The sequence below is a fragment of the Chryseobacterium sp. D764 genome (assembly GCF_019317325.1).
GTDB lineage: Bacteria > Bacteroidota > Bacteroidia > Flavobacteriales > Weeksellaceae > Chryseobacterium.
In genome coordinates, this window is record NZ_CP079219.1 from 4,652,402 (window position 1) to 4,710,072 (window position 57,671).

At 36.7% G+C, this 57,671-nt stretch carries 53 protein-coding genes (2 of these 53 running past the window's edge); 21 read left to right on the forward strand and 32 right to left on the reverse strand.

The window, feature by feature from the left end; all coding sequences use genetic code 11:
• Together KYG33_RS21225 and KYG33_RS21230 are read right to left on the reverse strand one after the other, a co-directional pair.
• On the reverse strand, positions 1-519 hold the 5' portion of the coding sequence (locus tag KYG33_RS21225) for a PAAR-like protein (RefSeq protein WP_175627215.1). 333 nt of this gene lie to the left of the window's left edge; only the first 519 of its 852 coding nucleotides appear in the window; it begins with the start codon at positions 517-519; its stop codon lies off the left edge, out of view.
• A 1-nt stretch (position 520) separates the two neighbouring features.
• Entirely contained in the window at positions 521-1,543 is a 1,023-nt protein-coding gene (locus KYG33_RS21230; RefSeq protein WP_219072373.1) for a LysM peptidoglycan-binding domain-containing protein, read from the reverse strand.
• 457 nt (positions 1,544-2,000) lie between these two features.
• On the opposite strand from KYG33_RS21230, the gene KYG33_RS21235 reads away from it, so the two are divergent.
• Positions 2,001-2,630, forward strand: a complete 630-nt coding sequence (locus KYG33_RS21235; protein WP_180565442.1) for a hypothetical protein — start codon at positions 2,001-2,003, stop codon at positions 2,628-2,630.
• 7 nt (positions 2,631-2,637) lie between these two features.
• Here the strand turns inward: KYG33_RS21235 and KYG33_RS21240 are convergent, their stop codons facing one another.
• The 9 genes from KYG33_RS21240 to tsaE all read right to left on the reverse strand — a co-directional run bounded on the left by KYG33_RS21240 (position 2,638) and on the right by tsaE (position 10,197).
• The gene (locus KYG33_RS21240; RefSeq protein ID WP_317043601.1) at positions 2,638-3,162 is read right to left on the reverse strand and encodes a hypothetical protein; all 525 of its coding nucleotides are present in this window, start codon (positions 3,160-3,162) and stop codon (positions 2,638-2,640) included.
• A gap of 42 nt (positions 3,163-3,204) precedes the next feature.
• Positions 3,205-3,696 (reverse strand): hypothetical protein, encoded by a 492-nt coding sequence (locus tag KYG33_RS21245; RefSeq protein WP_077415444.1) that lies wholly within the window; start codon positions 3,694-3,696, stop codon positions 3,205-3,207.
• 104 nt (positions 3,697-3,800) lie between these two features.
• Positions 3,801-6,089: a cation:proton antiporter gene (locus KYG33_RS21250; RefSeq protein ID WP_257468859.1), complete on the reverse strand. Its 2,289-nt coding sequence runs from the start codon at positions 6,087-6,089 to the stop codon at positions 3,801-3,803.
• Between the two features lie 97 nt (positions 6,090-6,186).
• Entirely contained in the window at positions 6,187-6,576 is a 390-nt protein-coding gene (locus tag KYG33_RS21255; RefSeq protein ID WP_219072374.1) for a hypothetical protein, read from the reverse strand.
• A gap of 110 nt (positions 6,577-6,686) precedes the next feature.
• Positions 6,687-7,397 (reverse strand): LytR/AlgR family response regulator transcription factor, encoded by a 711-nt coding sequence (locus KYG33_RS21260; RefSeq protein ID WP_077415440.1) that lies wholly within the window; start codon positions 7,395-7,397, stop codon positions 6,687-6,689.
• Positions 7,372-8,145 carry a histidine kinase gene (locus KYG33_RS21265; protein WP_077415438.1) on the reverse strand — a complete coding sequence of 258 codons (774 nt, stop codon included), beginning with the start codon at positions 8,143-8,145 and terminating at the stop codon, positions 7,372-7,374. The genes KYG33_RS21260 and KYG33_RS21265 overlap by 26 nt, the downstream gene beginning before the upstream one ends.
• Positions 8,146-8,160: 15 nt before the next feature.
• Complete coding sequence (locus KYG33_RS21270; protein WP_077415436.1) at positions 8,161-8,532, reverse strand: DUF4258 domain-containing protein; 372 nt, start codon at positions 8,530-8,532, stop codon at positions 8,161-8,163.
• On the reverse strand, positions 8,532-9,722 hold the full coding sequence (locus tag KYG33_RS21275) for an alanine dehydrogenase (protein ID WP_180565445.1): 1,191 nt from the start codon (positions 9,720-9,722) through the stop codon (positions 8,532-8,534). Before KYG33_RS21275 ends, KYG33_RS21270 begins: the two co-directional genes overlap by 1 nt.
• A 67-nt stretch (positions 9,723-9,789) precedes the next feature.
• Positions 9,790-10,197: a tRNA (adenosine(37)-N6)-threonylcarbamoyltransferase complex ATPase subunit type 1 TsaE gene (tsaE, locus tag KYG33_RS21280; RefSeq protein ID WP_077415432.1), complete on the reverse strand. Its 408-nt coding sequence runs from the start codon at positions 10,195-10,197 to the stop codon at positions 9,790-9,792.
• 99 nt (positions 10,198-10,296) lie between these two features.
• On the opposite strand from tsaE, the gene dnaG reads away from it, so the two are divergent.
• From dnaG to KYG33_RS21295, 3 genes are all read left to right on the forward strand, one after another.
• Entirely contained in the window at positions 10,297-12,282 is a 1,986-nt protein-coding gene (dnaG, locus tag KYG33_RS21285; RefSeq protein ID WP_077415431.1) for a DNA primase, read from the forward strand.
• Between the two features lie 112 nt (positions 12,283-12,394).
• Complete coding sequence (gene clpP, locus KYG33_RS21290) at positions 12,395-13,081, forward strand: ATP-dependent Clp endopeptidase proteolytic subunit ClpP (protein ID WP_034726592.1); 687 nt, start codon at positions 12,395-12,397, stop codon at positions 13,079-13,081.
• Between the two features lie 437 nt (positions 13,082-13,518).
• A complete protein-coding gene (locus KYG33_RS21295; RefSeq protein WP_219072375.1) occupies positions 13,519-14,787 on the forward strand; it encodes an esterase-like activity of phytase family protein in 1,269 nt (422 codons plus the stop codon).
• Positions 14,788-14,883: 96 nt separating this feature from the next.
• Here the strand turns inward: KYG33_RS21295 and tpiA are convergent, their stop codons facing one another.
• From tpiA to KYG33_RS21315, 4 genes are all read right to left on the reverse strand, one after another.
• Positions 14,884-15,642, reverse strand: coding sequence for a triose-phosphate isomerase (tpiA, locus tag KYG33_RS21300; RefSeq protein WP_077415427.1), 759 nt, complete (start codon positions 15,640-15,642; stop codon positions 14,884-14,886).
• A 42-nt stretch (positions 15,643-15,684) separates the two neighbouring features.
• Positions 15,685-16,032 (reverse strand): TerB family tellurite resistance protein, encoded by a 348-nt coding sequence (locus KYG33_RS21305; RefSeq protein WP_077415425.1) that lies wholly within the window; start codon positions 16,030-16,032, stop codon positions 15,685-15,687.
• 95 nt (positions 16,033-16,127) lie between these two features.
• Positions 16,128-17,237 (reverse strand): BT_3928 family protein, encoded by a 1,110-nt coding sequence (locus KYG33_RS21310; protein ID WP_219072376.1) that lies wholly within the window; start codon positions 17,235-17,237, stop codon positions 16,128-16,130.
• Between the two features lies 1 nt (position 17,238).
• A complete protein-coding gene (locus tag KYG33_RS21315) occupies positions 17,239-17,805 on the reverse strand; it encodes a DUF1599 domain-containing protein (RefSeq protein ID WP_219072377.1) in 567 nt (188 codons plus the stop codon).
• Positions 17,806-18,107: 302 nt separating this feature from the next.
• On the opposite strand from KYG33_RS21315, the gene folP reads away from it, so the two are divergent.
• The 7 genes from folP to ilvA all read left to right on the forward strand — a co-directional run bounded on the left by folP (position 18,108) and on the right by ilvA (position 26,372).
• Positions 18,108-18,878: a dihydropteroate synthase gene (gene folP / locus KYG33_RS21320; RefSeq protein WP_175627229.1), complete on the forward strand. Its 771-nt coding sequence runs from the start codon at positions 18,108-18,110 to the stop codon at positions 18,876-18,878.
• A 368-nt stretch (positions 18,879-19,246) separates the two neighbouring features.
• Positions 19,247-20,119, forward strand: coding sequence for a branched-chain-amino-acid transaminase (ilvE, locus tag KYG33_RS21325; protein ID WP_219072378.1), 873 nt, complete (start codon positions 19,247-19,249; stop codon positions 20,117-20,119).
• A gap of 180 nt (positions 20,120-20,299) precedes the next feature.
• Positions 20,300-21,982, forward strand: coding sequence for a dihydroxy-acid dehydratase (ilvD, locus tag KYG33_RS21330; RefSeq protein ID WP_219072379.1), 1,683 nt, complete (start codon positions 20,300-20,302; stop codon positions 21,980-21,982).
• Between the two features lie 6 nt (positions 21,983-21,988).
• A complete protein-coding gene (gene ilvB / locus KYG33_RS21335; protein ID WP_077415413.1) occupies positions 21,989-23,713 on the forward strand; it encodes a biosynthetic-type acetolactate synthase large subunit in 1,725 nt (574 codons plus the stop codon).
• A gap of 11 nt (positions 23,714-23,724) precedes the next feature.
• Positions 23,725-24,006, forward strand: a complete 282-nt coding sequence (locus KYG33_RS21340; RefSeq protein WP_052184688.1) for a hypothetical protein — start codon at positions 23,725-23,727, stop codon at positions 24,004-24,006.
• A 45-nt stretch (positions 24,007-24,051) separates the two neighbouring features.
• Positions 24,052-25,098, forward strand: a complete 1,047-nt coding sequence (ilvC, locus tag KYG33_RS21345) for a ketol-acid reductoisomerase (RefSeq protein ID WP_180565450.1) — start codon at positions 24,052-24,054, stop codon at positions 25,096-25,098.
• A gap of 11 nt (positions 25,099-25,109) precedes the next feature.
• Positions 25,110-26,372, forward strand: coding sequence for a threonine ammonia-lyase (gene ilvA / locus KYG33_RS21350; RefSeq protein ID WP_180565812.1), 1,263 nt, complete (start codon positions 25,110-25,112; stop codon positions 26,370-26,372).
• A gap of 231 nt (positions 26,373-26,603) precedes the next feature.
• On the opposite strand, the gene KYG33_RS21355 is transcribed toward ilvA, so the two are convergent.
• From KYG33_RS21355 to alaS, 6 genes are all read right to left on the reverse strand, one after another.
• Positions 26,604-28,073: a M20/M25/M40 family metallo-hydrolase gene (locus KYG33_RS21355; RefSeq protein ID WP_219072380.1), complete on the reverse strand. Its 1,470-nt coding sequence runs from the start codon at positions 28,071-28,073 to the stop codon at positions 26,604-26,606.
• Between the two features lie 8 nt (positions 28,074-28,081).
• Positions 28,082-28,318, reverse strand: coding sequence for a hypothetical protein (locus tag KYG33_RS21360; protein ID WP_077415407.1), 237 nt, complete (start codon positions 28,316-28,318; stop codon positions 28,082-28,084).
• A 75-nt stretch (positions 28,319-28,393) separates the two neighbouring features.
• Positions 28,394-30,721, reverse strand: a complete 2,328-nt coding sequence (locus KYG33_RS21365; protein WP_228408724.1) for a DUF5686 family protein — start codon at positions 30,719-30,721, stop codon at positions 28,394-28,396.
• A gap of 297 nt (positions 30,722-31,018) precedes the next feature.
• Positions 31,019-32,833, reverse strand: a complete 1,815-nt coding sequence (locus tag KYG33_RS21370; protein WP_219072381.1) for a cytochrome-c peroxidase — start codon at positions 32,831-32,833, stop codon at positions 31,019-31,021.
• 65 nt (positions 32,834-32,898) lie between these two features.
• Positions 32,899-34,377, reverse strand: a complete 1,479-nt coding sequence (locus tag KYG33_RS21375) for an alkaline phosphatase PhoX (RefSeq protein ID WP_077415401.1) — start codon at positions 34,375-34,377, stop codon at positions 32,899-32,901.
• Positions 34,378-34,796: 419 nt separating this feature from the next.
• The gene (gene alaS / locus KYG33_RS21380) at positions 34,797-37,400 is read right to left on the reverse strand and encodes an alanine--tRNA ligase (protein ID WP_077415399.1); all 2,604 of its coding nucleotides are present in this window, start codon (positions 37,398-37,400) and stop codon (positions 34,797-34,799) included.
• 245 nt (positions 37,401-37,645) lie between these two features.
• Between alaS and KYG33_RS21385 the strand changes: the two genes are divergently transcribed.
• From KYG33_RS21385 to msrB, 5 genes are all read left to right on the forward strand, one after another.
• The gene (locus tag KYG33_RS21385) at positions 37,646-38,560 is read left to right on the forward strand and encodes a DUF2268 domain-containing putative Zn-dependent protease (RefSeq protein WP_139348493.1); all 915 of its coding nucleotides are present in this window, start codon (positions 37,646-37,648) and stop codon (positions 38,558-38,560) included.
• 104 nt (positions 38,561-38,664) lie between these two features.
• Positions 38,665-39,219, forward strand: coding sequence for a sigma-70 family RNA polymerase sigma factor (locus tag KYG33_RS21390; protein ID WP_219072382.1), 555 nt, complete (start codon positions 38,665-38,667; stop codon positions 39,217-39,219).
• 6 nt (positions 39,220-39,225) lie between these two features.
• Positions 39,226-39,495 (forward strand): hypothetical protein, encoded by a 270-nt coding sequence (locus KYG33_RS21395; protein ID WP_219072383.1) that lies wholly within the window; start codon positions 39,226-39,228, stop codon positions 39,493-39,495.
• Positions 39,496-39,574: 79 nt separating this feature from the next.
• Positions 39,575-40,018, forward strand: a complete 444-nt coding sequence (locus KYG33_RS21400; RefSeq protein WP_180565454.1) for a DUF417 family protein — start codon at positions 39,575-39,577, stop codon at positions 40,016-40,018.
• Positions 40,019-40,035: 17 nt separating this feature from the next.
• Positions 40,036-41,133 (forward strand): peptide-methionine (R)-S-oxide reductase MsrB, encoded by a 1,098-nt coding sequence (gene msrB, locus KYG33_RS21405; protein WP_077415888.1) that lies wholly within the window; start codon positions 40,036-40,038, stop codon positions 41,131-41,133.
• Between the two features lie 43 nt (positions 41,134-41,176).
• Here the strand turns inward: msrB and KYG33_RS21410 are convergent, their stop codons facing one another.
• The 3 genes from KYG33_RS21410 to KYG33_RS21420 form a co-directional block, all read right to left on the reverse strand.
• Complete coding sequence (locus KYG33_RS21410) at positions 41,177-41,803, reverse strand: hypothetical protein (protein WP_219072384.1); 627 nt, start codon at positions 41,801-41,803, stop codon at positions 41,177-41,179.
• A gap of 125 nt (positions 41,804-41,928) precedes the next feature.
• Complete coding sequence (locus KYG33_RS21415) at positions 41,929-42,774, reverse strand: ABC transporter permease (RefSeq protein WP_219072385.1); 846 nt, start codon at positions 42,772-42,774, stop codon at positions 41,929-41,931.
• Positions 42,775-42,776: 2 nt separating this feature from the next.
• Entirely contained in the window at positions 42,777-43,679 is a 903-nt protein-coding gene (locus KYG33_RS21420) for an ABC transporter ATP-binding protein (RefSeq protein ID WP_077415385.1), read from the reverse strand.
• Positions 43,680-43,795: 116 nt separating this feature from the next.
• On the opposite strand from KYG33_RS21420, the gene KYG33_RS21425 reads away from it, so the two are divergent.
• From KYG33_RS21425 to KYG33_RS21440, 4 genes are all read left to right on the forward strand, one after another.
• On the forward strand, positions 43,796-45,151 hold the full coding sequence (locus tag KYG33_RS21425; protein WP_077415383.1) for an ATP-binding protein: 1,356 nt from the start codon (positions 43,796-43,798) through the stop codon (positions 45,149-45,151).
• A gap of 91 nt (positions 45,152-45,242) precedes the next feature.
• Positions 45,243-46,349: an NAD(P)/FAD-dependent oxidoreductase gene (locus KYG33_RS21430; RefSeq protein WP_180565457.1), complete on the forward strand. Its 1,107-nt coding sequence runs from the start codon at positions 45,243-45,245 to the stop codon at positions 46,347-46,349.
• 112 nt (positions 46,350-46,461) lie between these two features.
• The gene (gene prfB / locus KYG33_RS21435; RefSeq protein ID WP_047381300.1) at positions 46,462-47,574 is read left to right on the forward strand and encodes a peptide chain release factor 2; all 1,113 of its coding nucleotides are present in this window, start codon (positions 46,462-46,464) and stop codon (positions 47,572-47,574) included.
• Between the two features lie 86 nt (positions 47,575-47,660).
• On the forward strand, positions 47,661-48,359 hold the full coding sequence (locus tag KYG33_RS21440; RefSeq protein WP_077415379.1) for a DedA family protein: 699 nt from the start codon (positions 47,661-47,663) through the stop codon (positions 48,357-48,359).
• A gap of 299 nt (positions 48,360-48,658) precedes the next feature.
• Here the strand turns inward: KYG33_RS21440 and KYG33_RS21445 are convergent, their stop codons facing one another.
• From KYG33_RS21445 to KYG33_RS21455, 3 genes are all read right to left on the reverse strand, one after another.
• On the reverse strand, positions 48,659-49,528 hold the full coding sequence (locus tag KYG33_RS21445; protein ID WP_077415377.1) for an alpha/beta hydrolase: 870 nt from the start codon (positions 49,526-49,528) through the stop codon (positions 48,659-48,661).
• Between the two features lie 50 nt (positions 49,529-49,578).
• On the reverse strand, positions 49,579-50,970 hold the full coding sequence (locus tag KYG33_RS21450) for a serine hydrolase (RefSeq protein ID WP_219072386.1): 1,392 nt from the start codon (positions 50,968-50,970) through the stop codon (positions 49,579-49,581).
• Between the two features lie 125 nt (positions 50,971-51,095).
• A complete protein-coding gene (locus tag KYG33_RS21455; RefSeq protein WP_257468861.1) occupies positions 51,096-51,572 on the reverse strand; it encodes a tetratricopeptide repeat protein in 477 nt (158 codons plus the stop codon).
• Positions 51,573-51,727: 155 nt separating this feature from the next.
• On the opposite strand from KYG33_RS21455, the gene KYG33_RS21460 reads away from it, so the two are divergent.
• A complete protein-coding gene (locus tag KYG33_RS21460) occupies positions 51,728-52,612 on the forward strand; it encodes a DUF808 family protein (protein WP_180565460.1) in 885 nt (294 codons plus the stop codon).
• A gap of 174 nt (positions 52,613-52,786) precedes the next feature.
• Here the strand turns inward: KYG33_RS21460 and KYG33_RS21465 are convergent, their stop codons facing one another.
• The 5 genes from KYG33_RS21465 to KYG33_RS21485 form a co-directional block, all read right to left on the reverse strand.
• A complete protein-coding gene (locus tag KYG33_RS21465; protein WP_219072388.1) occupies positions 52,787-53,467 on the reverse strand; it encodes a DUF4304 domain-containing protein in 681 nt (226 codons plus the stop codon).
• A 99-nt stretch (positions 53,468-53,566) separates the two neighbouring features.
• Positions 53,567-54,685: a molecular chaperone DnaJ gene (dnaJ, locus tag KYG33_RS21470; RefSeq protein WP_077415369.1), complete on the reverse strand. Its 1,119-nt coding sequence runs from the start codon at positions 54,683-54,685 to the stop codon at positions 53,567-53,569.
• A 101-nt stretch (positions 54,686-54,786) separates the two neighbouring features.
• The gene (locus KYG33_RS21475) at positions 54,787-55,326 is read right to left on the reverse strand and encodes a nucleotide exchange factor GrpE (protein ID WP_374200551.1); all 540 of its coding nucleotides are present in this window, start codon (positions 55,324-55,326) and stop codon (positions 54,787-54,789) included.
• Between the two features lie 211 nt (positions 55,327-55,537).
• On the reverse strand, positions 55,538-56,872 hold the full coding sequence (locus KYG33_RS21480; RefSeq protein ID WP_219072389.1) for an Nramp family divalent metal transporter: 1,335 nt from the start codon (positions 56,870-56,872) through the stop codon (positions 55,538-55,540).
• Between the two features lie 113 nt (positions 56,873-56,985).
• Positions 56,986-57,671, reverse strand: partial view of an OmpA family protein gene (locus KYG33_RS21485; RefSeq protein WP_077415367.1) — the 3' portion only. It continues 643 nt past the right edge of the window; the window shows 686 of its 1,329 coding nt (coding positions 644-1,329); the start codon falls outside the window, past its right edge; its stop codon occupies positions 56,986-56,988.

Here is a 57,671-nt window from a genome sequence, read left to right on the forward strand (position 1 = left end):
AAGATCATCTTCTGTTACTGCCAGATAATCGGCATTTCCTTCTTCATCATTCCAGTAATGTTTCTGGTGGCTGGTTACTTTAAATTTTGGAAATTTAAACCCCTGATTACACTGTACAGTTCCTTTCTGCACAATGAAATATTTTCCTTCATGAGGACTGGAACCGCTGTCCTCTTTTTTATCTTTTTTTTCCTCTTTATTGGATTGCTGATCTGTTTTTTCAGATGATGGCTCTTCATTTTTTGCCTGCTGTTCTGAAGTGTCTTCCTCGCCGGAACTCATTTCATCTGTAGATTCTTCCTGGGAAGAGTCTGAAATATCCTGAGACTGAGTTTCGTGAGCCATAAGCTGTGGATCTTCCGGAATAAAAATGGTTTTTCCGGGAACAGGTTCCTGCATGACATCTTCCTGCGGACAATGGAGATTGTGATAGGTTTTTAAAATGCCTTCATCTTTCAGCTTAAACTGCCGGGCCAGCGAACTGAATGTGTCGCCTTTTTGTGTGACATAATTTTTCATATTATCCTTGTGTTATATTGATATGGTGTTGATGTATCAATACCTCTTCATGGCTGAGTAAAACCGAAGCTTTAGCCTGAAGAAGATTCTTATTTTTTGTGTGGGTGGTGTATTCTAATATAATATTTCCTTGTGCAGGTTCAGAAGCAGGTTCCTGAAGTTTAATGCCGCGCATGATCTCCTGTGAGGTACATAATTCGGTGATTTTACCCTTTAAAATGGTTAAAACAGAGTGGTCATCTTTATTTTCCTGTTCAATATTGATTTCACATTGTACCGGAAATGAATTCTGTAAAAGATAAAAAGATTCTGCCCATTTTGTTTTCCTTTGGAACCAATCAATTTTGGGAAACAATGTCTGAAACAGAAGCGTATTCTGAAATTGCTGTAATAAAAATAATTCATCCTGAATACCTTTTTCAAACGTATCCATGTAATTTTGAGCAACTTCACCTACATAAAACTCTTCAAGTTCTTTGCGCTGACGGGTAAAAGTGTCTGTGATTTTTTTGTGGTCTGCAAAGCCTGTAATTTGGCCCTTGTCATTCATAATAAATTCAAGAGGCATAGTACTTTTCATACAGGCAATAGATAAACTGCTTACCTTATCATCAGGTGTATTTCCATTGGATTTAAAATCATTTTGACTGTAGCTCAGGATATGTTGGCCTGTATTTCTGTCTTTGTGAAGATCAAGCTCAATGATGTAATCAATAGTAACCGCAGATTCAAACGGACTTTCAAAGGTTTCATTCACGGAATAGGATTTAGCAAAAAAAGACTCAGAAAATTTTGAAGGAAAACTGTTTTTTCTTTCCTGTTCTTTTTGTTTCTCCGTTTTAAAATTGGTAGGAACAAAGATATTTTTGACGTCATTAAGATTTTCAAACCAAACTCTATCCATTCTTTGGCAATGGGAATTGTGAAACAGCTTTAGCTCCTCGCTGGTCATACCCAGCCGGGAAGCAATAGAGCTCAATGTGTCTCCGTTTCGTACCTGATATTGTAAGAAATCAATTTCCATCCAATGTGAATTATAGGATAAAGCTATTAAAAAACTCTATTTGAAATTAATTTTTAGGGTTAAATTTCAAAAATTGTAGTAGAATTACGACACGAGATTGATGTTGTACAGAAAACCACCCCGTTAAAAATTCAAAGAATTTTTGCCACCCCTCCGGAGGAGGGGAATGTTGCGTCTTCAGTTGTGATGCCAGTCAGGATTGGAGTTTTTGTTGAGGCTTTTCTTATTGTTTTAATATGGTTGGATTCCTACGGAATGACAAACTGTATGGGTAAGACTATCATTCCAATTATGTCATTCCGTAGGAATCTAAGCTGCTATATTTTAAAACTTATGTGCTTTTAAAACAGTTCGTTGTAACTTACAATAAGCAGATAAGAAACTTTTGTGACTTTTGTGGTTTCATTATATACACAACCAAAAGTTATGATTACTTTTAAAGCTATAAACAACAGCCATGAAGAATAGATTTTTATACGGAGTTTTCATTGTATTGATCAGTATGTATTCATATGCTCAGTCATCTGTTTTTTTCACCACCAAAGCAAAGGATACTGTAAGGATTAACGAAACATTCAACGAAAAGGATACAACAAGCAGTAAGAGCTTACAAAACCGGCTGAAACCTATTCAGGCTAATTTTAAAAGGATTAATTCAATGACAAAATGGACTTCTGTCCAAAAGAAAAATATTGAAGGAGAATCGGCAGAAGGTGGAGAAGCAACATTTTATTATACGGATAAACGTCTGAAAAAAGTCATCGCCAGGCATTATGGAGAAATGGGGCAGGTCTTGATAGAATATTATCTGCTGAACGGACAATTGTCTTTTGTTTTCGAGAAAGAATACAGATATAACCGTCCACTTTTCTATGATGCTAAAGCAATGAAAGAAAATAATGATACAGAAGCATTTGATTTGAAAAAATCAAAAATTACAATGACCCGTAATTATTTTGAAAAAGGAAATATTATTTTAATCAATACTACTACAGGACGCGAATCTAACATCAGTGCGGATTATCCGGCTGAACAGGAGAAGAGTATAACGGAGGATTTTAAAAGGCTTCTGAAATTAGCTGATTAAGTGGTTGTTATTGGTGATCTGCTTTGATGATATTCAGTCTTTCTTCAACTTCATTGATTCTCTTGAGCCAATAGTTGATTCCTTCCTGATTGGTTACTGTTTCTTTAAAAGCATTCCGGTTCACAGCCCATAGGTGTGAGCTGTTTTTTTGATAATCCAGTTCGCGTTCCTTTTTATTCTCAGGTTCTATCCGGTATCTCCAGAATACCAGAGAATGCATATATTCTGAGCGGATTTTTTCCAGATAGGCAATAATAGCCTTTCGGTCCTGAGGAATATATCCGGGACCAGAGCATCCACATGAATGAAAAGTGATTCCTACCGTATACAAATCGCGGATATGAGCCCATTGTTTGTCGTCATTTTTTGGAGGGGATTTAAAATCAAGTCCCATATTGGCCATCAGATTTCCACATTCGGGGCATTTGGCTTCCACTGAAGTCTGAGCATCCCGGTCCACATCTTTTAAATGACGGCGTTTGAAAGTTTTCTGGCAGTTGAAACAGGCATAATGTCCTTTGTAAACCATCATGGAGTATCGGCACATATTAAAGTCTTATTCTTTGGTTATAAGTTATTTTTTATTTGTTTTTTCCTCTTCATTACAATTGATTCCCATCAGGCTGCTGGCGCTTCTCGGATCGTAGACCGACCATACATCTCCCCAGGGAAATTTGAAGGTACAGCTTGGGTAAGGGTTTTTCTTTTTTTGGGTTGGAGGCCTGTCAAGGATCTTGGTGAGAAAGGTGTTGTTTCTGTGAAAAACTTTCATTTCTTTTTCCTCTGTCCATTCATTCCAGTCTTTGGCATCACCATTTTCCCATGTGTTCATATGGATAATGTCCAGCTGATTTCCGAAAAAGCACAGACTGAAAGATATCTGATACCCTTTTATTTCTATAGGCTGAAAATAATACCAAAAATACCCGGTTTTTACATCCCACATATTATGATATTGTTCTTTATAAAAATCAGTCTGTTTCAGCTGCTCAAGACTCATTCCCCGATAAAGCTGTATATTGAAGGTTTCAAGCTCTATAACTCCATTTTCACTGTTAATCAGCATGTCCCAAAAAATTGAAGCTATAAATATACCCGTTTTTTCTTTACAGTCAACGAATAATATTTACAGCTTCTGGTAGAAATAGAAATATCGGTGTGTTATTTGGGTTATGGGTTTGAGATTATTAAGGTAGAAGGGATATCAGAAAGCCAAAGACTTTTTGTATCAATGAGATTTTTCCAGCTTTTACTGCTGATCAGCATCAGATCCTGAGAGTTCAGAAATTCTTTCTCAATCTTTTTCTCATTATACAGCGTAATATGATTAGGAGCTACCTGTTCAATACTTCGGATAAGCTCTTTCACCTCAATATTATTTCGGATCTGTCCTGCTGCATCAAGAATGATAACCTGTGAATTGTTGTTATTGATAAGCCTTTTCGCATATTCAAGAAGGTAAAAATCACTCAGGTTAAAGATCGGAACAAAGATCTTGTCCGCTGTTTTAAATTCTTTATCAACAAGGATTCCTACAGGAATAGTCGATTTATCCAAAACCTGAAGCGTCAGATCATCGAAAGGAGAGGTATTGAAAATATTTCCTTTTCCTTTTACGGTGTTCAATAATTTTTCAGGATTAATGATTTTGGTGGTAAATCCTAATAATCTTCCCAGTAAACTTCCCTCATACATGGATTTCCCAAGCATGATCAAAAGAAGATCATAGTTTCCTTTATTGGTAATATTCGTCAGGTCACTTTCAACATCTGTAGAAGCTTTGAAAAGAGTAGTTACTTCAAGCTGAAGCTCATGAGAGGTTTCAATGACATTTTTAAACTGTTCTTTTTCAAAATTTTCAATGTCGAAGGCGTGAAGTTCATCTACAGGAGCAATATTCATCGCAGTTACGCTTTTGTTCCCGTTCATTTTATGAGTAAAGTTATCTGCCAGTTTCAACAGTTTACTTCCTGCTTTTGCCGTTTCAAAAGAGAGAAGAACTCTGTATTTTGTATCATTATCCTCTTGTTCATCTTCTTCAATCATTGATTTTTTTCCTTTGAAAAGGTAATTGATAAAATCCAGGCATGGCCCTGTCATAAACGTTGTAAATAACGCCATGATAACAAGCATCGCGAAAAGCTCAGGCCCCAGTACTCCTAAATCATAACCGATATTAAGAACGATAAGCTCTGTAAGCCCCCGGGTATTCATCAAGGCGCCTATGGTGAGACTGTCTTTCCAGCTTATTCTTAAAAACCTTGCGGTAAGGGCGCTTCCTACGAATTTCCCGGTAACAGCTGTTAAAATAATCAATCCGCCGATTTTCCAAAGATGAGGATCATTCAATAGCCCGATCTGGGTTCTTAATCCCGTAAATACAAAGAAAAGAGGCAGTAGTAAAACCAAGGCAACATCTTCTATTTTTTCTATGAAAAGATTCCTGAATTTTACGTTTTCCGGCATAATGGCTCCGGCCATAAATGCTCCGAAAAGTGCGTGAATCCCAATAACTTCTGTGGCATATGACGAGATGATAAGAATTAAGAAAAATACAGCAACCAATGATTTGCTGATGAAACCTTTTCCTTTCTGTGATTCAGCAATTCTATTCAGAAACGGTCTTACCGCCTTTATCATAATGAAAACATAGAGAATAGCCATTAAGATAACGAATACTGATCCTGAGAAAGAGCCTGCTTTTACCACAGCAATTACCGCTGCTAAAATACACCATGCTGTAATATCGTCAGCTGCCGCACAGGTGATTACTACGGTTCCTATCTTGGTTTTGTGAAGGTTTCTTTCCTGAACGATTCTTGCCAAAACCGGAAACGCTGTGATACTCATCGCAATAGCTATAAACAAGGCAAATGAGCTGAACTGAATACCTTCCGGTGCAAATTCTTTATAAATAAAATAAGAAAGTCCCACTCCTAATGCAAAAGGAAAAATAATACTTGCGTGGCTGATCACTACGGCATCATGTGCCTTTTTTCTCAGAACACTAAGGTCAAGCTCCATTCCGACAATATACATGAAGAGAATAAGACCAATCTGACTTAAAAATTGTAGATTAGGAAGAGATTCTTTCGGAAAGATAAAGGCAGAAAGTTCCGGGAAATACAATCCGAAAAGTGACGGCCCCAAAACAATACCTGCAATCATCTCACCAATTACGGAAGGCTGTTTCAGCTTTATACAGATCCATCCGAAAAGTTTGGCTACCAGAATAATGGTCACGATTTGGGTAAGAAGAAGTGCCAAAGGATGATGAAGATTCGCTAGAAAAGAATCTGCGAAATTTTCCCACATCGTAGCCCCTGTAGCTTTGCTCGGAGTAATATTTTCTCCGATTTCCAGTGTTTTGCCCTGGATAAAAAACCAGTACATAAGGCAAGAAAAGAATGCAATGGTACTGATATAAAAGATAATATTTTTGTATTTCCCCAAATTCATGATTCCAATATTTTGATGCAAAGTTGATAAGAATATATTGAGATTAAAATACTCTTGTTTTTAAATGTAATGAATGTTCTAAAAAATGTAATAAAATCTATTTGAATGAAAAGCCCAATCCGACTCCTATTTTCCAGCTGCCATTCTGATCCGTCGTTTTGGAATTATAATAAGCAGGAATCTGAAAGGCAATTCTTTTGTAAACTATCGTAAGACCTGCTCCCAATGTAGGCATAATAGGACTGTTTTTGGTTCCTGATGACCTGTCTTCTTTAATCCTTAATGAAGGAAGCATTCCCAATATAAATTTTATATGTTTGTGATTAATACTTACATTTGGTCCTGTAAAGTTAATAAAAGCACCATGATCTACATATCCGGCCACTGCAATCCCGTCAAAAAGAGAAACCTTAATTTTTGAAGGGATTTCCTGAGAAAAACACAAGCCGGATATGAGAAGCCCTGCAGCATAGAAAAAGTTTTTCATTATAAAATCAATTAATTCTATGCAAAAATAAATCGATTTCACACTGAAAAAGGAGTGCTGTAATAAAGGCGGGATATTCTGTAACGAAACCGTAAATATTTGAAGAAGGATTATTTCCCGAATAACTCCATCAAGGAATTTTTATAGGTATCTCCAATCTGAAGTTTCAGAAAGGTATGGTCCTCAGTGGCGATTGTTGTAATAATTTCATTCGTTGAAAATACCTTAATGGAGGAAAGTGCAATGATCTCTTTTTTGTTGATCTGAGCAAAATCTTTGGCTGGAAGCATTTCCAGAAGATTTTTAAAATTCAGGTTTTTTAATACGATGGTGGTTCCATCACTGAGAATGATATCTTTATCCCTGCTGTCAATTTCAGAGGTTTTGATATACGAGATCTGTTCTGTGAATATGACGGTTTTGCCGATATTGGTATTCCATTCTATAAAGTCTTTTTTAGGAAGATTTTCCACCAGTTCTTTAGCTTTTTCGAAGGCCTGGATCAGTCTTTCTTTTTTGATAGGTTTTCTTACGTAATCTACCACATTCAGATCGAAAGCTTCAGCTGCATATTCTTTATAAGCGGTTGTAAAGATAATTTTTTTTGACCCTGAAATAATTTCAGCCACCTGAAGTCCGGTCATTCCGGGCATTTCAATATCCAGAATACACAGATTACAGTCAAGGTTATCTATTTCATTCAAAAAGATTTTAGGATCATTGAATGCTTTTACCACTTCTACATTGTCGATCTGTTCACATAGAAGTTTTAAATAGCTGATGGCTAATAACTCATCATCCAGAATAACGCATTTTATCATAGAATTCTCCTAAATTGATTTTTAATTCTGCAGTAAAGACTCCATTTTTTGAACTTCTTTCCAGGTGGTAGTACGTGCTGTAGATCATTTTAAGCCTTTGATCAAAAGACTGACTTCCGAAACCGCTTTTTTCCTTTTCCAGAATATTCTTTAACGAAGCTTTATTGCTTACTTTCATTGTGAAAATACCATTTTCAAGCTCCATATAAATGGAAATAAAAGAATCCTGAGCCAGGAAATCCGTATGTTTAAAGGCATTTTCAATAAGATCCACAGAAATCAGCGGAGCAAATACCTTTTCTTCATACAAAGGATCAGATTTATTAATCCTTGATTTGATTCTGAAGTCAAAAAGTGGGTTGATCTTGATCTTATTAATTTCAATAAGGCTTAAAGCGAAATTGAGTTCCTCTTTCGGGCTTACATACTTATTATTGCTTTCATATAAAATATAATCCAGTACATTGGCCAGTTTATCCAGTGACATATACGTCTGATAAGCATGAGACTGAACTGAATTAAGAATATTTTTAAACAAATGCGGATTCAGCTTTGTACCGATATGTTCCAGACGGACTTCATTCAGGCGCTGTTCAATAAGTTTGTTGGTTTCCGATAATTTGGTATTTCTCTGCTTCAGTTTCTGATTCTGGCTGAAAAGGTAAATACTGGTCGTAAGAAACAGGAAAATGGCAAAAACTCCGATGAATATCAGATAATCATGAATCATGTAGTAATTGCCGTCCATACTGTGGTATTAAAACTATTTAAGTTTTTTAAGACCGTTTACCATCACTGTTTCTTCACATTTTTCATACGTGATTTCGTAAGACGGATTTTTTTCAGGATAGGTTAAAAGATAGCTCGGACAAGGTTTCTTTTGTGCATGACTGCGGTCAAAATCTACTTTTCCTTTGGTAATGATACTATCTTTTATAAATTTTTCATCAATCTTGTAGGCTGCCATTGCACTTTTGGCCTCGTCAGAATATTTGAATTCTTTAGAAAGACTTTCAGCAATAACACGGCTGTTCGGTAAATAGCCACTGCAGCTTGCCCCTTTTTTGTTTAAAATAAAAAATACGAGTAAAAGCCCCGGAATGAAGCCTATTGCATAAAATTTCAGTTTTTTCATTAGAAAATTAAAAGATTGATATCGTGGTACGTAAGTCCGAAACGGTCGCAGATGATCTTCTTGGTATGTCTTCCTTTGTACATATATAAGCTCTGCTTCATTTCGTTTTTGCGGATCAGCATGTTTTCAAAGCCGCCCTCTTCGTCATAATTTAAAATATAGGAAAGGAAGAAATTCGAGATAGCCTTAGTGGTAGTTCTCGGCATTCTTGAGGTAAGGTTCGGAAGTCCGCAGTGGATAACACCGTGTTTTATGACATAAGGATCTTCCATGTTAGTTAGTTCTGAGGTTTCAATAACTTTACCGTTGTCTATAGTGATATCAATAATGACACTTCCTTTTTTCATTTTCATCACCATATCTTCAGTGACGATAGGAGTCATATTCAATCTTGGCAGCGCTCCTATCACTACATCAGCACGTCTTAAACTTTTGCTGAGTTCTTTAGGATCAATAATGGAAGTCGGTACTCGGCTGTCAACAATGGTATGAAGTCTTCTCAGTTTAGATAGAGAGTTGTCGAAAACTTTCACACTGGCTCCTAAACCTATTGCTGCTTTTGTAGCAAATTCACCTACAATTCCGGCTCCAAGAATCACTACTTCTGCAGGTCTTACTCCTGTAATGCCTCCCAACATTAAGCCGTTGGATAAAGCTAATAATTCTGAAGCATATAAAATGGAAACAGTTCCTGCAATTTCACCGATTAATCTCACCAGTGCCAGCTGTTTGTATTCATCAACGATAAATTCAAAGGCAATGGCATTTATTTTTTTCTCTGCAAGCTTTAAGAAATATTCCTTGTCTCTGAGATTGATCTGAAGTGCCGAAACCAGATAAGTATTAGGTTTCATGTACTCAATTTCGTCTTCGGTAGGAGGGTTTACCTTCAGAATAAGATCCTGCCCGAAAGCTTCTTTAGGATCATTCGTGATCTTTGCTCCTGATTCGGAATATTGTAAATCTGTAAAAAACGAACCTTCCCCAGACCCGGATTCTATAATAATCTCATGGCCATGCTCTACCAACACCTGTACGGCATCAGGAGTAATGCAGGTTCTCCTCTCGTTGAGACAGGTCTCTTTAGGAATTCCAATACTGAACTGTTTTCCCTTTTTAATAACCTCCAATTTTTCCTCTTTCGGCATCAATTCTTCTTCTGTGAAAGGAGTAAAAATATTTGTACTCATCCTTAAATTAAATTATGTCTTACAGATTGTTATTTACACTCAATTTATGAGCAAAGATACATAATATTTAATCGAATGAAACTTCTCTGTTTTCACCCGTGTTCACAATACTCATTGTGTGATAGTTGAGACCGTAAAGCTCCTCTTCATACACTTCCGGCCACTCGATAATGCATAAAAAAGAGTTGTCCAGATATTCTTCAATTCCGATATCATAGACTTCTTCAATGTTTTTTAAACGGTAAAGATCAAAATGATATACTTTTCCTTTTTCCGTATTATATTCATTGACAATAGAGTAGGTAGGAGAGTTTACCTCATCCTTGCTGCCCATATTTTTAAGCAGGAATTGGGTGAAAGTGGTTTTTCCTGCTCCCAGATTTCCCTTTAGTAACAGGATATTATGTTTTAATTCCGGAATGATGCTATCAACAACTTTCTGCCAGTCTTCGATTGTATGTATAGTGAATTGCATATGCTAATTTATTTTGCAAAAATAATGATAAAACCTACTAAATATAATGCACATGTATTATATAATTGTAAGGTTTTTTTTTATGTGTATTTTTGTACTATGATTTCCAAACAGACCATTGATAAGATATTCTCCACAATCCGGGTTGAAGAGATTGTGGGCGAGTATGTGCAGTTGAAAAGAGCAGGGTCTAACTTTAAAGGGCTCAGTCCTTTTCATGAAGAAAAATCTCCGAGTTTTGTTGTTTCACCAAGCAAACAGATCTGGAAAGATTTCTCAACCGGAAAGGGAGGAACCGCCATCTCTTTCCTTATGGAAATTGAGAATTTTACCTATCCTGAAGCCCTTCGCCATGCGGCAAAAAAGTACGGAATTGAAATTGAAGAAGATCTGCGTGAAATTTCCGAAGAAGCAAAACATGCACAGACTGAAAAAGATCTTTTATATAAAATTCATGAAGTTGCCAATACGTATTTCCAAGAAATTCTTTGGGATGAAGAAGAGGGAAGAAGTATCGGATTGGCTTATTTTAAAGAAAGAGAGTTAAAGGACGATATTATCAGAAAATTCCAGCTGGGATATTCTCCTGAAAAGAAGAATGCCTTTACTGCTTATGCACTGGAAAAAGGATATACCAAGGAAATTCTTGAAAGATCCGGACTTTCTATTTTCCCGGAAAATACTCCTGCAGGAGTAGACCGTTTCAGGGAACGTGTGATTTTTCCTATTCACAGTTTTTCAGGAAGGGTTCTGGGTTTTGGGGCAAGGATTCTTAAGAATAACGTTAAAACTGCAAAATATCTTAATTCGCCGGAAACGGAGATTTATCATAAATCCAATGTTCTTTACGGATTAAACCAAAGTAAGCAGGCGATTTCAAGAAAGAACGGCTGTCTTTTGGTGGAAGGATATATGGATGTGATTTCACTTCATATGTCCGGAATTGAAAATGTAGTGGCCAGTTCCGGAACGTCTTTAACAACGGAGCAGATCAAACTGATCAAAAGGCTTACAGAAAACGTAACGATTCTTTTTGATGGTGATAATGCCGGTATCAAAGCCAGTTTCCGAAGTATCGATATGCTGTTGACAGAAGGAATGAACATCCGTGTCTTGCTTTTCCCTGATGGAGATGACCCGGATTCATTTGCCAGAAAACATCCGCAGGAATACGTAGAAAAGTATATTGAAAACGAAGCGATGGATTTCATCGACTTCAAAGCGGAAATTCTGTTGAGGGATGTTGGTAATGACCCTATTAAAAAAGCAGAAGCGATAAGGGATATCGTGAAATCTGTTTCTTTTGTACAGAATGCATTGAAAAGGGAAGTTTACCTTAAAGAGGTTTCCAATAAATTCGGACTTTCTGAGCAGAGTCTTTTCAATGAGCTTGATGTTCAGAAGCAGATCACACAGAATCAGACCCATCATGTTCAGCAGCAACAGAAGGAAAAGGCAGCTCCAAAGATGGAGATTGTTCCTCTGGAAAAGGAAAAAGAAGATCCTTTCCTGTTTGATGTACTGTTTATGGAGAATAAGCTGGTAGATCACATGCTGATGTTTGGAGATATTATTTTGAAAAGGAAAAATGAGCAGAATGAAGAATATCAGATTACGGTTATTGAAGAAATTCTCCATCATTTTGAAGAAGAACAGTATATATTTTTAGTCAAAGAAAATGAGATTATTATCAACCAGGTGAGAGAGGGAATTCAGAAAGATGAACTTAGAAGTGGAAACTTTTTTGTATCTTTTATGGATGAAGAGATTACCACAAAGGTTGTGGATGCTTTGATTCCGCTGGATGATCTTGAAAACTGGGCTTCCAGAAATATTTATCCTCCCAATTATGGAGATAAAGTGGCAGATCAGATCCAGGGAGATGTTTTATTGCATAAATACAGATATATTGATTATTTAATTACAGAAACAGCTAAAGAACTTGATCAGTACAGTACTACAGATGAAGGGAAATATTATGAGCTTATCAAGAAAATTACCTTATTGAAACAGGCTTCGATGCGATTGAGCAATATCATCGAATATTCGCCTATCAAAGGAATCTATGGAGATCGAAAAAGATAGTTTTTAAGTCAGTTTTTTTGGTATTCTATGACAAAAAGTCCTATAAAATTTTAGGAATAAATATTGTAATTTAAACATCGAGAATAATATAAAAATAATACATAATAGAAATATGGACATTAAAAAGGATTTCAGAGACTTCTCTGTAAAACATTTAGGAAACAACGGTTTGGTTACCGATCAGTATATGGGAATGTATGGCCCAACGAATCTTACTCCGTACATCATGGAAGAAAGAAGATTAAACGTTGCTCAGATGGACGTTTTCTCCCGTTTGATGATGGACAGAATTATCTTCCTGGGAACAGGTATTGATGATCAGGTGGCAAACATCGTTACGGCACAGCTTTTATTCTTAGAAAGTGCTGACCCATCAAAAGATATTCAGATCTATATCAACTCTCCCGGCGGAAGTGTTTATGCAGGTTTAGGTATTTATGACACCATGCAGATCATTAAGCCAGATGTAGCTACTATCTGTACAGGGATGGCTGCTTCAATGGGAGCTGTATTATTGGTTGCCGGAGAAAAAGGAAAACGTTCTGCGCTTAAGCACTCAAGAGTAATGATTCACCAGCCTTCAGGAGGTGCTCAGGGAGTTGCTTCTGATATGGAGATCAACTTGAGAGAGATGCTGAAATTGAAGCAGGAACTTTATGAAATTATCGGTCACCATTCAGGACAAACTTACGAGTGGGTAGAAAAATCTTCTGACAGAGATTACTGGATGACTTCTGAGGAAGCTAAAGGCTACGGAATGGTAGATGAGGTTCTTCAAAGATCTACAGAGAAAAAATAATTGATTGTAAAATCATAAGAAACCGCACCGATTTGGTGCGGTTTTTTTTGTTGGATTAATTATGAATTTTAAACTGTATTGACTGTTTAGATTCCTGCGGAATGACACAATTGAAATGATGGTTTATACATACAGTTTGTCATTCCGTAGGAATCCAGCCGCAATCATTCAAGAAGAAATACTTCAGACAGAATCTCAATCCAGACCAAATTCCAATTGAAGACGTAAAAATTCCCATCCTTTGGAGGGGGTGGTTTTGCATGTCCACTTTAACTATTTCTTAACAACCTTAGGATAAATACTGAATTTTTTCTTCGCAACGGAAAACGCCTAAAGTTAGCTGTGCTTCACTTTGGTTCTATTGTTAAAATACAATTATCATTATATTCAAGATCAGTTTATAATCAATTTCTATTTTCGCAGCCATAAAAGTGAATATGAAAAAATTACTATTGTCTGTTGTAGTGCTGGCAGTATTGGCTTCATGTAAAAGTGATGATGATACCACAATGATTAATCAGGATATTAATTATTCCAAACTCCCTCAGGAATTTCCGTTTACAAAACTGGCTGCGATAAACGGAGTAGATGTCATTAATGGCGGATTTGGTTCCGGAGCAGCAGCTCATCCTACAAGAAAAGGCGAATTCTATGTCATTACAGACAGAGGACCAAATACTGACTTTCAGAATGGTAAAAAGTTTCTAGCTCCTAACTTTACTCCAACGATTATGCATTTTAAAATTAATGCTGACGGAAATGTAGAGGTAGTCAAATATATTAAACTTAAAAATCCATCCGGGCAACCTATTACGGGATTACCAAATCCGGTAGGGATGGGAAGTACGGGGGAAATTGCTTATGATGCTTCCGGAAATGTTTTAGGTACTGATCAGTATGGACTGGACAGTGAAAGTATTGTAGCAGCAGCAGACGGTACATTCTGGGTTTCTGATGAATATGGACCGCATATTGTGCATTACAGTGCAGACGGAGTAGAAATGGAAAGAATAAGCCCGATAGGTGTAAATACCGGAACAAGAAAATTACCTGCTGTGTTAGCAAAGAGAAGAGCCAACAGAGGAATGGAAGGACTGTGTATTACTCCAGACGGAAGAACGCTGGTAGGAACGATACAGTCGATGATGCTTGTACCCAGCAAAGCATTGGCAACCAATACCACTTTAACGAGAATTGTCACCTTTGATATTATTACAGGGCAGACCAAACAGTTTTTGTATAAACAGGATGGAGGCGCTTCAGATTCAGTATGTGATATTACTGCATTAAGTAACAATGAATTCCTGGTGATTGAAAGAGATGGGAATTTCGGATCTCAGGGAGGAATTAAAAAAGTATACAGGATTAACCTGAGCAATGCTTCCGATGTGAACGGAACTGATATTGCTGCCGTAGATGGTATGAAAGTGAATGGAAAAGCCTTAGAGCAATGCTCATGGGATGAAATTACGAATGCCGGGATAAAAACTGTTACCAAAACATTAGCTGTAGATCTGGTTGCAAAACTGGGCTATGAACATGATAAGTTTGAGGGAATTGTTTATTTAGGAAATAATAAACTGGCTGTTTTCAATGATGATGATTTTGGAGTAGTGGATGATGGAAATGGTAACCCAAAAGCTAAGATTCTTCCTAAAACAGGGAAGGTAGATAAAGGAACTATGTATGTAGTCGATATTCAATAATTAGATTTTTTTAACGGAAAACGGCGGCATCGAAGATGCCGCCGTTTTTATTTATCAATAGGAGCGGACTTTATCCAGAGCCTATTTTTTTGAATATTAGTTAAAACCCTCAATGATCTTAGAGAAATCCTCTAATTTCAAAGCAGCTCCTCCAATAAGACCTCCGTCGATATCCGGCTGAGAGAAAATTTCTTTTGCATTGTCTGGCTTTACAGATCCTCCATAAAGGATTGAAATTTCATCAGCAACTTCCTGTCCATATTTTGCAGCGATGATACTTCTGATGTGTGCATGAATTTCCTGAGCCTGCTCCGGACTTGCCGTTTCTCCTGTTCCGATAGCCCAAACCGGTTCGTAAGCAATCACTACCTTCTTGATTTCTTCAGCAGAAAGTGTAAAAAGAGCGACTTCAGTCTGATTTTTTACCACTTCCAGATGTTGTCCTGCTTTTCTCTGCTCAAGAGTTTCTCCGTTACAGTAAACAGGAATAAGACCTTTGTCAAGTGCTAATTTGATTTTTCTGTTACAGTGAGAATCTGTTTCTCCGTGATACTGTCTTCTTTCAGAGTGTCCGATCAATGAACCGGTAGCATCGATAGATTCCAGCATATCTGCAGAAATTTCTCCTGTGTAAGCTCCGCTTTCATACTCGCTCATATCCTGAGAAAATACTCCGATTTCATCCTTTTCAAAGATGTCTTTTGCCATCATCAAATATAATGCTGGTGGAGCGATCCAAACCTCACAGTGGGTAGCATTGTTGTTTTTATAGCTTAGTAACTGAATCATCAATTGTTGTGCATCAATTACATTTTTGTTCATTTTCCAGTTTCCTGCAACTATTTTTCTTCTCATAACATTTATTATATTTATTTACTTCATTTATTTATTTCGTGATTATAATCCCCAAAGGTTTTTCAGCAGAACGTAGAAAGTATGCTCCTCTTCAGTTACTTTATTATCCGCTTTGATCAATGATTTTGCAAACTGAACAAACTTTACACGTTCATCTTCTGTAGAATCATCATGGAAACATCTTGCATGAAATTCAAAATGATCTTTCCATTCTTCGGGCTGTAAAAGAGCCAGTGTTTCCAATTCGTTGTCAAGATTCATTCTGAACGGAAATTCATCCGCCATATATTGCTGAACCAGCATTCCTTCCTCAGGAGCAAACTCTCCGTCTACAGAAGAAAGAATCATTAATAAGTGATATCCGGCGATTGATTTATTTGATTTTTGCATGAGCTGTTGTATGTTTAAGTTTAGTGTTTAAATTTGATAGTTGATCTACGATTATTTCTCGTAAAGACCTATCATTCATCATTCATCATTTATAATTATTTAACGTAGTCCTTTGCAGGCTGTTTGTCTATAATTTTTCCATTCTCAAGAATCAGTACAAACGGGTTGCTTCTTGCTATGGTTTTGATGGCAGTTCCGTCCATCATTGCGTTTTTAATGGTTTTAAAAGTATTGGGATAGGTAGAAACTCCATAGATAAGAGCTCCTTTTTGTGTATTTACTTTAGCTTCCACCTTCTGAAGCAGATCAGCAGAAATATCTTTTGGATGATAAGAGAATACCAAAACGGCTTTTGGAGCGTTGATGATCTCGTTCGTAACCTCCATTCCTGTAGGATCTTCAATCTTAAATTTCACAATTTCAGATTTGTAACCTTCTTTGATCAGTACAGATTCATTTTTTCCTTCCTCAATTTTCCAGGGAGAACCTTCTGCCCAGTATTCTGTTTTTTTGATATAAGCATCCTGATTTACCTTTATAACAACCCCTGTTTTCTGGTTTTTCAGAGAATAAAAAGTCTTATATTCAGAAGGATTTTTTTCAATTTTTCCTTTTTCACCTTTAATGTCCGTTCCTATTTTATAATCACGGAAATCAATGATCGGTTCATGCATAATCCCTTGTGCCATCACATAAATCATTCCCAGTGAAAAAACTGTTAAAAGGATATATTTAAATGTATTGGAAGACTCTTTCTTGGTCACTCCATACTCATCTTTTTTACGGAAATCTTTTCTGTACAAGACAAATAATATGATCAATCCTACCAGAAGCACAATATCCTTAAGAAAGCTCTGCCAAGGTGTAAATTTGAGGGCATCTCCAAAACATCCACAGTCTGTTACCACATTGAAATAGGCTGAATAAAACGTAAGGAATCCAAAGAAAATACAAAGCGCAATTAATATGGATAAGGTAAACTTAAGCTTTAATTTAAGCAGTAACATAAATCCTAAGAAAAGCTCCAGTACCACTACGATAATGGAAAAAAGCAGGGCAAACTTTTCTAAAAACGGCATGTTGAAAACAGGAGGAGCAAAATATTCTTCCATTTTGAAAGAAAAACCTACCAGATCCACGGCTTTCACAAAGCCTGAAAGGATAAAAATAACAGCAATAATAAAGCGTAATAAACCTTTGAGCATATTAAATATTTTTGGGTTCGAATTGATTTTCTTTTTCTGAGAACTTGATCAGGCAGAAGACAGCATAATTCAGCATATCGAAATAGTTGGCGTCAAGCCCTTCTGAGACGATCGTTTTTCCCTGATTATCCTCAATCTGTTTAGTTCTTAATACTTTCTGATAAATAAGATCTGTGATCGAAGAAATTCTCATATCTCTCCATGCCTCACCATAATCATGATTTTTTCTCTCCATTAAAGCTTTCGCTTCGTTGGAATATTGGTCATACAGACCTAAAATTTCTTCTTTATTTTCATTGAAATCATTGGAAAGACCCTTCTCCAGCTGAATAAGTCCAATGATAGAGTAATTGACAATTGCGATAAATTCATCTTCTTCACTCTCATCCACCATTTTTTTATCAGTCATCTGCAGCGTACGGATTCTGTTCACTTTGATATAAATCTGATCCGTAATAGAGCTTGGTCTTAAAACCCTCCATGCTGCACCGTAATCCTGTAATTTTTTACCGAAAAGATCACGACACTGACTGATAACTTTCTCGAACTGTACTGATGTTTTTAACATAAATTTTCTTAATCTTCCAAATATACGAATTCGGTTTTAGATTTTTGAATTTGATGAGCTGAGTTTGTGAGTGAGAGGGTTTGAGAGGGTGTCTCCAGCTTCTGGCTTCCAGACAATAATTTCTAATTTCTAGCTTCCTACCTCTTATTAAAACATCATAAATCACTAATTTTGCAGTACAAAAATCATGATCAATTATAAAATCCATGCTCTCTAAGTCTCCAATTCTCCAGCCCTCCAACGCTCCAACCTACTCAATCAATTGTAATGGTCGTTTAGTACAGCTTGATACTCCAAAAATCATGGGAATCCTCAATCTGACTCCGGATTCATTTTCTGATGGCGGGAAATTCAATGAGGAAAAATCAGCTTTGAAACATGCAGAAAAACTGTTGAAAGATGGCGCAGAAATACTGGATATCGGACCTCAGTCTACACGCCCCAATGCAGAATTTTTAAGTGCTGCAGAAGAAATAAACCGAATCGGAAATATCATTTCTCTGATCAAAAAAGAATTTCCGGAAGTCTTGATTTCTCTTGATACTTTTTATGCAGCAACAGTAAAATTTGGTTTCAATGAAGGAATTGATCTGATCAATGATATCTCAGGCGGTCAGTATGATGTAGAAATGTTTGATACAGCTGCTGAAACGAAACTTCCCTACATTTTGATGCATGTAAATCCTTCCTACAAAACTATGCACGATAAAATAAAGTTTGAAGATATTACACTGGAAGTGAACCAATATTTTGCTAAAAAGACAAAAGAACTTTTAGAAAAAGGAGTGAATGACATCATTCTTGATCCTGGTTTTGGTTTCGGAAAAACAGGAGAAGATCAGATGAAAATGATCCATGAAGTTGAATATCTCGGATTTGGAAAATTTCCCCTTTTAATAGGTATTTCCAGAAAGTCATTTATCTACAAACCTCTTGGGAAATCACCTTTGGATATCAATGAAGAAACGCAAAAACTTCATATGAAAGTACTAGAACAGGGAGCAAAGATTGTAAGGGTTCATGATGTGGCTGAAGCAAAGGAAACGCTTACCCAGTTTTTACGGAAAAAATAAAAAGTGTAAAAAAACTTGTGAGTAATTAAAAAGTTTATACATTTGCAGTATGAATTTTACAAATCAGAAAAATATTATTGTCATTTCTATTATTGCTGCTGTCATTAACAGCAGGAAGGAAACGGCATTTTAGATAGATTTAAATTTAAATTATATATAGAACCGTTTCAAATTATGAAACGGTTTTTTTTGTTTTATTTTTTTACAATAAAAAGTATGTATCAGTTATTATCAGTAATTATTATCGTCATTATTATTCCCTTGCGTCTGTGAGAAGGAAGATGTATGACTGTACATATATTGAGCCCTCTCACAGCGTGAGAGGGCTTTTTTTATTCCCTTTTGTTAATTTTTTAAACCTCTATAACATGTATTACAACGACGACACGACCATCTACTTTGACGGAAAATTTATGAAAGCGAAAGATGCCGGAACAGATCTGTATGGACAATCACTTCACTATGGTTACTCAGTTTTTGAAGGAATTAAATCTTACAGCACCGATCATGGAGCCAGGATTTTCAAAGCACAAGAACATTATGAAAGGCTAAAAAGATCAGCTGAATTAATGCATATTCCCTTCGATTATTCCGTGAACCAGCTTACAGAACTTACATATGAACTTCTGGATCGTAATGGTTTTACTGATGCTTATATCCGTCCGTTGGTCACGTGTTCACCCAATATGTCCCTTTCAAAAGGACAAAAATCTTATCTGTCACTTCTTGCCTGGGAATGGAATAACGGCTATCTGGCAGATAAAATGAAAATTATGACTTCCCCTTTTCAACGTCCTAATCCTAAAGCTTTCAAGGTTGAAGCCAAAGTAGGAGGACATTATGTAAACTCAATATTGGCCTGTCAGGATGCCAAAGACAAAGGTTACGATGAAGCGCTGGTATTGGATGAAAACGGAAATGTTGCCGAAAGCTCTGGTGCCAATGTGTTCTACGAAAAAGACGGGGTTTTATTTACTCCGGCCAAAGGAAGCATCCTTCCGGGAATCACCAGACAAACCGTTATGGAGATTTGTAATGAGCTTGATATCCCTGTAGAAGAAACATTTTTTAAACCGGAAGAAATGCATGGTGCAGATGCTGGCTTTTTCTGTGGTACAGCAGCAGAAATTGTTGCCCTGGATTCTCTTGATGATGTTCCTTTCACCAGAAATTGGGAAGAGACTTCAAGTGGAAGAGTACAGCAGGCATATTTGAAATTGGTAAGAGTTCTGTCATTGTAGATTTTAAGAATTTAAATATTTGATTATCAGGTGAATATGTCTGTTTTTTAAACGATTGAATATTGTAATTTTTATAAAAATTGAAAATGAAAAGAATATTACAAAATGTAGTTTTGGATCAAAATTTAGTAAAGAACTCCATTTTAAAGAAAGGAAAATAATAGAAAATGCAGGAAAGATATGTTAAATAAATATTCGAAAACATTCACGCAAAACAGTGAACAACCCGCAGCCAAAGCAATGTTGTACGGGATAGGATTTACAGAAGAAGATATGCACAAGGCTCAGGTCGGAATTGCCAGTATGGGTTATGACGGAAATACCTGCAATATGCATTTGAATGATTTGGCTCAGGTTGTAAAAAAGGGAACATGGAATCATGGGTTAGCCGGATTAATTTTTAACACAATTGGAGTTAGTGACGGGATGAGCAACGGAACAGATGGAATGCGCTATTCTCTGGTAAGCCGTGATGTAATTGCAGACAGTATAGAAGCCATCTGCGGAGCACAGTACTATGACGGACTGATTGCATTGCCGGGCTGCGACAAAAATATGCCGGGAACTATTATTGCAATGGGAAGGCTGAACAGACCATCCATCATGGTTTACGGAGGAACTATTGCGCCCGGTTGCTACAAAGGTGAACAGCTTAACATTGTTTCTGCTTTTGAGGCTTTGGGAAAAAAGATTGCAGGAGAAATAACAGAAGAAGATTTTGATGGGGTTGTAAAGAATTCCTGTCCGGGAGCAGGCGCATGTGGTGGAATGTATACCGCCAATACAATGGCCTCAGCGATAGAAGCATTAGGAATGAGTCTTCCGTATTCCTCTTCTAACCCTGCTCTGAGTAAAGAAAAACAGGAAGAATGTCATGAAGCAGGAAAATATCTGAAAATATTATTGGAAAAAGACATCAAACCATCAGATATCATGACCCGTAAAGCTTTTGAAAATGCTTTGCGCATGATTGTTATTCTTGGAGGAAGTACCAATGCTGTTTTACATTTCATAGCCATGGCAAAAAGTGTAGGAGTGCCTCTTACTCAGGATGATTTCCAGAAGATGAGTGATGTAACTCCGGTATTGGCAGACCTAAAGCCAAGCGGAAAATATCTGATGCAGGATCTGTATGAACACGGAGGAATACCATCAGTAATGAAATACCTTTTAAACCAAGGATTATTACACGGTGATTGTGTAACGGTAACCGGAAAAACATTAGCCGAAAATTTAGAAAATGTTCCGGATCTGGATTTCAATACACAGAAAATCATAAAACCATTGTTAGAACCTGTAAAAGCTACCGGACATTTGAGAATACTGTACGGAAATCTTGCTGAAAAAGGAAGTGTGGCAAAGATCACAGGGAAAGAAGGAGAACGTTTTGTAGGAAAAGCCCGCGTATTTGATGGCGAAAAGAACCTGATCAGAGGAATTCAGGATGGAACCGTACAGCATGGTGACGTTATCGTCATCCGAAATGAAGGTCCGAAAGGTGCTCCCGGAATGCCCGAAATGCTTAAACCCACGAGTGCACTGATTGGTGCAGGTCTGGGAAGCAGTGTCGCCTTGATTACAGACGGAAGATTTAGCGGAGGAACCCATGGATTTGTAGTAGGGCATATCACTCCGGAAGCTCACGAAGGAGGCCTGATCGCCTTTGTAAACGATGATGACCTGATTGAAATTGATGCTGTAAACAACACGATACAGCTCAAAGTTTCAGAAGAAGAAATAAAAAGAAGAAAGGAAGGATGGCAAAAACCACCTCTTAAAGTACAGAAAGGATTGCTTTATAAATATGCATTAACAGTATCATCAGCGGCAGAAGGCTGTGTAACGGACGAAATCACTCAATAAAAGTATATGGAAAACCTGAATTTATCAACAGAAATACAACTTAGCGGAAGCCGGATCATTCTTGAAGCTTTTCTTCAGGAAGGGGTGAAAACCGTTTTCGGATATCCGGGAGGGGCTATTATTCCTATTTATGATGCCCTTTACGACTATCAGGAGAACCTGAAACATGTGCTTGTACGTCACGAACAGGCTGCCGTACATGCGGCGCAGGGTCTGGCAAGAGTTTCAGGAGAAGTCGGTGTCGTATTGGCAACCAGTGGTCCCGGAGCAACCAATCTTGTAACAGGACTGGCTGATGCTCTACTGGATAATACTCCTCTGGTATGCATTACAGGGCAGGTTTTTGAACACCTTCTCGGAACCGATGCCTTTCAGGAAATAGATGTGATGAACGTTACAAGTCCGGTTACCAAATGGAATTATCAGGTGACCGATGCCAATGAGCTTCCTGAAGTATTGGCAAAAGCATTCTACATAGCAAAATCAGGTCGCCCTGGTCCTGTCCTGATTGATGTTACCAAAAATGCCCAACTGCAACCTGTTGATTATAAAGGATATTCTCCATGTTATTCATTGAGAAGTTATAAACCCAATCCTGATCCATGTTTTGAAAGTATTGAAAAAGCGGCTTTGCTGATCAATGAGGCAGAAAAACCATTCATTATCGCCGGACAGGGGATTATGTTGGGGAATGCTGAAAAAGAGTTTTTAGAGTTTGCCGAAAAATCTGGAATTCCGGTGGCATGGACGGTTTTAGGAATGAGTGCTATTCCTACCGATCATCCACAAGCCGTTGGAATGGTAGGAATGCATGGAAACTATGGACCGAATATATTAACCAATGAATGTGATGTTTTGATTGCTGTCGGAATGCGCTTCGATGACCGCGTAACAGGAAGACTGGATCAGTATGCGAAACAGGCAAAAATCATTCATCTGGATATAGATAAAGCAGAGATCAATAAAAATGTAAAAGTAGATATTCCGGTTCTTGGAAACTGTAAACATACCCTTCCATTTCTTACAAAATGGATTGCAAAAAGAGAATACCCGGAATGGCATGAAAGATTTAAAAACTGTCATGAAATTGAAAATAACAGTCTCATCAATACAGAGCTTTATCCTGAAGAAGGAGAAATTACTATGGGAGAAGTCATCCGTTATCTGAACGAGATGACTGAAGGAGAGGCGGTCATTGTAACAGACGTGGGACAGCATCAGATGGCAACATGCCGTTATTCTAAATTTAAGAATTCCCGTACCAATGTAACGAGTGGCGGATTGGGAACCATGGGGTTTTGTCTTCCTGCTGCAATAGGAGCATCTTATGCAGGGACTGGCCGTCCTGTAATTGCTGTCATGGGAGATGGAGGTGCTCAAATGAATATTCAGGAATTGGGAACCATTATGCAGTATCATCCGGAGGTCAAAATATTAATTCTTAATAACTGTTATCTGGGAATGGTAAGGCAATGGCAGGAATTGTTTCACGAAGAAAGATATTCCTCAGTGGATATTCAGAGTCCCGACTTTGTTCAGGTGGCAAAAGGATATAATATCCCGGGAAATAAAGTGTCTGAAAGAAAAGATCTGGAATGGGCACTTCGCCAGATGCTTGATCACAACGGCGCTTTTCTTCTTGAGGTCATGACGGGAAAAGAACATAATGTATTTCCAATGATTCCTCAGGGAAAAAGTGTTTCAGAAATCGTACTGAATAATAAATTTTAAAAATAAAAAAGATGAAAACAGATCATAAAGAATATACCATTACAGCGTATACAGAAGATTATTTAGGATTGATCGGCCGGATCAATGCTATTTTTTCAAGAAGAAGAATTTCTATGGTGACCTTCAATGTAGGTCCTTCAGAAATAGAAAAAGTAAAAAAGTTTGTCATCGTGATCAGAGAAACAGAAGATTCTGTTCAGAAAATAAGCAGACAAATGGAAAAACAGGTAGACGTTCTGGAAGTACATTATCACAGAAATCCATACCTGACAGCTGTAGAATATGCAAGCTAAACATAAAATTAAACATCATAATCAATAATTATAAAATCAAAAAAAATGGCAAAATTGAATTTTGGAGGAGTAGAAGAGAACGTAGTAACGAGAAATGAATTTCCGTTGGAAAAAGCTCAGGAAGTATTAAAAAATGAAGTAGTAGCGGTAATTGGATACGGAGTACAGGGACCCGGACAGGCTTTGAATCAGAAAGATAACGGAATTAATGTTATTGTAGGACAGAGGAAAAACTCCAAATCATGGGATAAAGCAGTTACAGACGGATTTGTACCGGGAGAAACTTTATTTGAAATTGAAGAAGCTTTAGAAAAAGGAACCATAATCTGCTACCTTCTGAGCGATGCTGCACAGATTGAATACTGGCCAAAAGTAAAACAACACCTTACCCCAGGAAAAGCATTATATTTTTCTCATGGTTTTGGAATTACTTTCAGCGAACGTACGGGAATTGTTCCTCCAGCTGATGTAGATGTATTTCTGGTAGCACCAAAAGGCTCAGGAACTTCGTTGAGAAGAATGTTTCTCCAGAACAGAGGTCTGAACAGCAGTTTTGCCGTTTATCAGGATGCTACAGGAAAAGCAAGAGAAAGAGTAACTGCATTGGGTATCGCGATAGGAAGCGGATATCTGTTTGAAACCGATTTTAAAAAAGAAGTATACAGCGATCTTGCCGGAGAGCGTGGAACATTAATGGGAGCTGTACAGGGAATATTTGCTGCTCAGTATGATGTATTGAGAAAAAACGGACACAGCCCTTCTGAAGCCTTTAATGAAACAGTGGAAGAACTCACGCAGTCATTAATGCCTTTAGTGGCAGAAAACGGGATGGACTGGATGTATGCCAATTGCAGCACAACCGCTCAGAGAGGAGCTTTAGATTGGTGGAAACGTTTCAGAGATGCTACTTCGCCTTTATTTGAAGAATTGTATGACAACGTAGCCAAAGGAAATGAAGCACAACGTTCGATTGACAGTAACAGCAAGCCGGATTATCGTGAAAAACTGGAAGTTGAACTTACAGAGTTAAGAGAAAGCGAAATGTGGAAAGCTGGCAAGACTGTACGAAGCCTCAGACCCGAAAACAATTAATTATCAAACAGATGATGAAAGAGGAAATAAGTTCCTTCGTTTTAGAGAATGTCTATAAAGCGGAGGAACGATTAAAAAATGTAGTGGTAAAAACACCTTTAGCTGTCAATAATAATCTGTCAGCTATTTATGAGGCGAATGTCCGTTTCAAAAGAGAAGACCTTCAAAGAGTAAGATCCTATAAGATCAGAGGAGCATACAATAAGATGGCAACAATGTCACCGGAAGAACTTTTAAAAGGAGTGGTGTGTGCCAGTGCCGGAAATCATGCGCAGGGAGTGGCGTTTGCATGTCAGACAATGAAGGTGAAAGGAACTATTTTCATGCCTTTGCCAACACCCGGGCAAAAGCTTGAGCAGGTGAAAATGTTCGGTGGAGAATACATAGACGTTATTTTGTACGGAGATACTTTCGATGCTGCAAAAGATGCTGCGATGAGGTTTTGTAAAGACCATAACAGTGTATTTATTCATCCTTTTGACGATCCGGCAATTATTGAAGGGCAGGCAACAACAGCGCTGGAAATTCTGGAGCAGGCTGAGGGTGTTATTGATTATATTTTTGTTCCGATTGGAGGAGGTGGGCTGGCAGCAGGAATCTGTTCTGTATTCCAACATCTGTCACCACACACAAAAATCATTGGAGTAGAACCTTCAGCGGCAGCAAGTATGAAAAAAGCGCTGGAAAAAGGGAAACCTGTTCTTCTTGAAAAGATAAGCAGGTTTGTAGATGGAGCAGCAGTACAGCAAGTGGGAGATATTACTTTTGAACGCTGCAAAAATATCCTGCATGATATGGCTACGGTGGAGGAGGGACTTGTATGTGAGACCATTTTGTCATTGTATAATAAAGATGCTATTGTTGTAGAACCTGCGGGAGCTCTTTCAGTAGCCGCATTGGAAAAATACAGGGATGAAATAAAAGGTAAAAATGTAGTCTGTATCATCAGCGGAAGTAATAACGATATTACCCGTATGGAAGAAATCAAGGAAAAAGCGTTGCTTTATGCAGGGTTAAAGCATTATTTCCTGGTCAGGTTTCCACAGCGTCCGGGAGCATTGAAAACTTTTGTAATGGATGTGCTGGGACCTGATGATGATATTACCTATTTTGAGTACACCCAGAAAAACTCAAAAGAAAAAGGAATTGCAGTGGTAGGAATTGCTCTGAAACAAAACAAAGATTTCAACCCTTTAATCGATAAGATGAAACAATATGATTTTTTTGTCAACTATCTGAACAATGACCCTTCACTGATGAATTTACTTATTTAATGAACCATTAAGATTGATAAAGCTTTTAAGAATAATGAAAAAAATATCTTCAGATATTTAGTAAGCAGATTACTTTGTTCAAATTCGTTTGAATCTTAACTTTCCTTACAATCTAAATTTTACTTAATGGTTAAATACATATTCAATATTAAATTATTTCGTAATCAATCAGATTCTAAAAACACAATGATGAAAAATAAAAAGCTTCACAATCGGTGAAGCTTTTTATTTTTATCTTTCAAGCGAAAAATTTGAAATTATTTTTGGACGTTCAGCTTCATTCGCTGCTTTCCAGGATGTTCTGTACATCCATTCCGTCATTTTATAAAGCTTTTTGTAATTGATATTTTCTGATTCATCCTGTGGCGTATGATACTGATCATGCAGTACACTGGTGAAAAATATAGCAGGAATGCCGATTTTAGCATAAGGAAGATGATCACTTCTGAAATAGAAATATTCAGCGTGGCTTGGAGAATCCCAATCTTTCAGGTATTTGAATTTTGTACTCTCGTTATTGGCTTCTTCAGCCATTTTTACAAGCTCTTCAGAATTTTTATGAGGAGCATTTCCTCCTAATAAAGCCGCCTCATTATTATCATTTCTTCCAATCATATCACCATTCAATACAGCTACGATTTTCTCTTTTGGAACAACCGGATGTGCTGCGTGCCATCTGGAGCCCAACAATCCTCTTTCTTCAGCTCCATGGAAAACAAACAGGATACTTCTTTTTCCCGGCTGTTTTTTGTAAGCTCTTGCCATCGCCAGCATTGCAACACAGGTGCTTGCATTATCATCGGCACCATTGTAGATGGTATCATTTTTTACAGGATGCCTGATTCCGTCATGATCCTGATGTCCGCTTAGCAAAACATATTCATTTTTAAGAACCGGATCAGTACCTTCTATTTTTCCGATGATATTCACTGATGGATATTTGTAGGTTTCAGTGATCAGGTTCAGAGAAGCTTTAGGATTGTTTTTTACCCATCCTGCATTTTCTCTTTTAATCCATAAAACAGGAATATTATTCGTGATCTTTTCTCTCAATCCTTCTACACCATAGCTTCCTCTTGTCATTTGAGGAAGTACTTCCACCCAGCTTTGTTCTGAGGTATCATCGGTAATGAAGATAATGGCTTTCGCGCCCAATTCAGAAGCTTTATTGTAGTATTTATTTCTTACAAATCCAGGATATCTTCTTACAAAAAGAGTCATATCTTTTGAGATATTTTTGTCTGAAGCGTTTACAGCAAGTACTTTTCCTTGAATATTTAATTTAGCAAGATCTTCAGGTTCTGCGTTTCCGGCATATACAATTTCGGCATCTATAGAAGCATTCACAGGTTCAGCAACAAGGAAATCTTTCCATAGTTTCAAACTGTTGTCTCCAATTTTCAGGCTGCTTTGAGGGATAACCTGATGTCTGTACATATCAAAAAACTGGAAAAAAGTTCCGTTATCACCTGCGGGTTTCATTCCGGCTTCTTTTGCTTTGTCAGCAAGCCACATAGAAACTTTTAATTCATCCAGCGTTCCTGCTTCACGACCCCAGAACTGATCTGCGGCAAGCTGATACATATCGGTACGAAGATCAGCTTCTTTGATGGCAGAAACCAAAGGTTTTTTATAATTCTGAGCATTTCCAATGGTAAACAGGAAAAGACTTAGCAGAGAAAAAACATAATTTTTATTCATAGAAACTTTTAATCAAAGTTAGCTAATTTCTCTGAAAACTGTTTTGAAAATTCCTTTCTGTCTTCTTCCAGTTTTTCCTTTGTAGAAGCTAAAATGTAAGTGAAAAGGATCTTGTCTTCATTGTCTAAAAAGATAATTTCCTTTTCATTCCCATCGATCATCTGTGAGAAAATTTCCCACATCGGAGTGTCTTTTAATTTTAATAATTCAAAAAACTGTTCTGCTTTGATTTCGATTTTCTGCATGCTCTTTTTTATATATTATCGTTGAATATTTCTGAATTCTGGTTCAAAAATAAAGATTTTGTATTTTATGGGGTATTAAAACTCGAGAAACTTCAGTTTAAACTGGATAGCAAAATTTTCTCTGAAATGTGGTGTTGCATAATAACCCACTCTGTAGAATAAACCTAGATTAAAATAACTGGAAAGGAAATTATTCCATTCCAAGCCTACTTCCTGATACAGATGATCCAGCTTTCTGAACTTAAACTGATGGTATTCCGGATGTTTCATATCTCCGATAGTTCCTCTCAGAACAAAATCAAAGCTGGAAACATTGTGTCCGAAACTCTTGAAATACAAGGGAAGCTTGTGAGTGAAGTAATATGCAATAAACCTATCATTATAATATTTTCCTCCCTCCAAGGTAGCAAATCCAAGGTAAGAGGTAAGGTTGAAATTGAAATCTTTACCAGGGGAAGCAAGTCCGTTCATCGTAAAGTTTTTCCAGATTGGCGCTTCACCCAAAACGGCACCTCCGTACAGTCTGAAACCAGTAGTCCCGATGGGAGTCTTAAAATTATGAACAAAAAGAGCATCAAAACGGGAATAATTAAAGTTCCCCTGCAGCAGTTTGTAGCTCTGCTCATAATTAAAATACAACTCAGGATATTTCTGGTCGATCAGAGATTTTCCCTGAGGAGTCATAATATTGGTAGAATTCGGAGAATATTTTAAGGTAAAAAGTGTATTGAAATTTCTGTATGAAGTCCCTCTGTCTCTGAACTGGTAATCAAATTCTGCAGCTTCCGTATTTCGTCTTACAGCAAGAGCAAGGGTAAGACCGTTGGTCACGTCATTCATATACGATAAAGAGGCTCCTTTGAAATGGAAATATTTATCATTATTCAGGTTATTTCCAAAATTCATCGTTCTCATTTTGAAATTCCAGAGCTTTCTGTTGAACTCTCCTGATGCTGTTACGTCATCATATACCTCAAATCGGAAAATTGAATTTTTTTCCAGCGAGGTTTTCATATCAAGACCCATTCCGTATTTCCACCTTCTGTCTTTTACCCCGTATGCAAAATAATAGTCTGGTGAAAAATAAGGGTTGAAATTTTCATTAAGTTTGGCCTTTAAACCTAATCTGAAGCCTTCATAAGAGTTATAATTGACAATTTCATCCACCGCGAAATCTACAGAGCCTACTCTGATTTGCCCGTTCAGTAATCCGGATAAGATCTGCGCCTTTCTGTCAATTTTATATTTTTTACCTAAACTATCAATGGTCTTATAGGTATTTTGTTCTCTTTCAGTAAGAGGCTCTGTTCTGTACCGGTCCAGAGAATGGCCGTCAATATTTTTTACAGAGAAGGTATAGCCTTTGAAATCTTTGGGATTCTCTTCGATAGGAGCTTCGAAATCAAAATATTTTGAGGTAAGAAAAGCGTAGGTTCCAAAACTTTTTTTTGTTTTCTTATCGTCAGCATGCTCTTTGTCGTCCATCGCCATTTTACCCATTTTAAGCTTGGTTTTTTCATGGGCAAGAAACCATTTGTTATTATAGAATACCCATGTGCTGGTGATGATCCCGTCGTTTTTATTTTTACTGAAATTTTCTATCTTTTTGATTCCGTAGGTTTCCGTATCTACATAAATAGCACCGTTATACTTTCGCTTTCTGTCCGGCTTTTTGTAATTGACTTCACGGAAACGGATCACAAAGTTTTTTCTCCCGTCAAGAGTAACGGTATCCGAAAGAAAGAATCTGTACAATCCTCTGTTCTCCGGCTTCACCTGCTCAGGAACAATATCCCTGTTACTTTGCTGGAGCGCAATCATTTCATAAATAGGCTGCTTCAGACCGGAAATTCTGTTGTCCAGAATATTGATCTTTTCACCATATTTTTTGGAATATAAAAACTCCTGTGCCCTTTCCCAGAGAAAGAGTTTGCTTTTTGAAAATACTTTTCTTGCGGAAATATTATTCAGTGAGTCTTTTTCTCTTTTTTTCTTGAAAATGTTTAAATCATTGAAATACTGATTAAACTGTGAAAGGCTGTCCTCATCAATATCCAGAGATATTTTTTCATAGGATTTATAAGAATAGGAACCTAAGCTTTTTGGAGAGTTTTCGTTAAAAAGTTTATTCACTTTTTTCAGAATTTCCAGAGCCCGGGGATCACTTTTATCTTCAATAACTACAGCTTCAATGCTGGTGGTTTTTGAAGATTTTTTGATGAGGGAAATTTCCATACTGCTCTCCACTGATATCGTTTCTTTCTGGTAAGAATCGGCGTCAATATCAATGTTTTTGCATTCTGTTTTAAATTCCAAAACGCCCTGTTGATTGGTGTATCCAATGATTGTGTTATCACATGACACTTTTGCATTAAAAACAGGCTTTTGACTGGCGTCATCCACAATCTTAATTTTTGATTGTGAATACCCCAAAAAGCTGAGTAAAAAAAATAATAACAGTAAAGCCCTTTTCATGTATAAAAACTAGTTCAAAATTAATGATATTTATTGTTCTGGAAAAGTTTTTAACATAGTATAACATTGATTTAATCTAATGTTTTTATGGACTTTGCGCCTTATAAAATTAAATGATGAGGACGCTTAGATAGTCTTTCTGCATTTCCTGGAAATTTCCAATAAAAAAACTCCTGAATCTGGTTTGTTCAAGAATTTTTTGATCAGTTGTTATTTTATGATGGCTTATTGATCATCTAAAGTCTTCATAAATTCAATAATATCATTTATTTCCTTATCGGTAAGCTGCAACGGAGTATCAGAAAGTGTTTGGTTTTCTACTTTGAATCCAAAAGCCTTTCCACCGCCTTTGTTATAGAAATTCATTACTTCTTTCAATGTTTTGTATCCTCCGTTGTGCATATAAGGAGCTGTTTTATTGATGTTTCTAAGGGTTGGTGTTTTGAAGGAATGTTGTAATGAAGGTACTGTTTCATGAAACTTTCCTCTTCCCGGATCATTGTCAAATGTTTTATTTTCTCCATTGATTGCAGCTCCTAAAACCTCCTGTTCGGTTTTCTTGAAATTGGGAGGAACTGTACCATTAAATAAAGGAACAAAATGGCATATTGCACATTGGGCTTTTCCAACAAAAAGATTGAAACCTCGCTTCTGGCTTTCCGTCATTGCTGACTTATTTCCTCTCATATAATCATCAAAAGCAGAATTGAATGTTGACAAAGAACGAATATAACTTGCCAGTACGTTCTGAAGCTGCCATACCTCTGTTTTTGGAGAATGATAAATCTTTTTAAAGGACGCCTGATAGTTTTTATCCTGATTTATTTTTGCCAGAATCACATTCAGGTCACCATGCATTTCTTCTTTATTGGAGATCACATCTGAACTCTGCCCTTCAAGATCATCCTTTCTCATATCCCAAAACTGGCCATGCTGGTATCCTGCATAGTTGAGAGAAGGCGCATTTCTTGCCAGTTCTGAGTTTTCAAGGGACATCGACCTGGCAAGCCCGTCAGTAAATGCTTTCTCAGGAATATGACAGGTGGAACAGCTTCTGTTGTTGCTGTTGGAAAGAATTTTATCATTAAAAAGCTGATGACCAAGAGCTGCCTTTTCTTCGGAGAATGCATATTCTTTCCCAGGAGTAAAGGCATTGGGATTGAAGGCATTTTTAGCAAAAAAAGTAGCCGTATTTTTGTTCAGAGCAGTGGTTACTTCAACATCCGGAATCTTCTCCTGATTTTTAAAATCCAGCATCAAAGCAGTAATCTTATTAAGATGATCAGAGATAAAGCTCACATAATCAAACGTATTTTTGTCTGTGTTTCTTTTCAGGATTCCAATGGCTGAATTGATTTCTGCAATGATTCTTTTTAATGCTTTGTCTTTCGAACGTTCCGTGGAAATTTGTTCCAATGTCTCCTTGATACCTTCCAGCGAAGAAGGCATTTCCTGTAAAAATATTCCGGAAACAGGAGTGTCAAAACCTGCAATTCCTAAGCTGGAAATTCTGAAAGCTTCCTGTCTTAACGCATCAAAAACCTGATCTTTACTGATGGTAATTACCTGAAAGTTGGTGGCTATCGTATTGCTTTTATTGATAAGTTTATTGAGCATTCTGATCACTTCATCTTTATTCCCCTTATCATACGGATAGAACATCTCTTCCAAAACCTGCAGTCCTTCGGGTTCTATTTCTGTATGCTCATCCATTTCTATTTCAGGAAGGGCAGGACCGTTGATAAACCTAGCAGAGTGGGGTAGGAAGTATTCTATAGCCCATTCCATTTTTTTGTATGTTTTTCTGATGTCTTGAAATTTTTCCTGAAGAAGTTTTTCATCAGAATTTGCAGCAACAAGGGCTTTCAGTTCACTGATCTGTTTTTCAAAATCATTGTTGGTTTTGATAATCCTGTTTTTTACAGAACCAAGATCTTCGTATACAGGCTGCTGCTTATCATTCTTACAGCAATAGAGTGTAAAGAGTGCTGCTGCACAGTATAAGAAAAGAAGAATCGGGTATTTTGAAAGTTTATTCATAGGTATGAAAAAGTATCAACAGAAATTTTCTATTGATACTTTAATTTGATATGAAGGAATTAAAACTATTTTTCTACGTTTCTGATGATTACAATCTGTCCACCTTCTTTATTGGTGTTGATTCCGGAACCGTCAGGGTTTTTAAATTTGTCCAGCTGCCATGTGTGTGAGTGGATATTGACAGAGAAGGTATTAGGAACTCCGATGATATCAGAAATATCAACCATTGCTCCGAATTCCCAAGAACCGAATTTCTGCAGATCCCCTGATTGGTTGTAAGCAGTCTGCCATGCAGAATCACTTCTGTTATGTTTCATGTTCAACCATGGTTTATATTGCTTTGTAGCAATATTTAGTTGCCAGATATAAGAATCGTGGTTTGCATTTTTATAGTAAGAATCTCCGTCTTCCTGGATGTATACAAAGTTCTCAGTAACACATAAGTTATCAGGATTGATCAGATTATTTCCTGGGTTAGAATCTCCTTCAGCAACAACTTCTAATTTTCCTGTCATCATATTGTTGGAGTTCAGAACAAGCTTGTAAACTCTCCCCCACATTGTTAATCCTGCTTTCGGATTCACACCGTCAGAAGATTCTCCGGTAGCGGTAAAGTAAATTTCTCTTCCTTTTCCAGCTCCTTTTCTATAATCCACATCTTCCACTCTTGAAAAACGGATGGCGTTATTATCAATGTTTTTCTGATTTATCTGAGCGCCTGTAAGATTTTTGGCGTTAGGAATTTCTACAAATTCTACATCGTAGCTGCTTCCTTTCGTCATATCCGTTTCAGTATAGTTGTTGTTTGTTCTTTTTAAAGAATACAACTTACCATTATCCAAATCACCCTGAGTATCGGCTACATACATGATCAATTGTCCTGCAGACTGATGAGAAGATGAATAAGACTGGTCTTCCCCGATGATGATATAAGATTTTCCATTAGAAACATCTTTTGGAAGTGGAACTGCATTTTCCATTGAAGCTTTTCCTAAAGCTGGTTTTACTCTTGTTTTATCTGCTGCCTGAGATACCGGCGCCAGAGGGTTTAAAGCATGAACCATACTTTCTTCACCAGATTCTCCGGCAGTAAGAAAGGCACTGAAACCATGAGTTTCAGGAGTTGCCAGTGTAGCGGAACATAATCTCGTCATTCCTCCGGTTCCGTTTAAAATATACTCTCCTTTTACAGGCTTAAATGTTTTATCCAGATATACTCTTGATACAGACTGTTTGATCTCATGATTGGTGATCATCAGGTAGCCGTCAGAGTTGGGATCTTTCATAATTCCCATTCCATCCGGCTGACCTCCAAAAACAAAGTCAGGAGAACCTGGAAGTACATCAGAGCTGGAAATAAGGGTGGTAATATTTAAATTTTCAAAACCTTGCATTCCATAAACGAAAGCAGGCTCTTTAGAAAAATTTTCAATCTTTATTTTGTCATTGGCTGGGGTGTTGGAATCCCCGTTATTGTCATCATTACAGCCTTGAAAAACAATAGCTGCAAGGAATAGAGCTCCAATAGTTTTGTTAATTTTCATAATTATATTTTTTGAATTTCGATTACGACAAAACTAGAGGTCTAGTGTTAACTAAGTTTTAAGAAGACAAAACAAATAGTTTAAGATTAGGTAATGATTTGTTAAGGTAAGGTCAATAATTAGAACGGATATAAATAGAGAGATTTTGATGAATATCTGATTAATAAGGAATGGAATATTATAACGCAGAGACGCTAAGACTTTTAGATACCTACTTTTTTCGTTTGCAAAGGTATTCTATTTAGCAAAAAACGCAATCATTTCATGGCTGAGTGTAACGGCCTTTGCAATCGGAAATATTTATGATAGCATGAGTCTTTTTGCGATCCTTAGCGTTAAAAAAATAATGATTAAAACAGAAACAGGCTGTCTCAAAAATGAAACAGCCTGTTCTAAAATTTATAATAGGTATTCTATTCTTATATATTCAAAGCTTTCTGGTAAGCATTTTCCAGACCTTCAAGGTTTTTACCACCTGCTGTTGCAAAACCCGGGTTTCCGCCGCCACCGCCTTGGATTTCTTTTGCAAGATCTTTTACGATAGCTCCTGCCTGATAATCTGCAGCCAGATCATCAGAAACTCCAACGGTGATCATTGGTTTGCCGTCTGCATCAGAAAGGATAATCGTTACCGAAGTAGGAATTTCTCTCTTCAACTGGAATACGATGTCTTTTACAGAACCTGCATCCAGAGAAGTTTTCTTTACTAAAAGCTGCTTGTTGCCTTTTTGCTCATAAGCATTCTTCCATTCACCGATTTCTCCTTTTGCTTTTTCCTTTTTAAGAGCATCTACTTCAGCTTTCAATGAAGCATTTTCTTCGATGAGTTTTTCGATAGATCTTACAACATCTTTGGACTTTAGCAGTTGAGAAAGTTCAGTGATCTGTTTTTCAAGATTGTTGAAATATTCTTCTGATTTATCTCCTGAAATAGCCTCAATTCTTCTGATTCCAGCTGCTGCAGAACCTTCGGAAGTGATTTTGAAATGACCGATTTCGCTGGTGTTTTTCACGTGAGTTCCTCCACAAAGTTCTTTTGAACTTCCGAATTGAATCATTCTCACACTGTCACCATATTTTTCACCAAATAAAGCCATTGCTCCTTTCTCCAAAGCTTCCTGAATCGGAATATTTCTGAATTCCTGTAACGCAATACTTTCTTTGATCTTTTTGTTTACTTTTTCTTCAATTAATGCCAATTCTTCCTCAGTCATTTTGTTGAAATGAGAGAAGTCGAAACGAAGATAATCAGGACCTACATAAGAACCTTTCTGTTCTACGTGAGTTCCTAAAACATCTCTTAAAGCCTCATGCAGAAGGTGAGTCACAGAGTGGTTTGCTTGAGAATTTTTTCTGTCAGAAGCATTTACTTTAGCATAGAAAACAGCACCGGCATCTTTCGGAAGTCCACTGATCAACGAAATAATCAATCCGTTTTCTTTTTTGGTTTCCAATACTTCAAAGCTTTCAACAGCATTCTCAAGAACACCTTTATCTCCAACCTGTCCACCTCCTTCAGGGTAGAAAGGAGAGTTACTCAATACTACCTGGTAAAATTCCCCGTCTTTGTTTTCTACCTTTCTGTATCTTGTAATATAGGTTTCAGATTCAGTCTGATCGTATCCTACAAATGTTTCAGGTTTTGATTCAAGGTTTACCCAGTCATATACTTTCTGAGCAGAATCTTGCTGAGAACGCTTTCTTTGCTTTTCTCTTTCAGCTTCGAACCCTTCCTCATCAATGGTTAATCCTTTTTCTTCTGCAATGATTCTTGTTAAATCATCTGGGAATCCATAAGTGTCATACAATTCGAAAACCTCAAGAGTAGGTAAAACTTTTTGATTGTCTGCAATAGTTTGCTGAATTAATTTTTCAACTCGGATTAATCCTGTTTCAATCGTATTTAAGAATGAATCTTCTTCACTTTTGATGACTTCAGTAACCAGTTTTCCCTGCTTTTCAAGCTCTGGGAAGAAAGGCCCCATTTGTTCCTGAAGAACTGCTACAAGTTTATAAAGGAAAGGTTCTTTCATCCCTAAAAATCTGTAAGAATAAGAAATTCCTCTTCTTAAGATCCTTCTGATTACATAACCCGCACCTCCGCTTGAAGGAAGCTGTCCGTCTGCAATAGCAAAAGAAACCGCTCTGATGTGATCTACCACAACACGGATGGCAATATCTTTTTCGTCTTCTAAAATTCCCGTATATTTTTTACCTGAAAGTTCTTCAACTTTAGAAATAAGCGGTGTGAAAACGTCTGTATCATAGTTGGAAGACTTCCCTTGAAGCGCCATACAAAGACGTTCAAAGCCCATTCCTGTATCTACATGCTGAGCTGGAAGTTTTTCTAACGATTTGTCAGCTTTTCTGTTGAATTCCATGAAAACCAGGTTCCATACTTCTACAACTTGAGGGTGGTCATTATTTACCAGTTCAAGTCCTGAAACCTTAGCTTTTTCCTCTGGTGTTCTCAAGTCAACATGGATTTCTGAACACGGTCCGCATGGTCCGCTTTCACCCATTTCCCAGAAGTTATCTTTTTTATTTCCGTTGATGATTCGGTCTTCTGAAATGTGAGATTTCCAGAAATCATAAGCATCCTGGTCTCTGTCCAGATTTTCAGAAGCATCACCTTCAAAAATCGTTACGTATAAATTTTCTTTTGGAATTCCGTATACTTCAGTCAGTAATTCCCAGGCAAAAGCAATAGCCTCTTTTTTGAAGTAATCCCCGAAAGACCAGTTTCCTAGCATCTCAAACATGGTGTGGTGGTAAGTATCTCTACCTACGTCATCCAGGTCATTGTGCTTCCCTGAAACTCTCAGACACTTTTGTGTATCGGCAATTCTAGGGGCGGTAGGCGTTTTGTAGCCAAGGAAAAAATCCTTGAACTGCGTCATTCCGGAGTTGGAAAACATAAGGGTAGGGTCGTCTTTCAGCACAATAGGAGCTGAAGGAACAATAAGATGCCCTTTACTTTTAAAATAATCTAAAAATTTTTGACGTATCTCTTGTGATGTCATAGTATTGCTTTTGCTTTTTTTAATATCAAATTTTGATAAGATGCAAATTTACTATTTTTAAGCGATTTGTAATAATTTTATGCTATGTTTTGAATGGTGCCCGACTGAGTTTGCCGGATATTTGTTTCTTTTATTACAGACCCTGAGTAAAGCTGTAAGGTTTGTATAGCTAAGAGAAAAGATTCTTATAAGATATCTTCTTGGGAATCAATTTAAATGTTTTATTTTGGAGTAAAGAATTTCCTATGAAATACAGTGTCATATTTTTATTCTTAACCACATTCGTTTATTCCCAAAAAAGAGTGTCAAATACGGATGTCACCAACTTCTGGAAAGCCTATGACCTGGCACAGAAATCTAATGACTCGCTGAAACAGATGGAAATCATGAATTCAGAGTATTTGGAGAAAGCAAGCCCGGCACTTAAAGCATTGATAAAAATGGACACAATGAGTGTTTCAGATTATGTCAAGAGCATTAATAAAATACCAAAGCGTTGGAATAAAGTACGTACACGAACGTTGGAGATAGCGCAGCAGGATTATGATATAGAAAAGCTGTACACGTCTTTTAAAAAGATCTATCCATCATTTCACAGCCCTCAGATTAGCTTTGTGATAGGTACTTTTAACAGAGGTGGAACGACAACCCGTGAATTTATTTTAATAGGAACAGAAGTTACCGCATTGACCTCACTTTCAGATCCGGAAATCAAGCAGTCTACAGAATATAACATTGCTCATGAACTGGTTCATGTACAGCAGGATTATATCAACGGAGTGAATAATGAAGAAGAATATCGTAATCTCGATTTATTAGGCTGGGCTTTAATGGAAGGCTCCTGCGACTTTATTGCTGAAAAGCTTTTGGGAAATCTTCCTCATATTGCATACATAGATTATGGCAGGAATCATGAAGAACAGCTTTGGTCGGAATTTAAAAAGGATATGTACCAATATGATACGGATCAATGGATGTACAATGGAAGTTCTTCTAAGGATAAACCCGCTGATCTTGCCTATTTTGTAGGCTACACAATTTGTAAGAGCTATTATGAAAAGGCTGCAGATAAAAAAGCAGCATTAAAGGAAATCATCAGCATCAATTATTCAAAAAACGAGCATCACGCATTTTTTAAAAAGGCAGGTTATATGAAATAATATACTAAATAAGGTTGGCAATAGAGAAAACGTGAAAATTTTGCAATTTCCCGCTTAACTTATTACCTTCGCTGTGATCTGAGATAAGACAAAAAATCCTTCCCATGACAAAAGATGAAGAATTGAAAAGCTGGATAGAGCAATATTCCGGACCGCTTTTGAAGCGGGCACTGTATGTACTTTCTAATAAAGAAGATGCACAGGATGTTGTTCAGGAAGTTTTTCTTGCGGCATATTCAGCCCATGATTCTTTTGAAGGAAAAAGCAATCCTCTCACCTGGCTGATGGCAATTCTGAACAGGAAAGTTGCAGATTTTTACCGGAAAAAGTATAAATCTGAACCTGATATCAGACTTGATCATTTTTTTGATGGAACAGGCTCATGGAAACAAAATGATGTTTTAAATGACTGGAATGTATCAGGTGGCGGAGATGAACTTTTAGACAGTGCAGACTTTAATAAAACATTGGAGGAATGTATCGAAGAATTGCCCGCCAGATGGAAGATCCTGGTTAAAATGTATTATATCGAAGAAAAAAAAGCACCGGAAGTAAGTCAGGAATTAAATGTTTCTACGACTAATCTTTGGAAGATTTTGCAAAGAAGCCGCATGCAGCTGAGAGAATGTCTGGAGTTTAACTGGTTTTCAAAATCATAAGAAAAAATGATAAGAAGAATACTACATATATTATTTTTACCATGCAGTGAAGCTACTTTACTGATGGAAAAAAGGAATGCCCAATCCATTTCTGCCAGAGAAAACAGGATGCTCAGCATGCATCTGATGATCTGCAAATGGTGCAGAATGTACAATGAAAAGCTGGCACTTCTGGATAAAGTTTTTAAAAAGAAATTTTTTGAACAGGAAACTGAAATTAATGAGTCTGAAATTCAGGATTTTAAAAATAAAATGATCGATAAATTAAATTTCTAAGAAAATTTCTGTCAGGATTTTAAAAAGGCTCCGACTATACTATTGAAAACAATAAAGTATTCAATTAAAATCTTAAAACATGGTCGGAACAGTACAGGAATCTAAAAATCAATTAACCCGGGCCGGGTATTATATCTCCCTCTTCGGAGCAGCTCTTATTTTGCTGTGGATAGGTATTTTCAAATTTACCCCTACAGAAGCAGCCGCCATAAAACCTTTGGTGGAAAACCATTTCTTAACTTTTTTCGTATATAAGATTATGAGCGCCCAGGCAGTGTCAAATCTTATCGGAGTGATAGAAATTATCATTGCATTACTCCTGATATTTAGTGCGAAATTTGCTGTACTGAAGAAGTATGCAGGAATAGGAATGATTGTCACTTTTCTGGTAACCTTAAGCTATTTGTTTACAACACCGGGAATCTGGAAAATAGTGGATGGAGTGCCTGTGACGGATTTCTTTATTTTAAAAGACCTTATGCTTTTAGGATTTGGCTTAATGATCGTTCAAAATAATAAGTAATGAATAAAAAGGTAAAAATGAAAAATATATTAATCGTACTCGGAATCATTCTGGGTATAGCAGTTTTTGCTGCAGGATCCGGGCTTTTTAAGAACACGAAGCCCAATGAAGTGGAAGTAAAAAAAGAAAATGAGAAAATTATGGATAGTAAAAACGTTAAAGAGATTTATTTTGCAGGGGGATGTTTCTGGGGAACAGAGCATTTTTTTCAACAGATTCGTGGAGTTGTAGGAACAGATGTAGGCTATGCCAACGGAAATACCCAAAATCCTACTTATGAAGAGGTGGTAAGCCATACAACAGGTTTTGCTGAAACCGTGAAAGTGAAGTATGACCCTGAGCAGGTAGATCTGAAACTGTTAATTGACCTTTATTTTAAAACCATTGACCCTACCAGCAAAGATCAGCAGGGAAATGACAGAGGAAACCAATACAGAACCGGAATCTATTTTACCAACAAAACAGATGAAGCTATTGTAAAAGATGAAGTTCAGAAACTGGCGAAAAACTATAATAAACCTTTATTGGTAGAAACTATTCCATTGAAAAATTTCTACAGAGCAGAAGATTATCACCAGGATTATCTGGATAAAAATCCGGGCGGTTACTGCCACATTGAACCGGGACTTTTTGAAATGGCTAAAAAAGCCAATCCGCTTCCAAAGCCAGCCTACCAAAAACAGGATAAGAAAGTTTTAAAAGAAAAACTGACTGCCGAACAATATAATGTTACGCAGGAAAATGGTACAGAAAGACCTTTTCAGAATGAATACTGGAATGAAACCCGTGAAGGAATTTATGTAGATATTACCACAGGAGAACCTTTGTTTATTTCTACAGATAAGTTTGAGTCCGGCTGTGGATGGCCAAGTTTCTCAAAACCGATTACAAAGGCTTTGATTGATGAAAAAATGGATCGTACCCACGGAATGACCAGAGTGGAAGTAAGAAGTAAAACCGGTGATGCCCATTTAGGACATGTCTTTACAGATGGGCCACAGGATAAAGGAGGACTTCGCTACTGTATCAACAGTGCTTCGCTGAAATTTATTCCAAAAGCTGAAATGGAAAGTAAAGGATACGGAAAATATCTTCCGTTGTTAGATAAAAAGTAATGTGAAAGGAAGGCTGCCAGATGGCAGCCTTTTTATTTTTGAATTAATGATGTAATTGAAATCTTTCTTTGATGCTGAGCATAGAGATATTTAGAAATATTAGAAATCCGAAAATGATATAAAAAGATTGTTGGGGAACATAATTGATAAAACTTTCAGGTTGTATTAAATTCAAGGTTTGCTTCTTTTTGTAATCGCTCATACCACCTACTGTTCCGCCACAAATAGGACGAATTTCTTTTTGCAGATCTTTATATTCATGAAGAGCAAAAAAATGCCCTGTCTTTTCCATATCGAGACAAAAGACTTCCTGCTTGGAAAGTGTCATCGCATCCATTAAAGCAATAAAATCCTGATAACTATTATCATCATTGATGATAAATTCTATTCCGGATTCTTTCTCATTTCTTGCCTGAAGCTTTTTAAGTTCTGAGACATACAATTTTTGATTTTGCAGAGCCATATTAGGGAAGACAATTATCTTTTTATAATTCCAATTTCTGTAAGGCTCAAAAGTATTATTAAAAGTTCTATTGGGTCTGACTTTCGACGGAAGTCCAAGATCCATTACGCTATATGGTAGATGAACCCTCTGATTTCCAAAATACCAGAATAGAATAGGAATCAGTAGGGCACTGATCAATCCCGGAAAATAGTATATCTTTTTCATGGCTGGTTTTTGACAATACTGAATGAAAATATTAAGCCAAAAAAAGTGATCCGAAAACGAACCACTTAAAAAATAATCTTTAAATATTTTTAATTATTCAATCTTTAAATTCTAAACATTAAGATCTACCAATCCCTTTTTCTCAAAATCCAGTACGATCCAAATATGAATAGGACAGACCAAACCAGACAAGCAATAAGGCTTTCTGTAGGGTAGTGGAATTCATATTTTACACCCATCATTTTGACCATATTTAATCTCATCATAGGATTAGGAATAAGGCTGGACATACTTTCCAACGGCAAAAGATGCGTGATAAAAAAGTCATTCTGAAGAACTTCATTTCTTTGCGGCCCCTGCATTCCTCTTACTTTAGAGAAAACTTCAACAGCTGTTAAAATTCCTTCCCCAATCCAGAAGACAAAAAGGGCAAGAAATACAAACACCGATTTTCTCAGTAAAATGGAAAGAAACATTAAGAAACAGAAGAACGTAAACAGTTTTACAAAGTAATTTCCAATGAAGAAGATCTCAACAAAAACTTTTGCTGATTCTTTTGTATTTGAATATTGATAACCAAGAAATATAGTGATACCCAATACAATCACCGTAGAAACAATGGTGAAAATACTTATCGTCAGCAGTTTTGAAGTGATAAATTCTTTTCTGCTCAATCCATCAATCGTATTCTGCTTGAACATTCTGTTGCTGAATTCCTGTGAAATAGAGAAGACAATAATCAGTCCCAGAAAAATTTTCAGTAAAGCGACAATCCATGTGGTGAAGTTCCAGATTTCCGGAAAATTATAAATTCCCTGCTCTTTTAAATTAATGGTTCCTCCAAAAATATCAAAATCAACCAATCCGATGAAAAGCAAAGCAATAAGAATGGCGAAATAAAGTATCGTAAAAACCTTAAACGGCTTATAGTTCAGATTTTTGTAGTATTCCAGTTTTAATAATTTTATCATGACTAATTGGTGTTTTTTACAAGTTCAAGGAATTGTGATTCAAGAGATAGTTTTTTCTTGGCCAAATGAGATAAGAAAATCCCTTTTTCCGCCAGCTTCTGATTCAGTGCTGAAGCTGAAATTGACACATCATCACGGATCTGGGCTTTAATATAATCCCTGTCCTGATTGACGAAGCTAAACCACGGTAATTCGTTCAATGTATTGAAAAGTAATATGTTATTATCAGCTTTCAGTTCAAAATATCCGTTGTTGGAAGTCATTTCATCTACTCTTCCACAGTAGATGGAGTTTCCTTCTTTCAATACAATGACATGGCTGCAGATTTTTTCAATTTCATCCAAAAGGTGGCTGGCAATAATAATCGTGATTCCCTGCTTGGCAATATCGCTGATGATCTCTCTGATCTGAATAATTCCTTCCGGATCCAGTCCGTTGGTCGGTTCATCCAATATCATTACTTCAGGGTTGTTCAGCATAGCTGAAGCGATGGCAAGACGTTGTTTCATTCCCAGAGAAAAGGTTTTGAAGGTATCTTTTCTTCTTTCATACAGATTCACGGTTTTCAAAACTTCATCAATCCTTGAATAGGGAGCATTTTTAATTTCTGCTACAATTTTAAGATTGGTTTCTGCACTTAGATAAGGATAAAAGTTGGGCTGTTCGATAATCGCTCCTATCTTTTTTAAAGTTTCTGGATTTGTTCCTTTTTTGCCGAACCAGAACCAGTCTCCGCTGGTAGGATTGATGGTGGAAAGCAGCATTCCGAAAGTGGTGGATTTTCCACTTCCATTGGGACCCAAAAGCCCATACACGTTTCCTTTTTCAACATCAAAAGAAATATTGTTGACGACAACTCTTTTGAATTTCTTTGTCAAATTTTTTACTGATAAAATCTTTTCCATGTAATTTGTTTTACATAGTAGTAGTCTATATAAATTAGATAATGTTACAGAATTATCATAAATCAATGTCAATTTATTTGTAAATACATTAAATTTGATAGAATTAATCAATACTTATGAAGCTAATTGAACTGGCAGAAGAACTGAATGTTTCTGCAGAAGCCATAAAACAGTTTATACAGGATTTCGATCTTGAATTGGTAGACTGTGTCAGTACGAATTTTGAAGTAAAAGAAGATTTTGAAAAATTTGCCCGCGAAAACGTAGACTTTTTAAGATTATACGAAAAAGATCTGGACAAAAATAAAACGCTGGAGCAGATTGCCAAAGTTATCAATCAGCCTAAAGACAAGGTAGAAAAGGTGATTAAAGATAACAACCTCAATATTTTTGATAATGGTTTTTTCAAATCTTCTATATCAAGTTATGGAATTGATAACAAATTAGGCGGAAACTATAAGTTTGTCTATGATTATTTCGGAAGTAAAACCAGCCTTCAGCAAAGAGATTTCATAGGATACAGAGATCTGTTTTTTTATACATCTACTGTTCTGGAACCCTTCCTGAACCCACAGCAGATCAAAGATTGGGGGATCAACAAGCCTGCAGGAATTATTTTGTATGGCCCTCCGGGAAGCGGTAAGATATTTTGGGCGAATAAGATTGCTGAAATTATTGGCTATCAGTTTAAAGAAGTCAAAAAACACTATTTGGGAACTTCGCTGATTGACGGAAATGAAATCAACTTCAGTGATTTTCTATTAAATATGATGAAGGAAAACAAAATGCTGCTCTTTATGGATGATTTTGATGAAATTATGATGCAGAGAAGAGCAGAAACAGATGTTGCTTCCTGTAATCTTGAAGCTCAGGAGCTTATCCTTCATTATATCGGAAAATTTGAAAAAGAAGGTGTTCTGATGGTGGGTTCTGCCAATTCAGTTTCAGAAATTGACGAAGAAATTCTTGCTCCGGGAAGATTTGATGTCATGATCCCGATCTTTCCTCCCAATGCTTCAGAACGATCAGAAATCATTTTATATGCCATGACCAGAGGATTGGAAGAAGATTCTTTGCTTTATAAAATACTTAAAAACAACAAAGCAGATAAAATCCCTTTCTGGCATGAAATATCTTCAAAGATGAAAGCCTTCAGCAATACGATGCTGATAGATTTTACCCAAAGTTTAAAGAAAAGAATTAAAAATCTTTATCAAAGAACCAGAAATGAGAAGCTGAAAATTGATCAGAATCTTTTGAGTGGAGCGTTAAGGGATGCAGGTTCCAAGCTTACTGAAGAATATCTTGATCAGGTGGCCCGGTTCTTAGCCGATGCCATTATCAATAATTTTGATGATTTTAAATTTAGGATTCAGGCATTGAAGAGCGAACTGGAAACCTACAGAGTTGTTGAAGAACCACAGAGAGCTATCGGATTTCAGCATAATGACGAGGAGAAAGACAAAGGGTAAGGAAATTCAAAGTTTAAGGTTCAAGGTTTAGAGTTTAAAGTTTTGCATTCATAAATATATTTTACATTTTACAAAAAATTACTCATCACTCATGAACAGCATCTGGGAACTGGATACTTTCTACAGGAAAAGAGATATCATTATCATTGGTTCCGGGTTTTCCGGGCTCTGGACAGCTATATCCATTAAGGAGAAGTATCCTGAAAAATCTGTTCTTATCATTGAACGGAATGCTATTCCACTGGGTGCTTCAACGAGGAATGCCGGGTTTGCCTGTTTCGGAAGCTTTACCGAAGTCATTGCAGATTCACAGAAAATGGGTTGGGAAAAAACTCTGGAGCTTGTTAAAATGAGATTTGAGGGTCTTCAGAAAATTCAACATTATTTCAAAAATGATGAAATTGATTTTGAACGTAATGGAGGCTATGAAGTTTTAAATAGCGAAGAACCTTTATCCCATATGGATTCCATCAATGAAAAGCTGAAAGTAATAACTGGTCTGGATCAAACATATAGTCTGAAACAGGATAAAATACAGCAATTCGGGTTGGGGAAATCTGCATTTCTGATTGAAAATCCTTGTGAAGGAAGTCTGCATTCGGGAAAGCTGTTGCAGAAGCTTTTGGAAAAATGTCATGAGCTGAAGGTAGAATTCTTATTCGGAAAAGAGGTTGAAAATATTGAAGAAAGACCCCTTGAGGTTGAGATTCGTCTTTCCGGTGATATTTCTGTAAAAGCAGATAAAATGATCTATTGCACCAATGCATTCACCTCCAGATTCCTGGGAAAAGAAAATATCATTCCAGCCCGTGGACAAATTCTTCTGACAGAGCCCATAGAAAGATTGAAGTTGAAAGGAACTTTTCACTATGATGAAGGGTATTATTATTTCAGGAATGTAGGAAACCGGGTTCTGTTGGGTGGTGGAAGAAATCAGGATTTTAAGACAGAAGAAACAACGGCTTTTGAAACGACAGAATTTCTGCAAAATCATTTGGAAAACTTTTTAAAAGAAGTCATACTTCCTTATACAGATTTTAAAATAGCACTTCGCTGGTCAGGAATCATGGCCATGGGTTCGGAAAAGACTCCTATTGTAAAACAGCTTTCAGAAAGACAGTTTTGTGCAGTAAGACTTTCAGGAATGGGAGTTGCCCTGGCTCCTAAGATTGGTGAGATAATGGCTGATATTATTTAAAATAAAGAGGTGTATCAATCTCCAATCCGAACTCAAAACTTGAAACCCGGAACTTTAAACTCAAAACGCTCCACTCTAAAAGAATTCCTTATTTTTGCAAAAAGAAAAATTCGTGATTAACAACGACCAGATAAAAGAAGTTCAATCCAGGATTGAAGACTTACACAGATACCTTCAGATTGAAAAAAAGAAGATAGAAATTGCCAATGATGATGAGAAAACAGCAGCACCTGAATTTTGGGACAACCCGAAAACTGCTGAAGCATTCTTAAAGCAGCTTCGTTCCAAGAAAAAATGGGTGGAAGGTTATGATGAAATTCAGACACAGTTTGAAGATATACAGGTCTTAGTGGATTTTGCTAAGGAAGATCCGGATTCTGAAAAGGAACTGGATGAGACATTTCCGCAATTGGTTGAAAAAATTGAGGACCTTGAATTCAAAAATATGCTTTCCAACGAAGGGGATGAGCTTTCTGCTGTTCTTCAGATCACAGCTGGAGCTGGAGGTACAGAAAGCTGCGACTGGGCAGCTATGCTGATGAGAATGTATACAATGTGGGCAGAAAAACAAGGATATAAAATCCGTGAGCTGAACTTTCAGGAGGGTGATGTAGCCGGTGTGAAGACGGTTACCCTGGAAATTGAAGGAGAATTTGCTTTTGGATATTTAAGAGGTGAAAATGGAGTACACCGTTTGGTAAGAATTTCGCCCTTTGACAGTAATGCGAAACGTCATACCAGCTTTGTTTCCGTATATGTTTATCCTTTAGTAGATGATACGATCGAAATTAATATTAACCCTGCCGATATATCTTTTGAAACGATGAGGTCTTCCGGAGCAGGAGGGCAGAACGTAAACAAGGTAGAAACCGCTGTACGTCTTCGTCACGCACCAACCGGAATTATCATTGAAAACTCAGAATCCCGTTCCCAGCTTCAGAATAAAGAAAAAGCCATGCAGCTCCTTCGTTCAAGACTCTATGAGATGGAATTGGAAGAGCGTATGAAGGCAAGAAATGAGATAGAAGCCAACAAAATGAAAATCGAGTGGGGAAGCCAGATCCGAAATTACGTAATGCATCCTTACAAACTCGTGAAAGATGTACGCTCAGGTCATGAAACTTCAGATGTGGATGCCGTAATGAATGGGAATCTTACCCCATTCTTAAAAGCATTTCTAATGGCCGATGGGACGGCCGTTTCAGATGATGACCTCGACTTATAAAAATCATGTCTGAATTTTAGTTAAAATCTTATAATTAATTTTTGTTTCAGACATTTTAGACCTATTTTTGTTGTTCATCGATATTTATGGAAGATTTCAATAGCTGGAAGGATTTATTAAACCCGGAGTTTTATATTAAAATGGGAGGGTTTTGGCTTATTTTGTTTATTGTATTTGCTGAAACAGGACTTTTTGTAGGGTTTTTCCTGCCAGGAGATTCACTTTTGTTCGTTTCAGGGATTTATGCCGTTGAAATCATCAAAGAGACTTTTGGCTCTACGGGCAGTGATTTCTTAGATACTACATTATTGGCTTCAGGAGTAGCTCTTGCTGCTATTATTGGAAATGAGGTAGGATATTATTTTGGAAGGAAGGCAGGACCTGCTTTATATAAAAGACCGGATTCAATGCTTTTCAAGAAAAAATACCTTTACCAGGCTCATGATTTCTTTGAAAAACATGGGGCATTAGCAATTATTATGGCTAGATTCTTACCTGTTGTAAGAACTTTTACCCCAATTGTAGCAGGGATTGTAAAGATGGACAAAAAGGAATTTTTAAGAGATAATGTTATTGGTGCCGTGTTATGGTCATTTATTTTGATCTTTGCCGGACATTATCTGGATAAACTGTTTATGGAACAGTTTGGAATCAACTTAAAAGAAAAACTTGAATATATCATCATCGTAATTGTATTGGTAACAACACTTCCGGTAATCTTCAAGTTTGTTTTCGGAAAAAAAGAAGATCTTTCTAAAAAATACGAGGACCAGGACTTTAAATAATAAATAATTCAATCAAAAAATATCAAGCCATCTCAGAAATGAGGTGGCTTTTATGTATCTAGTAATGTTTTTTTAACACGCAAAGCTCACAATGTTATTATCATGCTCTGCTACTTTTCGCTCGTAAGGGCGTTTCACTTAGCTAAGTAATCTGCCTCGCTGAACGAAGTGTCTTAGCAAACAATAAAATAATGAGCTTCAAGATTCCTTTGCATTCATAGCGTCTTTGTTAAATACATCTACTATTCAAAGATTAATTTTTTGTACTGGGTATTTAAAGATTCTTTGCATTAAAGAGATTATTTTTTGATCCATTCCAGAATGTTGGGATAGATAATGCTGTCTCTTTTTCTTTTACTGAATAATCTTGGTACATGGCCTGCTCCTTTCATGAAGATAAACTTGTGTGGAATATTCATTTGGGTAAGAGCTGAGTCCATCGCAATTCCCTGGTGCTGATTGACCAGGAAGTCATTGTTACCCTGAAACAACAAGGTAGGAACATTGGTAATATTGGCTATAGGGCTGGCTTCCTTAAAGGCTTCAGACACATTTTTCCGGTCAAATTTACTGCCTACTACCTTTTGAATAGTTGGAGAAGCATATTTGGAATAGAAAGATTTAAGATATCCAGAACTGTAGAAATCTGTAGGTCCGCTTAGAGAAATAATTTTTTTGATCTGATCAGAATGCTGATATCCGTAAAGCAGCGCCAAATGTCCACCGGCACTTTCTCCCAGAAGAATATAATTGTTGGGCAGAAGTTCTGCTTTTTCTGTTAAAGAATTGAATTTTTCAATCACCAGACCAATATCCTCAACCTGCTGTTTGTAAGTGATTTTTTTCTTTTCAGAAACCAATCTGTAATTCATGCTGATACTCGGAATTCTGTTTTCAAAAAGCATTTTCTGAATCTGTATCATATGCTCTTTTTTGCCTAAAGTCCAGGCTCCGCCATGAATGATAAGAACTACAGGAGAATCTTCAGCATAATCTTTGGGAAGAAAGATATCCATTTTCTGCCTTTTATGTTCACCATATTTCAAATTGTAAATTTTCTGCTGGCCTCCCGGGCCTACCCAGACTCTGAACCTTGTATTGCAGGACTGCAGCAGAAAACCGAAGCATCCCATCACAAAAAAATGATACCTGAGAATGAGCTTTTTCATACTTAAATTTACAAAAAAAATCTATGGATTATGACACAATCAATGCGTGATTATAACTTTTCTGCTGTTTTTGACGAAAGTCCTTTTTTAATTGTAATAACATCTTTTTCTCCCTTTTTTAAAATAAAAGAAATTTCGGTATCATCATCCTGCAGGAAAAATAGATCCTCTTTTTCAGCCAGCATTTTTACTTTAGGATCTTTATTGTTTTGTATAAAAAGCTGACCGTTTTCGTATAGAATATGAATCACGCTGTTATCGGCAAGCTGATAATCACCAACGTATTTTTTAAGTATATCAGCACTTAACACAGCTTCCTTCTTTGGTTGTGGAAGAGTGTAAGGCTGTTCTAAAAGAGCTGCTAAAATAGTGTTGCCTGCTTTCTCCAGTTTTTTACTTGTGATATTGTTCAAAAGAATAATGCATAGATCATCTTCAGGAAGCATAGCAAAATAACTTGTAGAACCCTCTATATTTCCACCATGGTTAATGAGTTTTTTCCCATAAAGATCATCAATAAACCAACCGTAGCCATAGCCGCTCAAAAAAGGTGTTGTCGCTTTTTTAAATGCTTCTTTAGAAACAATTTTATAATCTCTCAATCCCATATAGTAATTGTACAGGTCTTCAACGGTACTGTAGATCTGCCCTGCAGGACCGGTTAATGTGGAATTCCATACTTCGGTTTTTTCCTGTCTTGTTTTTGAAATATAAGAATAGGGAACTGTTTTATATGGACTTTTCAAACCTAAATAATTAAAGCCTGTGTGACTCATCTTTAGAGGATTCAAGATGATTTTTCTTACTGCATCTTCATAAGAAAGCCCTGTTATTTTCTCAATAATAATTCCAAGGAGAATATATCCTGAATTGGTATACGAGAATTGGGTTCCGGGTTCAAAATCCAAGGGCTCATTTTTAAAAAAAGAAAGCTCTTTATTTTTGGCTATAGATTTTCCGGTGTGAAGCAGGCTGAAATATTCTTTATTTCGTAATACTTCATAAATTCCCGAGGTGTGGGTAAGGAGATGTTCAATGGTGATTTCATTTCCTCTCGGATAATCGGGAATAAACTTTGAAACAGGATCTTTAACAGAAAGTTTGCCCTCTTCACTTAGTTTTACAATGATTAAGGCAGTGAAAGATTTGGTTAAAGAAGCAATCTGATAAACACTTTGGTCCTGATTGAGTATCTTTTTTTCTGCATCCTGCCAACCGTAAGATCTTTCGAAAATGTTTTTATTCTGATAATGGATCAACGCAGTTCCATTAAATTTATTAATTGCAGCATAGGCTTTTATAATGCTGTCTATTTCTTCTTTTTTCTTTTCCTGATTAAAACCGCTTAGATGAGCTTGTGTCTGGGCTTCTGAAGTGGAACAGAATGTACTGAACAGATAAAACAAACATCCTAAAGCTAAAATATGAAATTGACGTTGCATAGATATCAGGTTTTAAAAACGATTAAAATAAGCTTAATATTGATAGTGTACAATTTTGTGTCTGTTAAGGGTTTGAAATCATATCTCGCAGAAATGTCAGAGATTATTTCGGCTATTGTCTAGGGTTATAAGTTTTCAGCATAGCGGCTCAGAGAATTATTGTATCTGGGCAAATGTTTTGAAATTGCTTTCAATACTATAGACAGTGCTTCTTTGGGCTCTCCTGCTGAAGAAAGGGACAGCGCTAAAAAAGAGTCTACAGCATCATTCAGTTCATCAGAATAATTAGCTTTTTCTTCCCTTAAAATATGAATACTTTCTTCCAGTTTTCCATTATTTCTTAAAGTACTTGCCAGCTGGATTCTTGCTCTTCTTCTTCGTAAACCGTCGAGCCCTTTATCTAATGCGGATCTGTATAAAGGTTCCGCTTCCTTTTCATGTCCGGTGGAGTCAAAAGCGCAGGCTCTTTCAAAATCAGCAATAGCCTGGAAATCCGTTAGTAATTCTACATGATTTTTAATTTGGTGAATAAACTCTTCATTGCCTATTGTTCCAAGTTTTAGCCATATACTTTTTAATTGGGTTTCCCAGTTTTCATCCATCGGATAGATTTTAAACAAAGATATAAAATATTGAAAGTAGAGCATTACTTAATCATTCTTATAATTTTCAAAATTATTGTCAGATTATGAATCCAAAAACGGAATTAAATATTTATTTTTGCTGAACTTAACAAAGATTAAAAAATTATTAAAATATGGCATCAGGCTTTTTTGCAATTTTAGATGATATTGCAGCATTGATGGATGATGTAGCAGTTACCAGTAAGATTGCTACCCAAAAGACAGCAGGGATTTTAGGAGATGACCTTGCTGTAAATGCAGAAAAAGCCACTGGCTTTCTTTCTTCAAGAGAACTTCCAGTTTTATGGGCAATTACAAAAGGTTCTTTTATTAACAAACTGATCATTCTGCCTATTGTTTTTTTACTCAATTGGTTGTATGCTCCGGCTATTAATTATGTATTGATCCTTGGAGGATTATATCTGGCTTTTGAAGGCGTTGAAAAAGTAATAGAATTTCTTTTTCACCGTGACAAAAAGGGTCATGAAGTTATAGAGGAAATTGTAGAAGATGAAAAAAGTTCTGAAGAAATAGAAAAAGAGAAAGTAAAGTCGGCCATTACAACGGATTTTATTTTATCAATCGAGATTGTTATTATTGCATTAGGAACCGTATTGGAAGAAAGTCATCCTTTCATTACGCAGATTTTAGTAACGAGTTTGGTTGCATTTATTGCGACGGTTGGAGTTTATGGAATTGTAGCTTTGATCGTAAGAATGGATGATGCAGGATTTAAATTAATAAAGAAAAGTAATGATAAAGGCTTTTTTGGGAGGCTTGGGCATGTATTAGTGAAGGCTTTACCTATTGTTATTAAAATATTAGGAGTTGTCGGAACAATTGCTTTAATAATGGTTGCTGGTGGAATTTTTCTACATAGGATTGAATTTTTTCATGGCGTACTTCCAACCTGGCCAGATGTTTTGAAAGAACTTACGCTTGGACTTGTTGGTGGGTTAGCAGCGGTTGCCATATTTACTTTAGGAAAAGGGATTTACTCTCTGGCAATAAAAAAATAAAACAGAATTAGAATTAAATAACCAAAAAATCCTGTGCTTGAGAGAGTGCAGGATTTTTTATTAATAGATGTGGAGAATTTATCGTTTGATATATTAAAAATTATACTCGCATTTTTTGTATAGGCATTTGCTGAGATTCTTATCCTTTATTAAGTTATAGTTTTTGCAGCAACCTTATTTTATTTTCAACCCATTTATATAGGCTAATTTAATTGTATCAGCTCCGTGAAATTCAGAATAATTGAGATCAATTTCATTTTCTGTTTTTAGTTTCTCGTAAAGTTTAAGAATATTTCCTTTATATGGGCAATTGTTTACAAAATTATTTAGAAAAACTTCAGCAGTATCTTTTTCAGAAAAACATAAAAGGAAGTCTAAAGGAGAAATAGAATTCTCTGACCATTGATTAAACTTTGTTCCATTGTTTTTTAGAAATTCGACAGCAATTTCCTTAGAATTAAAAATTTTGAAAATTGGGAGGATGTATTTTTCTATATTTTCTGTAATTTCAATAATTGATTTTTCATAAGATAACCCTGCTAAATTCCATTGTTTCCAATTATTATACGGAGTTAAATAACCTATCTGATTTCCAAAAATTAATCCCTGAGAATATTCATTTTTAGTTTGCTCTGTCTGCCATTTCTTTAAAATTTTAGAATAGATAGCAATATGGGGAAGGGTCTGAACGGATGAAGAATCATTCCTAAAACTGGACTGAAAATAAATCTCAAAATAGATATCTTTATCAAGGGAAACTTTTTTAAGCCTTTGTCCTTTTTCAAGTGTTTTGAAACCATCCAGCTGAGTGGCAATTTCATTGCAGGCATTTAAAAATATTGTTCTTGTATCCATTTGTTTCTGATAGTATTTTGAATAAATCCAATTGAGGAGCAAAAATAAAAAAATAAAAGAGCATAAAAAAAAGAGACTTAAAAAAGTCTCTTTTATATATTAATTGAATAAATCTTTTACTTTATCAAAAAAAGTTTTTTCCTTTCCGGATGGTTCTGCAACCATTTCTCCGCTGGACATCTGCTTTTCAAAGAAATCTTTCTGTTCTTTAGTAAGCTTTTGTGGCGTCCATACATTGATGTGGATAAACATGTCTCCTTTTCCGTAGCTGTCGATACTTGGAAGTCCTTTTCCAGCCAATCTTAAGATCTTTCCGGATTGAGTTCCCGGATCAACGGTAATTTTTACTTTTCCTCCAACAGTAGGAATTTCTTTTTTAGTTCCTAAAGCAGCCTCAGCAAAAGAAACATACAGTTCCTGGTGAAGATTATCGCCTTCTCTTTTGATGATTTGATCTACTTCCTCTTCAATGATTACCAATAAGTCTCCCGGAATTCCACCAAATGGTGCGTCATTTCCTTTTCCTCTTACATTAAGCTGGATACCGTCTCTCGCTCCTGCAGGGATATTGATCGTGATTTCCTCTTCATCTTTGATAAGACCTTGTGCATTGGCTCCTGCAGGAATCTTGTCAGCAACTTTTCCAATTCCCTGGCAAGTACTACACGTTGTTTGAGTCTGCATTTGACCAAACATGGTATTCATTACTTTAAGCTGAACACCGGAACCGTTACAGGTAGGACATGTTTTTGAAGTGGCACCTTCTGCCATCTTCATTTTTTTTACTTTAATGGTTTTCTGAGTTCCGTTTACCATTTCCTCAAGGTTCAGCTTGATTCTGATTCTTAAATTAGAACCTTTCACCTGCTGACGGCCTCCACCGCCGCCACCGAATCCTCCGAAACCACCACCGAAAATATCTCCAAACTGACTGAAAATATCCTCCATGTTCATTCCGCCTCCGAAGCCTCCGCCTCCAAATCCGCCGTTTCCTCCTACTCCGGCATGACCGAACTGGTCATATCTTGCACGTTTCTGATCGTCGCTTAGAACCTCGTAAGCTTCAGCGGCTTCTTTAAACTTTTCTTCAGCCTCTTTATCACCAGGATTTTTATCCGGGTGAAATTTGATAGCCATTTTACGGTATGCTTTTTTTATTTCATCGGCCGATGCAGATTTGCTGATCTCAAGAACCTCGTAATAATCTCTTTTTGACATGACAATTTTATAATTGATTGTTGATAAATGATAAAAGATATTGTAAAGCTAATAAGTGAAACATTCATCAATTATCACTCACCATTTATCATTTATTAATTTTAATTTCCTGTTACTACTTTTGCAAAACGGATTACTTTATCACCTAAAGTATATCCCGTTTCAATAACGTCTACGATTTTTCCTTTCAAATCTTCTGATGGAGCAGGGATCTGAGTAATCGCTTCATGGAAATCAACATTAAAGCTGTCACCAGCTCTTACTTCCATTGTTTGTAAGCCTTTTTCGGTAAGTTTATTTTTGAATTTCTGATAGATCAGTTCCACCCCTTGAAGGTCAGCCGGATTTCCGTTTTTAGCGATTTCCTTTAATGCTCTTTCAAAATCATCTAAAACCCCTAACATTGAAACCATCATCTCCTGATTAGCATACTGGAAGAATTCCATCTTCTCTTTGCTTGTTCTTTTTTTATAGTTTTCGAATTCAGCATACAATCTGATGTAACGGTCTTTTTCTTCTGCCAAAAGTTCCTCCGGCGAAGGTGCTGCTGTCACATTGTCCTGAGATGTTGCGTCATTCTGAACATTGTTTTCTTCCTGATTATTGATGCTTTCTTCGTTAATATCCTGGTTTTCCATAATTCAATATTTATTTACTGATTGTTTGACAAAGAGCCTGCCAAATCCAAAATCTGGACATTAAGGCAGAAAAATGCATGATGATGAATAGTGAATAAATCAATCCGCTTCGCTTGTGAATTTGTTGTAGTGTGAAATTAAAAATTGACCATTGACCATTGACCATTCACTTAATAATGCCCAATAGTCAATTTAAAAACTATCGTTGTATTTTTTATTCTCCCATAAACGTTTGATACAAAAGGTACAGGTTTAAAACAATGATAATAATGGAAATGGCCCACACGCAGATTTTAAGAAACGGGTTGTTGACAAATTCTCCCATTTTCGCTTTATCATTGGTAAACATAACCAAAGGGACAACAGCAAAACTCAGCTGCATAGATAGAATTACCTGGCTTAAAACCAATAACTCTGTTGTTCCCTGTTCACCATAAAGAATAGCAACAATAAGAGCCGGAATGACGGCAATAAGTCTTGTGATTAGCCTTCTTAGCCACGGTTTTAATCTGATATTTAAAAAACCTTCCATTACGATCTGTCCCGCAAGAGTTCCTGTTAATGTAGAGTTTTGTCCGGATGCCAATAAAGCAATAGCAAACGCAATACTTGCCATGGAAGCTCCCAGAATAGGGGTCAGCATTTTATAGGCATCATGGATATCTGCAACATGTTCGTTTCCTGTTGTATGGAATGTGGCTGCTGCCAGAATAAGTATTGCGGCATTAATGAAGAATGCCAGCATCAATGAAACAGTGCTGTCCAGGGTCGCAAACTTTATGGCCTCTTTTTTTCCTTCTGTATCCCGGGTATAATCTCTGGTCTGTACAATGCTGCTGTGCAGATACAGGTTGTGGGGCATTACTGTAGCTCCTAAGATCCCGATGGCAATATAAAGCATTGCGGGATTCTGAATGATTTCTTTTTGAGGAACCAATCCTCCCAGAATTTCATTGAAAGCAGGCTTAGAAATAACAATTTCATAGACAAAACAGGCCAGAATAATGAATATAAGACCTCCTACAATACTTTCAATCCATCGGAAACCTTTGGCCTGAAGTAAGAGAATAATTAAAACATCCACTGTGGTAATGACAATTCCCCAGGTCAGCGGAATATGAAATAACAGGTTTAATGCTATGGCGGAACCAATGACCTCGGCGAGATCACAGGCCGCAATGGCTATTTCACAAAATACCCAGAGAATAAAATTGGTGGTAGGGCTGAAGTGATCCCTGCAGGCCTGTGCAAGATCTCTTTCAGCAACAACTCCGAGTTTCACGGATAGATGCTGTAGAACCATCGCAAAAATGTTGGAAATAAGAATTACGGATAGCAGGGTATACCCAAACTGAGCTCCTCCGGCGATATCCGTAGCCCAGTTTCCCGGATCCATATATCCTACGGCAATCATCAGTCCCGGTCCTGCAAATGCAAGATATTTCCTCCAAAAATTTGCATTTTTAGGAACTTTGATCGATGAATAAACCTCTGATAAGGAATGAGATGTTTTATCTTTTCGCCAGGCGTTTTTTATATTGAAATTCATAAATGTTAGAAATGACTAACAAATTTAATTAAATAAATGTAAACAGAGAAATCATGGCATAAAAAAATCCCGGAAATTGCTTTCCGGGATCTAATTTTTATTGAATCTAAAGATTATTTTGCAAATCTTACAGACATTTTTCTATCAGCAGCTCTTTCTGCGTCAGAAGCTTTTGCGTCTACTTTAGCAAATTTGCTTCCATAACCTTCTGCTTCTAAAACCTGAGCTCCAACTCCAGCTTTTGCTAAAGCTGCTTTAATAAATTCAGCTCTGGCTTTTGATAATTTTACGTTTGAAGCTTCGTTTCCTGTTTTATCAGTGTAACCACCGATTTTGATTTTTGCATCAGGGAAAGCTTTAAGGATAGCCACTAAGTTATCCAACTGTCCTTGTGAACCTGCTTCAAGTTCAGTCGAACTTCCCATTTTGAAATTAACATGGTCGAAATCGTACCATTTATCTTTCAATGCTGAATCATCAGCTGCATTTTTGTAAGCTCCGGATTTCAGGAAAGTAATCATCTGATCCTCCATACCGCCTTTATAACCTTTTAACATCACACCATTAAGATCAATGTTTTCATCGGTTTTAGCAGTAGCCGGAACAGGTGTTGCAGTTCCTGTTGTAGCTGTATCTGCAGTAGAACTTGTTGTTGCTGAGTCAGACGTACTGGTAGTTGTGGTAGTCGTCTGTTTTTTCTCGCACTGTTTCCATAAGAAATATCCGGCTGCCAATAACAGTAAAAGCGGAAGCAGCCATTTCCAGATGGAGCCTCCGCCTTGATTATTGTTATTATTAT

What these genes read in the sequence shown, in the direction of transcription:
- msrB (WP_077415888.1), top strand. Translation starts at nt 40,036, where the DNA reads ATGAAAAATATATTAATCGTACTCGGAATCATTCTGGGTATAGCAGTT.
- ilvC (WP_180565450.1), top strand. Translation starts at nt 24,052, where the DNA reads ATGGCAAAATTGAATTTTGGAGGAGTAGAAGAGAACGTAGTAACGAGA.
- ilvB (WP_077415413.1), top strand. Translation starts at nt 21,989, where the DNA reads ATGGAAAACCTGAATTTATCAACAGAAATACAACTTAGCGGAAGCCGG.
- KYG33_RS21390 (WP_219072382.1), top strand. Translation starts at nt 38,665, where the DNA reads ATGACAAAAGATGAAGAATTGAAAAGCTGGATAGAGCAATATTCCGGA.
- KYG33_RS21295 (WP_219072375.1), top strand. Translation starts at nt 13,519, where the DNA reads ATGAAAAAATTACTATTGTCTGTTGTAGTGCTGGCAGTATTGGCTTCA.
- KYG33_RS21395 (WP_219072383.1), top strand. Translation starts at nt 39,226, where the DNA reads ATGATAAGAAGAATACTACATATATTATTTTTACCATGCAGTGAAGCT.
- tsaE (WP_077415432.1), bottom strand. Translation starts at nt 10,197, where the DNA reads ATGCAATTCACTATACATACAATCGAAGACTGGCAGAAAGTTGTTGAT.
- KYG33_RS21420 (WP_077415385.1), bottom strand. Translation starts at nt 43,679, where the DNA reads ATGGAAAAGATTTTATCAGTAAAAAATTTGACAAAGAAATTCAAAAGA.
- KYG33_RS21255 (WP_219072374.1), bottom strand. Translation starts at nt 6,576, where the DNA reads ATGAAAAACTTTTTCTATGCTGCAGGGCTTCTCATATCCGGCTTGTGT.
- KYG33_RS21370 (WP_219072381.1), bottom strand. Translation starts at nt 32,833, where the DNA reads ATGAATAAACTTTCAAAATACCCGATTCTTCTTTTCTTATACTGTGCA.
- KYG33_RS21260 (WP_077415440.1), bottom strand. Translation starts at nt 7,397, where the DNA reads ATGATAAAATGCGTTATTCTGGATGATGAGTTATTAGCCATCAGCTAT.
- KYG33_RS21445 (WP_077415377.1), bottom strand. Translation starts at nt 49,528, where the DNA reads ATGAAAAAGCTCATTCTCAGGTATCATTTTTTTGTGATGGGATGCTTC.
- KYG33_RS21450 (WP_219072386.1), bottom strand. Translation starts at nt 50,970, where the DNA reads ATGCAACGTCAATTTCATATTTTAGCTTTAGGATGTTTGTTTTATCTG.
- KYG33_RS21440 (WP_077415379.1), top strand. Translation starts at nt 47,661, where the DNA reads ATGGAAGATTTCAATAGCTGGAAGGATTTATTAAACCCGGAGTTTTAT.
- KYG33_RS21415 (WP_219072385.1), bottom strand. Translation starts at nt 42,774, where the DNA reads ATGATAAAATTATTAAAACTGGAATACTACAAAAATCTGAACTATAAG.
- KYG33_RS21340 (WP_052184688.1), top strand. Translation starts at nt 23,725, where the DNA reads ATGAAAACAGATCATAAAGAATATACCATTACAGCGTATACAGAAGAT.
- KYG33_RS21400 (WP_180565454.1), top strand. Translation starts at nt 39,575, where the DNA reads ATGGTCGGAACAGTACAGGAATCTAAAAATCAATTAACCCGGGCCGGG.
- KYG33_RS21430 (WP_180565457.1), top strand. Translation starts at nt 45,243, where the DNA reads ATGAACAGCATCTGGGAACTGGATACTTTCTACAGGAAAAGAGATATC.
- KYG33_RS21240 (WP_317043601.1), bottom strand. Translation starts at nt 3,162, where the DNA reads ATGATGGTTTACAAAGGACATTATGCCTGTTTCAACTGCCAGAAAACT.
- dnaG (WP_077415431.1), top strand. Translation starts at nt 10,297, where the DNA reads ATGATTTCCAAACAGACCATTGATAAGATATTCTCCACAATCCGGGTT.
- KYG33_RS21375 (WP_077415401.1), bottom strand. Translation starts at nt 34,377, where the DNA reads ATGAAAATTAACAAAACTATTGGAGCTCTATTCCTTGCAGCTATTGTT.
- KYG33_RS21455 (WP_257468861.1), bottom strand. Translation starts at nt 51,572, where the DNA reads ATGGATGAAAACTGGGAAACCCAATTAAAAAGTATATGGCTAAAACTT.
- KYG33_RS21305 (WP_077415425.1), bottom strand. Translation starts at nt 16,032, where the DNA reads ATGCAAAAATCAAATAAATCAATCGCCGGATATCACTTATTAATGATT.
- KYG33_RS21310 (WP_219072376.1), bottom strand. Translation starts at nt 17,237, where the DNA reads ATGCTCAAAGGTTTATTACGCTTTATTATTGCTGTTATTTTTATCCTT.
- KYG33_RS21410 (WP_219072384.1), bottom strand. Translation starts at nt 41,803, where the DNA reads ATGAAAAAGATATACTATTTTCCGGGATTGATCAGTGCCCTACTGATT.
- folP (WP_175627229.1), top strand. Translation starts at nt 18,108, where the DNA reads ATGGGAATCCTCAATCTGACTCCGGATTCATTTTCTGATGGCGGGAAA.
- alaS (WP_077415399.1), bottom strand. Translation starts at nt 37,400, where the DNA reads ATGACATCACAAGAGATACGTCAAAAATTTTTAGATTATTTTAAAAGT.
- ilvD (WP_219072379.1), top strand. Translation starts at nt 20,300, where the DNA reads ATGTTAAATAAATATTCGAAAACATTCACGCAAAACAGTGAACAACCC.
- clpP (WP_034726592.1), top strand. Translation starts at nt 12,395, where the DNA reads ATGGACATTAAAAAGGATTTCAGAGACTTCTCTGTAAAACATTTAGGA.
- KYG33_RS21425 (WP_077415383.1), top strand. Translation starts at nt 43,796, where the DNA reads ATGAAGCTAATTGAACTGGCAGAAGAACTGAATGTTTCTGCAGAAGCC.
- KYG33_RS21230 (WP_219072373.1), bottom strand. Translation starts at nt 1,543, where the DNA reads ATGGAAATTGATTTCTTACAATATCAGGTACGAAACGGAGACACATTG.
- KYG33_RS21265 (WP_077415438.1), bottom strand. Translation starts at nt 8,145, where the DNA reads ATGGACGGCAATTACTACATGATTCATGATTATCTGATATTCATCGGA.
- KYG33_RS21460 (WP_180565460.1), top strand. Translation starts at nt 51,728, where the DNA reads ATGGCATCAGGCTTTTTTGCAATTTTAGATGATATTGCAGCATTGATG.
- KYG33_RS21270 (WP_077415436.1), bottom strand. Translation starts at nt 8,532, where the DNA reads ATGAAAAAACTGAAATTTTATGCAATAGGCTTCATTCCGGGGCTTTTA.
- KYG33_RS21360 (WP_077415407.1), bottom strand. Translation starts at nt 28,318, where the DNA reads ATGCAGAAAATCGAAATCAAAGCAGAACAGTTTTTTGAATTATTAAAA.
- KYG33_RS21235 (WP_180565442.1), top strand. Translation starts at nt 2,001, where the DNA reads ATGAAGAATAGATTTTTATACGGAGTTTTCATTGTATTGATCAGTATG.
- dnaJ (WP_077415369.1), bottom strand. Translation starts at nt 54,685, where the DNA reads ATGTCAAAAAGAGATTATTACGAGGTTCTTGAGATCAGCAAATCTGCA.
- KYG33_RS21480 (WP_219072389.1), bottom strand. Translation starts at nt 56,872, where the DNA reads ATGAATTTCAATATAAAAAACGCCTGGCGAAAAGATAAAACATCTCAT.
- KYG33_RS21465 (WP_219072388.1), bottom strand. Translation starts at nt 53,467, where the DNA reads ATGGATACAAGAACAATATTTTTAAATGCCTGCAATGAAATTGCCACT.
- KYG33_RS21315 (WP_219072377.1), bottom strand. Translation starts at nt 17,805, where the DNA reads ATGTTAAAAACATCAGTACAGTTCGAGAAAGTTATCAGTCAGTGTCGT.
- ilvE (WP_219072378.1), top strand. Translation starts at nt 19,247, where the DNA reads ATGTATTACAACGACGACACGACCATCTACTTTGACGGAAAATTTATG.
- KYG33_RS21355 (WP_219072380.1), bottom strand. Translation starts at nt 28,073, where the DNA reads ATGAATAAAAATTATGTTTTTTCTCTGCTAAGTCTTTTCCTGTTTACC.
- KYG33_RS21385 (WP_139348493.1), top strand. Translation starts at nt 37,646, where the DNA reads ATGAAATACAGTGTCATATTTTTATTCTTAACCACATTCGTTTATTCC.
- KYG33_RS21275 (WP_180565445.1), bottom strand. Translation starts at nt 9,722, where the DNA reads ATGAGTACAAATATTTTTACTCCTTTCACAGAAGAAGAATTGATGCCG.
- KYG33_RS21250 (WP_257468859.1), bottom strand. Translation starts at nt 6,089, where the DNA reads ATGAATTTGGGGAAATACAAAAATATTATCTTTTATATCAGTACCATT.
- tpiA (WP_077415427.1), bottom strand. Translation starts at nt 15,642, where the DNA reads ATGAGAAGAAAAATAGTTGCAGGAAACTGGAAAATGAACAAAAATGTA.
- ilvA (WP_180565812.1), top strand. Translation starts at nt 25,110, where the DNA reads ATGATGAAAGAGGAAATAAGTTCCTTCGTTTTAGAGAATGTCTATAAA.
- KYG33_RS21245 (WP_077415444.1), bottom strand. Translation starts at nt 3,696, where the DNA reads ATGCTGATTAACAGTGAAAATGGAGTTATAGAGCTTGAAACCTTCAAT.